The following is a 56,456-nucleotide window of genomic DNA, read 5'->3' on the forward strand; positions in this document are numbered from 1 at the left end:
CCGGCGGGAGAGGCGCTCGCGTTCCCGGCGGGCGAGTGCGTGCAGGGCGCGCAGCGCGAGGGGCGCGAGCAGCAGCCCGGCCCCGACCGGCGCGGTCACCGCCGCCAGGGCCAGCAGCACCAGCACGCCCAGCCCCCGCACCGCCGTACCGAGTCCGCCGACGAGCTGCCCCGTCGCCGTACCGGCGGCGCGCAGGGACCGTACGGCGGTCTCCCGCACGGACGTGACCGGGACCGTCATCCGCCTGCCTCCCTCCGGGCCGTACGTACCGCCTCCGGCGGGCTCGACGGGGCCGACCCTATGCCGCGGGAGCGGCCGGCGGCGGGTGCGGAGCCGGAAAGTACAGCCTGCTGTACCCCGGACCCGGCGGCCCACGGGATCGGCGGCGGGGGGTCCCGCTCCCTAGCGTCGAGAACGACCGCAAGCGACGCCGACGGAGGCCGCAGCCATGACCCACCAGGACCATCAGGACCCCTACCGCCTGGGCACACCCCAGGCCGCACCCGCCGACGGCGACGGCCCGGGCGCCGTCTCCCGCGGGGACCTCCTGCGCACGCTGCTGTGGACGGTGGTGGTGCTCAGCGCGGTCGCCAACATGGCCCTCTCCTTCGCCGGTGCCGCCACCCCGCTCCACCTGGCCAGCGGTCTGGTCACCGTCCTCGCCGCCGGCACCCTCGTCGTACGCGCCCTGCGGGGGCGGCGATGAGCACCGCCGCCGCCCCCGCGTCCGTCACCGCGCGCCGGGCGCCCGCCATCGCGCTGGAGGGCGTGACCAGGACCTACCCGGGCGGCGTCCGGGCCCTGGACGACGTGACGCTGACCGTCGGACACGGCACGTTCCTCGCCGTGATGGGGCCCTCGGGCTCCGGCAAGAGCACCCTGATGCACTGCGCCGCCGGGCTGGACTCCCCCACGTCCGGCAGCGTCCGCGTCGACGGGCGGGAGATCTCCGGACTGAACGAGACCCGCCGCACCGAACTGCGCCGCGAACGCGTCGGGTTCGTGTTCCAGGCGTACAACCTCATCCCCTCGCTCAGCGTCGAGGACAACATCACCCTGCCGCTGCGCCTGGCCGGGCGCCGCCCGGACCGGGACTGGCTGCGCACGCTGACCGAGCGGGTGGGGCTGGCCGACCGGCTCGCACACCGGCCGGCCGAGCTGTCCGGCGGCCAGCAGCAACGGGCCGCCGTGGTACGGGCGCTGGCCGCGAAGCCCGCCGTCGTCTTCGCCGACGAACCGACCGGCGCGCTGGACCTGCGCAGCGCCCACCAGGTCCTCGACCTGCTGCGGGCACTCGTCGACGACCTCGGTCAGACGGTGGTCATGGTCACCCACGACCCCGCCGCCGCGGCCCGCGCCCACCGCGCCCTGGTGATGGCCGACGGCCGGGTGGTCGAGGCCCTGGAACACCCGACGGCGCCGCACCTGGCGGACCGTCTCGTCGCGTTGGGGGAGCGGTAGCCGTGCTGCACCTCGCCCTGCGCACGGCCGCACACCGGATCACCGCACTGCTCGCCGTGGCCTGCGCGGTCCTGGGCGGCGCCGCGCTGATCACCACCACCGGCGTGCTCGCCGAGTCCGGGCTGCGTTCGCAGCTGCCGCCCGGGCGGCTCGGCGGCGCGGACGTCGTGGTCGCCGCCGACCAGGAGTTCCACCCGAGCGGGGACCTGCCCGTCGCGCTGCCCGAGCGGGCCACGGTCCCGGCCCGGCTCGTCGAGCGGCTGGCCGCCCTGCCGGGTGTCACCGCGGCCGTCGGCGACATCGGCTTCCCGGCCGCGCTGGTCGACGCCCGGGGCGGCATCACCCCCGTCGCCGAGGACCCGGGGACGGCGGGGCACGGCTGGTCCTCGACCGCGTTGCTGGCGGACGCGCGGGTGCGGGGCCGGGCGCCGTCCGGCGCGGACGAGGTCGCCGTGGACGCGCGCACGGGCCTGGCGGTCGGCGAGCGCGTCGAGGTGGTGGCGAACGGGCGTCCCGCTGCCGCCTACCGCGTCTCCGCCCTCGTCGACGCCCCGGACGGTGGCGTCTGGTTCGCGGACGGGACGGCCGCCGGGCTGGCCGCGCGCGACGCCGGGAGTGAAGGCCCGCGCGCGGGGACCGTGGACCTGATCGGGCTGCGCACCGACGCCGGTGCCCGGGACCGGGTCGCCGCCGCCGTCCGCGAGGAGGTGGCGGGCACGGGCCTGGAGGTGCGCACCGGCGCGGACCGGGGCGACGCGGTGGCGCCCGGCGCCGGGTCGGCGCGCTCGCTGCTGATCCTGCTCGCCGGTTCGCTCGGCGGGATCGTGCTGCTGATCACCGGGTTCGTCGTCGCGGGCGCGCTGGGCGTGGCCATCGCCGGGCAGCGACGCGACCTGGCGCTGATGCGGGCCGTCGGCGCGACGCCGAAGCAGATCCGCCGCCTGGCCGCCGCGCAGGCGACGGTCGTCGCGATGGTGGCGCTGGTACCGGGCGTGGCCGCCGGCTACCTGCTGGCGGGCCGCTTCCGGGACCTGCTGGCCGGCCACGACGTCCTCCCGCCCGAACTCCCCCTCACCCTCAGCCCCTTGCCCGCGCTCGCCGCGCTGCTCCTGGTGGTGGCGGCCGTACAGCTCTCCGCCCGCTGCGCGGCCTGGCGCACCTCTCGGCTGCCGGCCACCGAGGCGGTCGCCGAGTCCCGCAGCGAACCGCGCACGCCGTCGCGGACGCGGACCGGTGCGGGGCTGCTGCTGATCCTCGGCGCCTCGGCGCTCTCGGTGGTACCGCTGCTGTCCCGGACGGTCCTCGGAGCCTCGGTCACCTCCATCGCGGGCATCGTCGCCGCGATCGGCCTGGCGCTGTCCGGCCCGGCGCTGGTCAAGCGGGCGGGCGAGGCCGCCGTCCGGCGACTCGGCCCCGGCGCCGCCGCCCCGACGTGGCTGGCGCTGTCCAACGTACGGGCCTACGCCCTGCGCCTGTCGGGCGTGGTCAGTCCGCTGGCCATGGGCATCGTCTTCGTCCTGACGTACACCCTCACCCAGACGACGGTGCTGGCCGCCACCTCCGACGACACCCGGGCAGGCACCCTCGCCCAGTACGAACTGACGGCGCCGGCGCTGGGCGGGCTGCCCGACGGCACCCTGTCCGCCGTACGGGACGTGCCCGGCGTACGGGCCGCGGCACCGGCCAGGACGACCACGGTGGTGTGGGAGTACGAGGAACTGGGCGAACCCGCGGCCGAGTCCGCCTCGGCGACGGTCCTCACGCCGGACGCCCGGGGCGTCCTCGACCTCGGGGTGACCGGCGGCAGCCTGGACCGGCTGACCGGGGCCACGGTCGCCGTGAGCGGCGAGGCCGCCCGCACGCGCGGCGCCGGGCTCGGCAAACGGGTGCGCCTGGTGCTCGGCGACGGGGCCCGCGTCGACGCCCGGGTCGTCGCCGTCTACGACCGGGGCCTGGGCTTCGGCCCGGTCGTCCTCTCCCGCCGGCTGGCCGCCGGGCACACCACGACCGGCCTCGACCAGCGGGTGCTGGTCCGCACCGACGGCACGGAGGAAGCGGGGAAGGGCCTCACCGCGCTGGCCGCAGGACGCCCCGGCCTCACCGTCGCGGGCACCGCCCCGGACGCCGCGGGCGCGGACGCGCCGCCCGAGGTGTGGATCAACCTGGCGGTGGTCGTGGTGCTCCTCGGCTACCTGCTGCTGAGCATCGCCAACAAGCTGGTCGCCGCCACCGCCCAGCGCCGGACCGAGATCGCCGCGCTGCGTCTGGTCGGCACGACCCCGCGGCAGATCCGCGCGATGATGCGCCGTGAGGCCGCCGTCGTCGCCGCCGCGGCCCTGGCCTGCGGCCTCCTGCTGGCCGCCGTCCCGCTGGCCCTCCTCGGCCAGGGCTTCCTCGGCCACCCCTGGCCGGCGGGCCCCGTCTGGCTCCTCCCGGCGGTGGCGGCGACGGTCGTGGCGACCTCGTACCTCACGATCGAACTCCCCACCCGCCACGCCCTGCGCACCCCTCCGGCGGAGGGACTGCGCACGGGGTGACCCCGGGCTCGCGGCGCCGCCGCCCGGAGGCGGACAGGGGGAGGCGTCGCACGCCGACCGGTCCGTCCCCACGCCACCGGAGGGCCCGACGCCGGCACCCGACCGGGTCCGGGGCGCCGGACGGGGGCCCGCCTCGGACGACGGGACCCGCGGGTCCGGACGGACGGAGCCGGCCGCGGGGCCGGAACCGAGGCCCCCGCGGGAGCCGCGCCCACCGTCGGCCTCAGGCCGGCCTCCGGTCGCGCAGTGCCGTGCGGGCCCGCGGGACGGTCCGCGGGCCCCGCAGGCCCGCCCCGGGCGCGGGACCCGCGGGCCACCGGACGGACGGAGCCCGCCGCGGGGCCGGAACCGAGGCCCCCGCGGGAGCCGCGCCCACCGTCGGCCTCAGGCCGGCCTCCGGTCGCGCAGTGCCGTGCGGGCCGGCAGGGTCACGGCGGCGAGGGCGAGAGCCGTCGCGGTGGCGGCGAACGCGGCGTACAGGAGCGGGGGCACGTGCGGATACTCGCCGGTCAGGCCGCGCATCATCGGAGTCAGCGTGATCACGGCGATGGCGGTGCCCAGGGCCACGCCCGCCGCCGACACCAGCAGGCTCTCCCAGCCCAGCATGCGCAGCACCTGCCGCCGGGTGGAGCCGACGAGGCGGAGCGTGGTCAGTTCGCGGCGGCGGTCCAGGACCGTCATCACCAGGGTGTTGACCGCGGCGACGGCGGCGAAACCGCCCAGGACGCCGGCCATCACGTAGTTGGCCCAGGCCCCGAACTCGCGGTCCACGTTCCGCGCGAGGGCGTAGCCGGAGGCGTCGGTGACCTCGCCGAGCGCGCGGAGCGGCCCGGGGTCGCCGCCGCTGACCAGCAGCGTGTCGGCGAACGCCGACGTGACGTGGCCGTCCAGGGACGCGCGGTCCATGGTCACCGCGGGCAGGCCCAGGCCACGGCCGTAGACCGCGACGACCTCGGGGGCGGCCCTCGTGCCGTCGGGGAGGTAGAGCGGCAGCCTGTCGCCGAGTCCCACGTCCGTGGCGTCGGCGAGGGTTCGGTCGATGGCGATACGGCCCTCGCCCACCCGGTCCAGGCTGCCGTCGCGCACGTCCAGGTCCTGCACCTTCGCGAGCTGCGCGCCGGATCCCGAGACGCCCTGGGTCGCCGTCCCCTGCAACGACGTCTCGCCGCCGCCCCGGACGGGCACCAGGACCTGCGTGTCCAGCAGGCTCACGGCCGCGTCCACACCGGGGGCGCGGGCGGCCCGGTCGGCGGCGTCGGCCGGCAGACCCGCCGGGCCGGTGACGACGTGGTCGGCCGTGATGCCGTCGCGGAGCTGCTCGGCGGCGACGTGGCTCTCGCTGGTGTGCATGAAGACCAGCGTCGAGGCGAAGGCCATCGCCAGCACGATCGGGGTGATCGCGGAGGCCAGGCGGCGCGAGTTGGCGCGGGAGTTGGCCGCGGCCAGCGAGGCGGACGCGCCGCCCCCGCGCAGCAGCAGGCCGAAGAGCGCCGCGCACACCCGCGCCAGGACCGGCCCGAGCAGGGCGACGGCCAGCATGAAGAGCATGACGACGCCGAGCGAGGCGTTGGCCGCGTCGGCCCCGGCGGCGGAGGCCGCCACCCCGGCGAGCACCGAGCCGCCGACGACCGCGGCCAGCCCGAGGACGGTCCGCACGACGCCCGGCCGCAGCCGCTCCACCGAGGCCTCGGCGAGCGCCTGCCCCGGCTTGGTCCTCGCGGGCCTGCGCCCCGCCGCCCAGCCGGCGCCGAGCGCCGTGAGCAGCCCGAGACCGGTGGCGGCGAGCAGCGGGAACCCCGATACGTGCAGGTCGACCGCCTCCGGTACGGCCCCGCGGTCCTGCATCTGCCCGAACCACCAGTGGGCGAGCCCGATGCCCGGCAGACAGCCGAGCAGTCCGGCGAGCGGGGCGACGAGCAGGGCCTCGGACGCGACCGCGCGGCGGATCTGCCGCGGGGTGGCGCCCACGGCGCGCAGCAGGGCGAACTCCCGGGTGCGCTGGCCGACGGAGAGGGCGACCGTGCCGGCCGCGGTGAAGACCGCGACCAGGGTGGCGATCCCGCCGAAGGAGCCGCCGACCGCGAAGAGCGTCTCCTTGGCGTACGCCAGCCCGTGGTCCTCGACCTCGCCGCGGCCGTCGCCGGTGAGCACCTGCGCGCCGGAGCCGGCCAGGGCCTTGCCGACGGCGGCCGCGAGGTCGCCCGGGTCGACGCCGTCCCGGGCCATGACGGCGATGGCGTCGGCCCGGCCCGGGTGCCCCGCCAGCACGGACGCCTCGGCGTCGGCGAACCAGGCCACGGCGCCCCCGTCCGGCCCCTCCCCGGTGATGTCGCCGGCTCCGGGGGAGGCGAGGCCCGACACCCGGAAGCCGGCGCGGCCGTCGGCCGTCTCCAGCGCGACGGTGTCGCCCACACCGGCCCCGGCGGCACGGGCCGCTCCGGCGTCGAGGACGACCTCGCCGACGTGCGGCGCGGCGCCCTCGGTCAACGCGGTGCCGGTGAAGACGTGCGAGCCCCAGCCGTGGCCGGTGAGCGCGCCGGACGGGGCGGCGCCGCCGTGCACGGGGAAGGTGAGGTCCGCTACGGCGGCGGCCGCGCCCGGCGCCCGGGCGGCCTTCGCCGCCAGTCCCGCGTCCACGCGGGCGGTGTCCGGCAGCGGGTACGCGGTCTCCTCGGGGCCGTCGACGGTGTCGGCGACGACCCGCGCGGACTGGTCGGCCGCCGCGACGACCGGCGCGCCCGCGTACCGCTCGGCCGGCACGGAGGCGCGGATGCCGGTCTCCAGCAGGACACCGCAGGCCGCGACGATCAGCGCGGACATCATCAGCGCGACGAACGTGCCAGCGAACGAGGCGGGCTTGAAGCGGACGGCGGAACGGGCGAGACCGTTGGGCTTGAGACTCACGCCGCCACCCCCGCCCCGGCGACGGCCCCCGCCGCGGCCCCCGTACGGCCGGTGAGCGCAGCCATGCGTGCCGCGATCCGCTCCGCCGAGCCCCGTTCGAGGTGGTCGGCGAAGGCTCCGTCGGCGAGGAACAGGACACGGTCGGCCCAGGCGGCCGCGGCCGGGTCGTGGGTGACCATGACGACGGTGGCGCCGAGGGTGTCCACCGCGTGCCGCAGCAGCCCGAGGACCTCGGCGGCGGTGCCGGTGTCCAGGGCGCCGGTGGGCTCGTCCGCGAAGATCACGTCGGGGGCGGTGACCAGGGCACGGGCGACGGCCACCCGCTGCTGCTGGCCGCCGGACAGCTCCCCCGGCCGGCGCCGCGCCTTGTCGGCCAGCCCGACCCGCGCGAGCACCTCGGCGGCCCGGCCCCGGTCCTGGCGCTGCCCGGCCAGGCGCATCGGCAGCAGGACGTTCTGCTCCACGGTCAGCGACGGCAGCAGGTTGAACGCCTGGAAGACGAAGCCGAGGCGGCTGCGGCGCAGCTCGGTGAGCGCGTTCTCGCTCATGCCGGTGATCTCCGTACCGCCGAGCCGCACCGATCCGGCCGACGGCCGGTCCAGCCCGGCGGCGCACTGCAGGAAGGTGGACTTGCCGGATCCGGACGGCCCCATGACGGCGGTGAAGGTGCCGCGCGGGAGGGCCAGGTCGACGCCCGCGAGCGCGTGCACGGCGCCCGCGCCGCGGCCGTACCGCCGCCGGACCCCGCGCAGTTCGACGGCGAGACCGGGCGTGGCGGCCGGCGCCCCGGGGCTCTCGTCCGCTCCCGGCAGCTGCCCGGCCTCCTGCCGCCTGTCCTTGCGTAGCCTCATGGTCCCCGTCTCCTCATCCGTGCACAGGTGCGTCCTGCTGACGGGGGGAAGAGTGCGGGGACGGCCGCCCGCCGGGCGTCATACCCGGGAGCCAATGGGGGACCGGTACCCCGGTAGGGGGTGGCCGGACTACTGCTCCCCCGGGGCCACCAGCCCCGACTCGTAGGCGAAGACGACCGCCTGGGCGCGGTCGCGCAGGTCGAGCTTGGTGAGGACGCGGCTCACGTGCGTCTTCACCGTCTGCTCGGCCAGCACCAGGTGCTCGGCGATCTCCCCGTTGGACCGGCCGCGGGCGACCAGGGCGAGGACCTCGGTCTCGCGTTCCGTCAGGCCCTTGAGCCGCTGCGCGGGCCTGCCCCGGGCCGGGGGGCGCTGCCGGGCGAAGTCGGCGATCAGGCGGCGCGTCACGGAGGGCGCGAGCAGCGCGTCGCCGGCGGCCACGATCCGGACCGCCGCGATGAGGTCGGCCGGCGGCGCGTCCTTCAGCAGGAAACCGCTGGCGCCGGCCCGCAGCGCCTCGTACACGTAGTCGTCGACGTCGAACGTGGTCAGCATCAGCACCCGCGGCCGGTGGGTCACCCCCCGTGGCGGCGACAGCAGCCGTCGCGCCGCCTCCAGACCGTCCATCTCGGGCATCCGCACGTCCATCAGCACGACGTCGGGATGGGTACGCCGGCTCAGCTCGACGCCCTGCGCACCGTCGGGGGCCTCGCCCACCACGTCGATGTCGCTCTGGGCGGCCAGCAGCGCGGCGAATCCGGCCCGCACCATGGCCTGGTCGTCGACGATGATGACGCGCGTCGTCACGTGAAGTCCTCTTCGGTCAGCGGAAGGTGGGCTGCGACCCGGAAGCCGCCGCCGGGCAGCGGTCCGGCGTCGAGGGTGCCGCCGACGAGCCGCACCCGCTCGCGCATGCCGACGAGTCCGTGCCCGGTGCCGCCCGCTTCGAGCGGCGTGGCGGGCGGTCCGGGCGGCGGGTCGTTGACGACGAGGACGGTGAGCCGGTCGCGGCCGGGGGCGCCGGCGGGCGCCGCCACCGACAGCGACACCCGCGTCCGGGCACCCGGCGCGTGGCGTACGACGTTCGCGAGGGCCTCCTGGACGATCCGGTACGCCGAGAGCCCCACCGCGTCGGGCACCTCGGCCCCGTGCGGAGGGTCGCAGGGGGTGAAGTCCACCGGCGCGCCCGTCCTCGCCGTCGCCTCCACCAGCTGCCCGATCCGCGCGAGGCCCGGCTGGGGGGCCAGCTCGCCGTGCGACTCCTCGTTGCGCAGGACGCCGAGGAGCCGTCGCATCTCGCCGAGCGACTCCCGGGCGGTCGCCGCGATGGACGTGAACTCCTCGCGGACGTCCGGCGGCAGCGCCGTCAGGCGGTACTCCGCGGTGTCCGCCTGCACGGTGATGACGGACATGTGGTGCGCCACCACGTCGTGCAGCTCCCGCGCGATGCGGGCCCGCTCCTCCAGCAGCGTCCGCCGGCCGCGCTCGGCCTCGCTGATCGTCTCCTGTTCGGCCAGCCTGCGCCGCACCTCGTGGCGCTCGCGCAGGGCGCCGCCCAGCAGGAGCGCGATGCCGCCGAGGATGGTGAGCAGCAACTCCCCGGCGCCGGCGCCGTGGGGCGCGACGAACACCAGGCCGACGTTCGCACCCGCCGTCGCCAGCCACACCGGCAGCAGCGTCCGGCGCCGCTCGCGCAGGCCGAGGGCGAGGCAGAGGCCGACGTACCCGACCAGCTCCATGGGCGGGAACGGCCACAGCAGCCGCTCCGGGAAGTCCACGGTGAGCAGCGCCAGCGCACCGGCCACGTCCGCGGCGAAGACCACGTACCAGGCGTGCAGCGGACGGACCACGGCGAGCAGCAGCGGGGCCGCCTGCGCGACGGCCAGGGCGCTCGCCACGCCGCCGTTCAGGCCGTAGTCGGCGGTGAGGACCACGATGGTGGAGGGCAGCAGGGCGACGCTCAGCACGAACGCCACGGCCCACGGCAGCACCCGCACCCACCGCCGCGAGGCCCCCGCGAGCAGCGGGCGGGGGCGCTCCTCCTCCACTGCGGTCATGCGCACCACCCTAGGTGCCCGGCGCGCCCGTGCCGTCCCCCCCGCAGAGCCAAGCCGAGGTGATACTCCGGTAGGGGGTCGGGGACTCCGGTAGGGGGTCGGGGACTCCGGTAGGGGGTCGGGGACTCCGGTAGGGGGTCGGGGACTCCGGCTGGACCGCCCCCACCGGGACCGAACCGTGGGTGGGTTCTGCTTACGACGCCACCGGCGTCGTCGGGCCCACCAGTTCCGTCAGGACGTCCTCCATCGTCACGAAGCCCAGGACCGCGCCCGTCTCGCCGGTGACCGCGGCCAGGTGGCTGTCCTCGGTGCGCAGGGCGGTGAGGGTGTCGTCCAGGGGGGTGTCGATGCGGACGCGGGTGACGCGGTGCAGGGCGGTGCGCGGGAAGGGGCGCTCGCGGTCGGTCAGGCCGAGGGTGTCCTTGATGTGCAGGTAGCCGAGGACGGTGCCGCCGGGGCCGGTGACCGGGAAGCGGGAGTAGCCCGCGTCGGCGGCCGTGCGTTCCAGCTGGGCCGGGGTGACCGTGTGCGGGACCGTGCGCATCTTCTGGGCCGGGACCAGGATCTCGCCGACCGGGCGGGTGCCCAGCTCCAGCGCGTCGCGCAGGCGCTCGCCGTCGGCCGGGGTGAGCAGGCCGGCCTCGCTGGCGTCGACCACCATGCGGGCCAGCTGGTCGTCGGTGAAGACGGCCTCGACCTCGTCCTTCGGCTCCACCCGCAGCAGCTTGAGGAGCGTGTTGGCGAAGGCGTTGATGCCGAAGACGACCGGCTTGAGGGCGCGGGTGAGGGCGACCAGCGGCGGGCCGAGGACCAGCGCGGTGGTCGCCGGGGCGGCCAGCGCGATGTTCTTCGGGATCATCTCGCCGATCAGCATGTGCAGGTACGTCGCCAGGGTCAGGGCGATGGCGAAGGCGACCGGGTGGACCAGCGCGTGCGGCATGTGCACCGCCTCGAACACCGGCTCCATCAGGTGCGCGATGGCCGGCTCCGCGACCGCGCCGAGCACCAGGGAGGAGACGGTGATGCCCAGCTGGGCCGTGGCCATCATCTGGGAGATGTGCTGGAGGCCCCACAGGGTCATCCGGGCGCGCTTGTCGCCCGTCTTCGCGCGCGGTTCGATCTGGCTGCGGCGCACCGAGATCATGGCGAACTCGGCGCCCACGAAGAACGCGTTGGTCAGCAGCGTCAGCGCGCCGACGAGGAGCTGTACGACGGTCATCGGGCCAGCTCCCGCTCAGCGTGCGCCGACGGTTCGTGCGACGCGGGTCCGTGCGCCGGCGCGGCACCGTCCGGCGCGTGGTCGGGTGCCGGCGCGGCACCGTCGGGCACGGGGGCCGTGACGCGGAGGCGGTCGGCGCGGTGGTGGTCGACGTCGAGGACGTCGATGCGCCAGCCGTCGAGGACGACCACGTCGCCCTTGGCGGGGATGCGCGTCAGGTGGGTGGCGACCAGGCCGGCCAGGGTCTCGTACGGTCCCTCCGGCGCGGTCAGGCCGATGCGCGCCAGGTGGTCGAGGCGCAGCGAGCCGTCGGCGTCCCAGGCCGCGCGGCCGTCCGACCCGGCGGGGGCGGGCAGCAGGTCCGGCGTCTCGACCGGGTCGTGCTCGTCGCGCACCTCGCCGACGACCTCCTCGACGATGTCCTCGACGGTCGCCACGCCCGCCGTACCGCCGTACTCGTCGATGACGACGGCCATGGTGCGGGTGGCTCGCATGCGTTCCAGGAGGCGGTCGGCGGGCAGGCTGTCCGGCACCAGGAGGGGCGCGGTGGCCAGCTCGGTGACGGGGGTGGACCGGCGCCGCTCCGGCTCCAGGGCCAGCACGTCGCGGATGTGGACGGTGCCGACGACCTCGTCCAGGCTGTCGCGGTAGACCGGGAAGCGGGACAGGCCGGTGGCGTGCGAGAGGTTCGCGGCGTCGGCGGCGGTGGCGTGCGCCTCCAGGGCCTTGACGTCCACGCGCGGGGTCATGACGTTCTCCGCGGTCAGCTCGCTCAGGTGCAGGGTGCGCACGAACAGCTCGGCCGAGTCCGCCTCCAGGGCGCCCTCCGCCGCCGAGTGCTGGGCGAGGGCGACCAGCTCCTCGGCGCTGCGGGCGGACGCCAGCTCCTCGGCCGGCTCCAGGCCGAAGCGGCGCACGAAGCGGTTCGCCGTGTTGTTCAGGTGCCGGATGAAGGGGCCGAAGGCGGTGGTGAAGCCGCGCTGCGGGCCCGCGACGACCTTCGCGACGGCCAGCGGGCGGGAGATCGCCCAGTTCTTGGGGACCAGCTCGCCGACGACCATGAGGACGACGGTGGAGAGGACCACGCCGAGCAGGGTCGCCACCGTCGAGGCGGCTGAGCCCAGGCCGATCGCCGTCAGCGGGCCGCGCAGCAGCGCCGCGATCGACGGCTCGGCCAGCATGCCGATGACCAGGGAGGTCACGGTGATGCCGAGCTGGGCGCCGGACAGCTGGAGGGTCAGGGAGCGTACGGCCTTCAGGGCGCCGTCGGCGCCGCGCTCACCGGACTCGGCGGCCCGCTCCAGGTCACCGCGCTCGACGGTGGTGAGGGAGAACTCGGCCGCGACGAAGACCGCGCAGGCGAGGGTGAGCAGGAGGGCCAGCAGGAGCAGCAGGACCTCGGTCACCGTGCCACCCCGCTTCCCTCACGCACAGACGGGGGAACGGACGGGCCGGCCGAGGCGCGGCCGGTACTGGGGGGCTCCATTACGGAACGGGACTCCTTAACGGGGTCGGCGGGCGCCGGTACCAGCCGGGCGCCCGAGGGTTCTCCCTCATGGTAAAGGACGAGCAAAGAGAGCGGGAGTCCTGAGACCCCTATGCTTCTACTCGCCTGTAGAGAACGGCCGGGCCGTTCCGGTTGTTCCCCGCACGAAACGTGAAGGAGTGAACGCCTCGATGGTGTTCAAGCGGCTGCTCGGTTCCCTCGGCGTGGGCGGACCCACGGTGGACACGGTCCTCGACCCGGGCGCCGCCCGGCCGGGAGGCACGGTGTCGGGCCGGGTCCACCTGGTCGGCGGCACCGCCGACCACGACGTCGAGCACGTCGCGCTGGAGCTGGTGGCCCGTGTGGAGACCGAGCACGAGGGGGACGGCCCGGGGGGCGAGGGCGAAGGCGTCCTCGCCTTCGGCCGGCAGGTCGTCGCCGGGGCCTTCCGGCTCGCGGCGGGCGAGGAGACGAGCCTCCCGTTCACGGTGACGCTGCCCTGGGAGACCCCGGTCACCGAGCTGCACGGGCAGCCCCTGGGCATCGCGCTCGGCGTACGCACCGAGCTGGCGGTCGCCGGCGCCCGGGACAAGGGCGACCTCGACCCGCTGACCGTGGCGCCGCTCCCGGCCCAGGAGGCGGTCCTGGAGGCCCTCGGGCAGCTCGGCTTCGGCTTCCGCTCCGCCGACCTGGAGCTGGGCCGCATCGGCGGCACCGGGCAGAAGCTGCCCTTCTACCAGGAGATCGAGCTGACCCCGCCCCCGCGCTACGCCCACCAGGCCACCGAGATCGAGCTGACCTTCCTGGCCGTGCCGGACGCCCTCGAAGTGGTGCTGGAGGCGGACAAGCGCGGCGGCCCGTTCTCCGACGGCCACGACGCGCTCAGCCGCTTCACCGTCCCGCACGAGGGTCCCGCCGGCCCGCAGGACTGGAGCACTCTCGTCGACGGCTGGATCCGGGAGCTGGTCGAGCACCGGGCGTCGTACGGCTCCCACGCGGTGTACGGCCACGACTCCGGCTACGGCGGCCACGAGCCGGGCCACTCGGGCGGCGGGGCCGGGGCCGGGGCCGCCCTCGCGGCCGGAGCCGCGGGGATCGCCGGGGGCATGGTGGCGGCCGAAGTCGTCGACGAGGTGGGGGACTTCTTCGAGGACGCCGCCGAGGGCGAGGACGGCGAGGGCGACGGGTACGCCGCCGAGGACTGATAACTTCTACAGTGCTGTAGAGGTCGGGCTCGCCCCCGATCACCCCCTTCCCGTCCGCCCGGTACGGAGTACGGAGTTCTCATGGCCCTGTGGGACCGCTTCAAGGAGTCCGCGTCGCAGATGCAGACGCAGCTCGTCGCGAAGAAGAACGACCTCAAGAGCGGCGCCTTCCGCGACGCCAGCATGGCGATGTGCGCCCTGGTGGCGGCGGCCGACGGCACCGTCGACCCCGCCGAGCGGCAGCGGGTCGCCCAGCTGATCTCGACCAACGAGGTGCTGCAGAACTTCCCCGCCGACGACCTGCGCCGCCGGTTCGAGGGCAACCTGGACAAGCTGACCGCCGACTTCGCCTTCGGCAAGGTCGGCATCCTCCAGGAGATCGCCAAGGCGAAGAAGAAGCCCGCCGAGGCACGCGCCGTGGTGCAGATCGGCATCGTGATCGGCGGCGCCGACGGGGACTTCGACAAGAACGAGCGCGCCGTGGTCCGCGAGGCGTGCTACGCCCTCGACCTGCCGCCGCACGAGTTCGACCTCTGAGCCTTGAGGCCGCGCCGCCGGGCCCGCCGGCGGTGCCGTAGATTCCGTGGGCGGGCCCGCGCCGCGGGCCCGCACCGCACGTCCACCAGGGGAGCACCGTGTTCGGACTCAGCGAGATCGCGCTCGTCCTCGTCGTCGTCGCCGTCGTCCTCGCCTTCAAGAAGCTCCCCGAGCTGACCCGCTCGGCGGGCAGGTCGGCCCGCATCCTCAAGTCCGAGGCCCGCGCGACGAGGGACGCGGACGAACCGGGGACTCCGCGCGTCATCCAGGGGGAGGCGGTCCGGCGCGAGGACGACCCCGGCACCGGCGCCCAGGACACGCACCGGGCCTGACCGGCGTACCGGCGGGCGGGGTCAGGACGGGTCCTCCGGCACCGCCGACAGCAGGCTGTGCACGATCGGGCCCGCGGAACCGCCGCCGGTGACGCCCTCCTCGACCACGACGGCGACGGCCACGTTGCCCCGGTGGGCGACGAGCCAGCCGTTGTTGTCCTGGTCGTCGGAGACCTCCGCGGTACCGGTCTTGGCGCCGACCTCGCCGGGCAGATCGGCCAGGACGCGTGCCGTGCCGTCGGTGACGGTGGCCCGCATCAGCTCGCGCAGCTGCGTGACGACCTTGCCGGGGAGCGGCTCGGTGCGGGTCCCGTCCTCGTGGCCCGCGGTGACGGACGGCTGGTGGAACTCGCCGGAGACCGCGGTGGCCGTCACCGACGCCATGATCAGCGGGTTGGCCTGGACGCGGCCCTGCCCGATCATCGACGCCGCCTTCTCCGTCTCGTCCTTGGGCTCCGGCACCGAGCCGTCGTACGTCGGGATGCCGACGTGCCACTCCTGACCGAACCCGAAGTAGGTGCGCGCGACCTTGCCCAGCTCGCCGTCGTCCAGCTTGCCGCGCAGGCCGATGAAGGCGGTGTTGCAGGACTCGGTGAAGTCCTTGCGGAAGGTGGCGCCCGGATGCTCCGACGTCTCGACGTTGTGGAACTCCTTGCCCACCGTCAGGTACTTGGGACAGTCCACGACGTCGTCGGGCGCGACCGCGTCCTTGAGCAGCAGGGCGCTGCTGGTGACGATCTTCCAGGTGGAGCCGGGCGCGTAGGTGCCGGAGGCGGCGCGGTTGAAGCCGGTGGAGGGGGAGTTGGCGAGGGCGAGGACCTCGCCGTCGTCGACGCGCAGGGCGACGAGGGAGGCGTTCTTGCCGCCGGCCTTACCGAGGGCCTTCTCCGCGGCGGCCTGCCAGGTCGCGTCGAGGGTGGTGCGCGCGGGCCGGTCCGCGGTCGCCGGGTCGGGCTTCTTCCCGAAGGACGCCTCGGTACGTACGGTCTCGCCGTCGGCCCGGTCGACCAGCTCGATCGCACCGCGCGGACCGCCGCCGCCCGCGTCACCGGCGAGCCGGCCCAGCAGCGGGGCCAGGGACGGGTACGCGCCGTCCACGAGCGAGACCCCCTCGCGGTCGGTGACCTCCGGCGGGGTGCTCTCCTCGCGTTCGAGGCGGAACTTCTGCGTGTCGCTCAGCCGCGGGTGCACCAGGGACAGCCGCCAGTCCACCTTCCAGCCGCCGCCCTCCTGCTCGCGCAGCGGCAGCCGCGACTCGTACGTCCAGGTGCCCAGGCCGCTGACCGGCATCCGGGCGGTGAACGGGACGCCGAGGGTGCCGTCCTCGTCCTCCTTCGCCGCGCCGGCCGCCGCCGTCAGCTTCGGTTTCTCGATGTCGAGCCCCGCGGTGAAGCTCTGCAGCACCTCCTGCGCCTTCGCCGGGTCGGTGGTGCGGCCGGCGGCGTCCGGCAGGCGCCCGGCCGCCCAGTCGGCGAGGAAGGCACGCGCCTGCCGCAGCGCGGCCGGGTCGGGTCCGTCGTCGCCGCGTGCGAAGGGGCCGAACCCGGCGGCGTACGAGCCGCCCGCGGCGATCGCGAGCACGAGCGCCACGGCGGCGACGGCCCGCACACCGTTGCGGGGCCCGCGACCGCGGGGAGGGGCGGAGCGGGGGGAGCCGGCGGGGTAGGAGGAGTGCGAGGAGTCGGACATCGGGAAGTCCTTGTCGGTCAGCGGCCGGGGCCGGGGTCGGTGAAGAAGTCGAGGATCGTGTCGGTCGCGTCCAGGGCCTTGCTGACGGGGCCGAACCCCTCGGGCGGGGGGACGGTCGAGCCCGGCCAGGTGTGACCGGCGCCGTGGACGACGAGGAGGCGCACGGTGCCGCCGTGCCGGGCGCCGCTCCCGAGCCGCCACACCGTCCGCTCGTAGCCCTTCTCCTGCCGCGTGACCGGTTCGCCCGCGTCCCCGGCCGCCGCGAAGACCGCCGCGGTGTCCCGGGCCGACCGGGTCGGCAGGACCGGTTCCCCGGGGTCCGGCGGCGGGGAGGGCAGCCCGGCGAGGGGCCGGACGGGGTCGGCGGCGCCGTGGACGACCATGACGGGGACCGGCCCGGTGGGCTCCACGGCGGCGTCGCCGGTGGGCAGTTGACCGGAGACCGAGGCCGCGCCGGCGACCAGCCCGGGGCGTTCGGCGGCCATCCGCAGGGCCATCGAGCCGCCGTTGGAGAACCCGGCGACGTAGACCCGGCCGGGGTCGGCCCGCTCGGTGCGGACCAGGTGCGCGATCAGCGCCTCGGTGAACCGCACGTCCCGGCCGGGGTCCGGGCGCTGCCTCGTGGCCCGGGTGCCCGCGCCCCAGCCGTGGCCGAGACCCTCGGGGAAGGCGACGAGCATGCCGCGCACGGCGGCTGCCCGCTCCAGCCGGGTCCTGGCGCGCAGCTCGGCGGCGTCGGCGCCACGGCCGTGGAAGGCGACCACGAGGGGCCGCGAACCGTCGGCACCGGGGGCGGGTACGGGCCGGTGCAGGAGGTAGCGGCGGACGTCACCGTCCACGCGGAGCCGCCCGCGGACCTCGGGCCCCGGGGTGGCCGTCCCGGCGCCGCCTCCCGTGCCGCCGGCCGGGGCGGACGGGCCGGACGGGACACCCGACGGCGGCGCCGCGTCCGGCCGGTCGGAGTCGGCGGCGCAGCCGGACAGCGGCAGGACGACGGAGAGGGCGAGCACACCGGGCCACCGGCGGGAACGGTCACGGAAGGAGCGCATGGCCCGAGGAGAGCAACCCCGCGGAGCCCCTGTCCAAGACCGATATGGATGTCCGGTCGATCAATCCCCGATATGATTACTGGTCGTGGACCTGGTGCGGCACCTGGAGTGCTTCGTGGCTGTTGCAGAAGAGTCACACTTCGGGCGTGCCGCGGCCCGGCTCGGCATGGCCCAGCCGCCCCTGTCGCAGCGCATCCAGCGGCTGGAGAAGGAGCTGGGCGTCCGTCTCTTCGAGCGCACCAGCCGTCAGGTGACGATCACCGAGGCGGGCACGCTGCTGCTCACCGAGGCCCGTGAGCTGCTGGCCCGCGCCGAGTCCCTGCGCAGTGCCGCCCGCCGCATCCGGGACGGCGAGAGCGGCATGCTGCGCGCCGCACTGTCCCCCGACATCTCCGGCGAGACCGTCGCCGCGCTGCTGGCGGACTTCCGGCGCCGGCACGCGGGACTCCGCCTGGAGCTGCACGAACTGACCACCGCCCAGCAACTCGCCGGTTTCGCCGCCCACGAGCTGGACGTCGGCCTCATCCACCACCCCTGCGACGTCACCGGCCTGGAGCTGGGCCCGGTGCTCCGCCGCGACCTCGGCGTCCTGCTGCCGCGGGGCGCCCCGCAGACGGAGCTGGACGAGGTGCCGCTCGCCGCCCTCACCGGGTACGACCTGGTCCTCTTCCCGCGCGCCGACGCCCCCGCGGTCTACGACGACCTGCTCACCTCCTGTGCCCGGGGCGGCTGGACGCCGGCCACCGTGCGGCACGGCCAGGGGGCGAGTTTCGTCCGGGGCCTGGTCCTGTCGTCCGGGGCCGTCGCCCTCGGGCCCCGCGACACCCGGCTCGTGATCCCCGGCGACCAGGACCTGGTCTGGCGCCCGCTGGCCGGGGCCCCGCCCGTCTGGCGGCACTCCGCGGCCTGGCCCAAGGGGCGCGGCGACGCCGCCGTGGGCGCCTTCGCGGACGCGGCGACCCACGCCCTGCGCACCACGGCCGACGCCCACTCCGAGGCACCCGCCCGGCCCCTGCACCTCCGCCCGGCATCGGAGTTCTGGCTGTGACCGACACCGCCGCCATCGGCTGCCCGCCCGCACACCGTCCGACGGCCACTGCCGCCGGCCGCCCGCAGGCACGCCGTTCGACCACCACCGCCACGCCCTACGGCCGCCTGCCCGCGCCCCGCTGGACCGCCGCCACCTCGGGCCGCCCGCCGACCACCACCGCCTCCGGCCGCCCGCAGGCACGCCGTACGACCACCACCGCCGCCGGCCCTCCACAGGCGCACCCCGCGACCACCACCGTCCGCCCGCCGAACCACCCGCCGACCGCCGCTCCCGGGACCGCCACGCCCGCCGCAGCGAGCCGGCTGCTGGGCACCCGCCCGGCATCGGAGGTCCGGGCATGACCGACACCGCCACCGCCGCCCGGCTGAACGCCGCCTTCGCCGACGCCGGGGTCACCGGGTGGCTGCACGCCGTGGACATCGACTCGGGGGCACAGGCCGGGACCGGGGCCGATCAGCCGGTCTGCACGGCCAGCGTCCACAAGCTGTGCGTACTGGTGGCGCTGCACGAACTGGCGGCGGCCGGGGCGCTGGACCTCACGGAGCGGATCGAGTGCCCGCCGGCCGGACGCACGCCGGGGCCCACCGGGCTCGCGGCCATGCTCGACCCGGTCCAGCTGTCGCTGCGCGACGCCGCCTTCCTGATGATGTCGGTCAGCGACAACACCGCCGCCGACCTGCTGGTGCGCCGGGTCGGTCTGGACGCCGTGAACCGCACCACCGCGCGGCTCGGCCTCACCAGGACCCGGGCGGTGCACGGCTTCGGCGAGATGCTGGGCACCATGCGCGAGGACGCCGGGCCCGACGGTGCCCGGGCGCTGACCGACCCGCGTGTCATCACCCGGCTGCGTGCCCTGGACCCGGCCCGCACCAACCGCAGCACCCCCCGGGACATGACCCGCCTGCTCGGCGCGGTGTGGCGGGACGAGGCCTGCCCGCCCGAGTACGGCGCCGCGATGCGCCGGATCATGGGGCTCCAGGTGTGGCCGCACCGCCTGGCCTCGGGATTCCCCTTCGACGACGTGCACGTGGCGGGCAAGACCGGCAGCCTGCCGACCCTGCGCAACGAGGTCGGCGTCGTCGAGTACCCCGACGGCGGCCGCTACGCCGTGGCAGTCTTCACCCGCACCGCCCACACCGCGGCCGTGCTCCCGGCGGCGGACGCGGTGATCGGCACCGCCGCCCGGATCGCGGTGGACGCCCTGCGGACCCCGTAGCGGACATATCGGGCGCTTTATCTCATTCGGGGGTACATAATCAGAACATGAGTACGGCAACGTATGTACTGCTGGCCGCGCCCTCGGGCGGGCTGAGGGTCGCGGTGGTCTTCATCATCGGGCTGGTGGTAGCCGGCGCGCTGATCTGGGCCGTACGCACGGGCATGCGGGTCATGGACCGGGAACCCGACCGCCCCCGCGCCGACGAACAGCCGCACCTCCCCGCCACGGGCGCCGTCCGCGAGGAGCGGGAGATGCGCGAACCCGACGAGATCCCACTGAGCGAGGACGGAAGCCCTCGGCTGATGCCCTACGAGCTGCACCACTCGGGCAGCCGCCGCGGCGAGGACCAGAGCCGGCGCCGCTGGCTGCCGGGCTCCAGCGGGTCCTTCGGCAGCGGCGGGCCGGGGCACGTCTGAACCGCCCGCACGACACAGCGGCCGGGACACCCTCCCGGCCCCCTCCGCCGACGAGGGGTGCGGCACGGCCGAGCGGTCGGAAAACCGCTCGTGTCCGCGCCCGAGCCCCCGCTGCCGTCGGCTCCATGAAGCGCGCCAGTGCGTCCTCGATGACGACGCCGGGAACGTCCCGGCGCGCTGACTGCTGACCCAAGTCCGAAGCCCCGGGGCGAGTGCCCCGGGGCTTCGTCGTGTGGTGCTCGTCCTGGACCGTCCCGAGGAGACCACCGTGCCCGACCAGGACCGGCACCCCCAACCCGGCCGGCACCCTGCCCACGCCGACGCCCACGACCCTGCCCACGCCCACGACCACCGGCGCCTCGGCCGCGAACTTGCGCTGTTCGACACCGACCCCGCCATCGGCGCGGGCCCAGGCGGTGATCGGCGCGCGGGAGGCCCGGGACGGCGATCTGGTCGGCGTACGCCTGCGGGACGGCCGCCACCCCGGCCGGCTGTCCGGCACCGAGCTGCTGCGCCGGATCGCCGACCGGGTCGGGGCACGCGGCCCCGAGCTGTGGGAATCGGCCTGAGGCCGCGTAGGGTCACCGGCGCCCCGCACGCACCGTAAGGAGCCTCGCCGTGACGACCCCCGCCGACCAGCAGCAGCCCGTTCCGGTGATCATCGACTGCGACACCGGCATCGACGACGCCCTGGCCCTGCTGCTGGCGGTCCGCCACCCGCGCCTGGACCTGCGCGCGGTCACCTGTGTCGCCGGGAACACGGACGTGGCGGGGGTCGTACGGAACACGCTGACCGTGCTGGAGCACGCCGGCGCCCCGGACGTCCCGGTCGCCCGGGGTGCCGAGCGGCCGCTGATCGAGGGCGTGCGCACCGCCCGGCACGTGCACGGCGCCGACGGCATGGGCGACCTCGGCCTGCCCGCCCCCACCCGCGCCCCCGCCGACGTGGACGCGGTGACGCTGCTGCGCCGGGAGATCCTCGCCGCCCCGCGCCCGGTCACGCTGATCCCCACCGCGCCGCTGACCAACATCGCGCTGCTGCTGCGCACCCACCCGGAGGTCACCGGCAACATCGAGCGCATCGTGTTCATGGGCGGCGCGGTGGCCACCGGCAACGCGACGCCGGTCGCCGAGTTCAACGTCTGGCACGACCCGGAGGCCGCCGCGATCCTGCTCACCGCCGGGGTGCCGATCACCATGTACGGCCTGGACGTGTTCGAGCGGGTGATCGTGCCCGGCGCCGACGTGCGGCGGCTGCGGGCGAGCGCCGAGCCCGGCACCCGGCTGGCCGGCGAGCTGCTCGCCCACCGCGGTCCGGCCACCGACGCCACCGACCCCGGCGGCGGGCTCGGCGACGCGGGCGCGGTCTGCGCGGTGATCGACCCGGAGGGCCTGACCACGCGGCGGCTGCCCGTCGAGGTGTCCCTCGCCCCCGGCCCCGCCCGCGGCCAGACGCTCGTCGACCGCCGCGCACGTGTCGGCGAGTCCGAACTCCACGACGGCATGCGCGAACAGCCGCTGGTGGACGTGGCGCTGGACGTGGACGTGGCCCGGTACGTGCGGCTGTACCTCGGGGCGGTCGAGCGCACGGAGGCGTAGTCACCGGCGCGTCGCGGGCGCGCGGGTTCGCTTTTCGGGTGATCTGGACAGACGTAACAGATCAGCTCGTGCCGCCCGCACGCACCGCGAAGGAGGCCGCGTGACCGTACGCAGCACCGCCGGCACCCCCGACCTGTCGTCCCAGGACCCCAACTGGTGGCGGCAGGCCGTCATCTACCAGGTCTACCCCCGCAGCTTCGCCGACGCCGACGGCGACGGGCTCGGGGACCTGCGCGGCATCACCCAGCGCCTGACCCACCTGGCCGCGCTCGGCGTGGACGCCCTGTGGCTCAGCCCCTTCTACCCCTCCGAACTGGCCGACGGCGGCTACGACGTCGACGACCACCGCGACGTCGACCCGCGCCTGGGCACCCTGGACGACTTCGACGCGATGACCGCCGAGGCCCACCGGCTGGGCCTCAAGGTGATCGTCGACCTGGTGCCCAACCACACCTCGCACCGCCACGCGTGGTTCCGCGAGGCCCTGCGGGCGGGGCCCGGTTCCGCGGCCCGCGACCGGTACGTCTTCCGGGACGGCCGCGGCGAGCACGGCGAACTGCCGCCCACCGACTGGCAGTCCGTCTTCGGCGGCAGCGCCTGGCAGCGGGTGCCCGACGGACAGTGGTACCTGCACCTCTTCGCACCCCAGCAGCCCGACCTGAACTGGGAGAACGAGCAGGTCCGCGCCGACTTCCGCACCACCCTGCGGTTCTGGTGCGACCGGGGCGTCGACGGCTTCCGGGTCGACGTGGCGCACGCGCTGGTCAAGGACCTCTCCGAGCCGCTGCGCGACCTCGGCGCCCCCGAGCTGAGCGGCGAGGCGGCCCTCGCCGAGTTCGCCCCGGGAACCCACCCCTTCTACGACCGGGACGACGTCCACGAGGTCTACCGGGACTGGCGCAAGATCCTCGACGCCTACTCCCCGCCCCGCACGGCCGTCGCCGAGGCCTGGGTCCCGGGCGCCCGGCGCGTGCTCTACGCCCGCCCGGACGAACTCGGCCAGGCCTTCAACTTCGAGTACCTCCAGACCGGCTGGGACGCCGCCGAGCTGCGCGAGGTCATCGCCGGGTCGCTGGCCGACGCGCGGGCCGCCGGGGCCTCGGCGACCTGGGTGCTGTCCAACCACGACGTCGTCCGGCACGCCACCCGCCTCGTCCTGCCGCCGGGCACGGACCCCGACGCCTGGCTGCTGTCCGGCGGCAGCGCACCCTCCGTCGACACGGCGGCCGGACTGCGCCGGGCCCGCGCGGCGACGCTGCTGATGCTGGCGCTGCCCGGATCGGCGTACGTCTACCAGGGCGAGGAGCTGGGGCTGCCCGAGGTGGCCGACCTGCCCACCGAGGTCCTCCAGGACCCGATCTGGGAACAGACCGGGCACGTCCGCAAGGGCCGCGACGGCTGCCGGGTGCCGCTGCCGTGGACGACGGACGGACCGTCGTACGGCTTCGGCGCCGGCGGCGCGTGGCTGCCGCAGCCGCCGCACTTCGCCCGGTACGCCGTCCAGGCCCAGGACGGGGTGGCGGGCTCGACGCTGGAGCTGTACCGCACGGCCCTGCGCCTGCGCCGCAAGCTGCTCGACGGCGAGGCGCTGACCTGGTCGGACGACGTGCCGGCCGGTGTGCTGCGGTTCGACCGCTCGGACGGCTGGCGCTGCGTGGCCAACCTCTCCGACCGGACGGTCGACCTGCCGGCCGGTGAGGTCCTGCTGAGCAGCGCACCGCTGGAGGACGGGCGGCTGGGCCCCGACACGACGGTGTGGCTGGGCCTGTGACGGGCCGGTGAGGCCGGCCCCGGCGACCCGCTCGCGCGTCCGCCGGGGCGTGGCCGCCCGCCCGGCACGGTCCCGGCGGCGGGGCCGGGCCCTGGTGGGGCGCCGGGGTGCCGCGGGCGGGTCAGAGGGGCGGCTGTGCGGGTGCCGGGCCCAGGGTGGTCGTGCCGGGCGCGGTGCGGTGTCCGAGGCCGGTGCGGTACGCGTCCAGGGCCGCCTCCACGCGGCCGGTGCGGCGCAGCAGGTCGCCGAGGAGCCGGCACAGGTCGGCCAGGTCGCCGGCCGCGCCGGCCCGCTCCAGGAGGCTCAGCGCACGGACGTAGTGCTCCTCGGCGGTCTCGGTGTCCCGGGCGTCCTCGGCGATGATGCCGAGCAGCCGGTGCGCGCCCGCTGAGTGCACCGCGCCGCGCTCGGAGGAGAGGTCGTCCAGGACGCCGTGCAGCAGTTCGGCGGCCTCGGCCGACTTGCCGCGCCGGTGCAGCACGTCGGCCAGTTCGACGGCGACCTGGCTGCTGTAGAGGGTGGCGCGGTTGGCCGACAGCATCCCGAGGGCCTCGCGCATCTCCTCCTCCGCGCGCGGGAGTTCGCCGTTCTGGGCGAGGACGTAGCCGCGCATCCAGTGGCAGTTGGCCAGCTCCGTGCGCAGTTGCAGCGTGCGGTACAGCTCGGCCGCCTTGGCGAGCGAGGCATCGGCGTCGGCGAGGCGGCCCTCGGCGAGCAGGGTGCGGGCGACGGACCGGTGCATGCGGGCCACCAGCGCCGGGTCACCGGCGGTGGGGGCGAGGGAGAGGGCGAGTTCGGCGGCCTGGGCGGCGCGCGCGTGGGCGCCCATGTCCATGTACGGGCCGATCGCGCTGGCGTAGAGCAGCAGCAGCGCGTCGGGGTCGTGCAGGCCACCGCGGTTCAGCTCGTCGAGGGTGGATTCCAGGAGGTAGACGGCGTACCGCAGTTCACCGGCGAGGTAGTGGGCGAGGGCGCGTCCGCGCACGGCGGGCACGCGGGCGGGCAGCGGGGCGCCGGCCTCGGCGAGGCACTGCTCGGCCCGCTCGAAGTACTCCCGTCCGACGGTCAGTTCACCCGTCTCCACGGCGCACTCCCCGAGCCCGAGCAGCGCGGCGGCCCGTTCCTCGGCCAGTTCGTGCTCCTCCGCCTCGGCGAGCAGCCCGGCGTACTGGCCGGCCGCCTCCTCGGCACCCCCGGTGGCGAGGGTGCGCTGCGCCTCGGTGAGCCTGAGGCGCAGGTCGGTGGCGAGGTGGGCGGGGCGTCCGGTGGCCAGCTCCTCGTAGCCGACGCCGAGCCGCTCGGCGAGGTGGCGCAGCGCGTCGTCGGAGGGGCGGACGCGGCCGGCCTCCAGGGTGGAGATGTAGGCGGGCGTGTAGGCCGGTTCCGCCAGCTGGCGCTGGGTCAGTCCGCGCTCGGCCCGCAGTCGCTGCACCCGGCGCCCGACGGCGTTCCGGTCGTCACGGTCACCCACTGCCGACTCCCCCTGTGGCTCTTGCCGTTCGACTCGGACGGCTCTAGGTTAAACCGCGTATTAAGTGCGCTTAACCGTGCTTGACACACCCGCTGATCCCGCAGAGGACACCGTGCCCGGACGCACCCGCACCGCCGAACGTTACGCCAGGGCCCTCGCCGCCGCCGTCGCCGCCGTGGCCTGCCTGCTGCTGGCCGCGAACGCGGTCCCCGCCGACACGGCACCCCGCACCTCGCCGTCGGCACCGGTACCGGCGCCGGAGCCCGACGGCGCCCCGCCCGTCCGGGAGCCGGCCTCGGCGGTCGGCTAGCGGGGCCTGCCCCGGGCGCCTGTGTCCGGCACCCGGGGGCACCCCGGGAGAGGCACCGGGCGGACCGTCGGCGGCGGGGGCGGCGCTCAGCCCTGGGTCTGCAGGCGGCTCAGTTCGCGCTGCACGTGGTCCAGCGCGCCCTCGCGGCTGCCCGGCACGCGACCGCGCAACGCGGCCAGCGGCGGGCCCAGTTCGCGGGCCCGCACCGCGTCGCGGATCCGCCCCCACTGGTGGTGGGCCCGGTCGGCGGCCGCCTCCACGGAGGGCGCCTGCGGGGGCTGCCCGGCGCCGAGCCGGGTCTCGGCCACCGCCAGCCAGGCCCGGCAACTGCGCACCGGGTCCCCCGCGAACATCGCCAGGTCGGCCCGGACCTCGGCCCAGTGCAGCGCGTCCTCCGAGGCGGGCCCGTACGCGTGGGCCGCGGCCCGCTCGTGCCGGGCGGCGAGCGCGTCGGCGTCCCCGTGCCGCCCGGAGCGCACCGCGGCGGCGATGACGGCGTGCGGGTCGCCCGCCACCGGTCCCGGCGCCGTCAGCACCAGGTCCGTCGAGGCCACCGCGCCGCCGCCCGCGGGATCGGCGGCCGCGGCGTCGGCGGCCGCCCGGGCCAGCGCCTGCTGGTGCAGCACGTCCGGCGGCGGCCGGTGCCCGCTGCGCAGGATCGTCGCGACGCCCCGCATGTACGCCGGTACGGCCACCGTCCGCCGCGCGGGCGGCGGCGCGACGCGGCCGTAGACGGCGTTGTTGCGTCCGCAGTCGAGCGGGTTGGCGCGCAGCCACTGCCAGGTCTCGTGGTCGGCGTGCAGGTCGAGCAGCAGCGTCGTCGCGCCGCTCGGCCGCAGCCGCAGCTCCTCGCGGATCCAGTGCCAGGGCAGGGCGGTGTAGCGGACGGTCGCCGGGGTCGTGCGGGCCAGCGCCAGGTGCGGCAGGCGCTGGCGCCGGTCCAGCTGGAGCTGCCCGGCGACGTAGACGGTGAGCGGTCCGGGGGCCGCCGCGGCGGCCCGCAGCCGGGTCAGGACGGCCTGCGGCTCCAGCGGGTCGGCGAGTTCGACGACGTTCGCCGTGTCCGTGCCGGAGAGCACGGCGGGCGGCACGGCCGCGAGCACGGGGAGCACCGAGGCGGCGTCCACCAGGCACCCGCGGCCCACGGGCGCCGCCGCGAGCAGCAGCACGGTCCCGGGCATGTCCCCGCCCCCTGTCGTTCCCTGTCGTTCCGCGTCGATCACGTACGGCAGCACCGTAGCCGCTGCGACCGCGCTGCGGTGCCTCCGGGCGTCCGGCACCCGCGCGACGCGCCGCCCCGCCCGTGCGTGCCGCGGCCCGGGCGCGTCTCCCGGCCCCTCGTACGTGCTCCGCCCCGTGCGCGCCCCGCCCCGTGCGTGCCGCGCCCCGTACGTGCCCCGGCCCGGACCCCCACGGCCACACCCGCGGACGCCCCCCGCCGCCCGGTGCCTCCGGACGCCCGGCACCCGCGCGTGCGCACGTGCGCGCTGCCCCGCCCGCGCGTGCCGCAGCCCGAGCGTCTCCCGCCCGTACGTGCCCCGCCCCGTACTGCCCCGCCCCGTACTGCACCGCCCCGCACGTGCCCCGCCCCGTACGTGCCGCGGCTCGGGCTCCTACGGCCATACCGGCGGGCGCCCCGCCCGCCGTACCGCGAAGACCGTGGTGTCGTCCCCCAGCCGCCCCAGGCAGTGCCGCAGCGTGCCGTCGCGCACGACGTTCACCAGCCGCTGCGGCGAGGTGTCCGACGGGTCGCCCGCGACGGCCGCGACGACCGCCTCGCTGTGCGGGTAGAAGGCCCCGTCGGGATCGCGGGCCTCGGTGACCCCGTCGGTGACCAGCAGCAGCGTCTCGTCCGCGGCGAGCCCGGTGCGGGCGACCGGGAGGACGGAACCCGGCGTGAGCTCGCTCATGCCCAGCGGCAGACCGCCGGTGACCGGCAGCGGACGGACTCCGCCGGGACCGACCGCGAGCGGCGGCTCGTGGCCGAAGTTCACGATCTCCACGGCGTCCGGCTGGTCGATGCGGAACCCCACCAGGACGGCGGTGGCGAAGCGGTCCCCGTCGGCCCCGCCGAGGGCCGCGGTGTGCGCGCGGTGGCGGAGCATGCGGATCTCCAGGTGTCCGGCGACCACGGCGAGGTCCGCCTCGTGGTAGGCGGCCTCGCGGAAGGTGCCGAGCAGGGCCGCGGCCGCATCCACCGCGCCGAGCCCCTTGCCCTGCACGTCGCCGAGGAGGACGCGGGTGCCGTGCGGGCCCGGCTGGATGTCGTAGAAGTCGCCGCCCACCCGCGCCTCGCTGTCCGCGGCGAGATACACGGCGGCGTGCTCCAGGCCGCCGAAGCCCACCGGCAGCGGCCGCAGCACCGTGCGCTGCGTGGTCTCCGCGATGTCCCGCATGTGCAGCATGCGCCGCTCGCCCGCGACCCGGAAGGCGGCGGCCACCACGGCGACGAGCCCACCGATGACGACGAGCATCAGCCCGGGCAGCCCGGTCTCGTCCCGGTGTCTCCAGACGCTGTCGGCGAGGATGTAGACGCCCAGGGACAGCACCGCGAACACGGCGGTGCCGCGCACCCCGCAGAGCGCGGCGGCGACGCCGGGGACCAGGACGGTCCAGGCCACGATCTGGAACACGTTGGTGGTCACGTCGGCCACCGCGATGGCCGTGAGCATCAGGAACGGGACCAGCCAGGCGACGCTGTGGCCGTGCACGCTGAGCAACGCGTGCCGGGACTCGGCGGCGGTCCGTCCGACGGCCCAGGACAGTCCGCCGAGCACCTTCCGTCCGCCACGCACCGGGTCTCGCACGTGTCCCCTCACACGGCACAGCCAAACACGCCCCCGCCGGGCCCGCATCCGGACTTGCCAGTCCCGGCGCCCAGGTGTGCCCTGGTAGACGGGGGCAGACGGGGCGAGGCGAGAGGAGTGCGCCCATGGCTCACGCGATACCCGCACACACGACGGCCACCGGCACCCGCACCGGCCCGGACCCCGGCCCCCCGGGGCGCACGACACCCGACGTCTTCGGCAGGAGGACCCACCTCCTGATGAAGTGGGCGATGCCCGTCGTGACCGCCCTGGTCTACGGCTACTGGGTCGCGTCCGTCCGCCGCCACGGCGGCCCCATCACCGGCTGGAACCTGCTGATCGGCTTCCTGTCGGTGCTCGTGTTCGCCGTCCTCTACTTCGCGGTCCGCGCCGTCTCCCGCCGACTGCCGCGCGAGGCCCACGCGGCCCTGTGGGGAGCGTTCGCGGGCAGCGCGCTGGGCTTCCTGTACTCCGGCAGCGGCGTCGCCATGTTCACCTGCATCCTCGCCTCCCTGCTGCTCGCGGCGGCGGTGACGGCCACGCTGATCTACCACTACTACACCCGCCGGGACGCGGCGGACACCCGCGCGGCCTGGGAGGCCCGCGAGGCCGGGAAGGCCCACGACGCCCGGACGGCGGTCCGGGAGGCCCGCACCACCTGACCGGCGCGTCGCCGGGGGCCATTTGCAGTCACGCCGGTCGCCCGGCGGGCCCGCGGGGGTTTGTCTCGAAGGGTGCTCCCACGCCTCCGGGGCGTCCTGTCGGCCGTCCTGCTCGCCCTCGCCTGCCTGCTCGCGCCGTGCGCCACGCTGGCGGGCTGGGCGGTGCACGGTCCGGCCGACACCGACCGCTACGTCGCGGCCGTCGCGCCGCTCGCCGACGATCCCGACGTCAGGGAGGCGGCGGCCGACACGCTGGGCGACGGCTTCACCGGGCTCGTCGACGAGGTCACGGCCGGCCCCGTGAGCGGCAGCGTGCGGCTCTTCGTGCGGGACGCGGCCCGCTCGTTCACCCGTACCGCGGCCTTCCGCGAGGGCTGGGACGCCGCCAACCGCACCGTCCACGCCGCCGTCCTGCGCGCCCTGCGCGACGACGGGGCGGCCGGGCGCCCGGTCACCGTCGACCTGGCCCCCGTCACCGAACGCGTGCGGGACCGGCTCGCCGAGGACCACGTGCCCTTCGCCCGGCGCATCCCGGTCCGGCACACCGCGGTCACCGTGCTCCCGGCCCACGAGACGGACCGGCTCAGGAAGGGCTACCACGTGCTCGACGTCGCCGCCGTCTGGCTGCCGCTGGCGGCCGTCGTCTTCGCGCTCACCGGCATCGCCCTCGCCGCCCGCCGCCGCCGCGCCGTCACCGCCGCCGGGATCGGCACCGCCCTCGGCGGGGCGCTGCTCGCGCTCACCGTCGTGGTCGGCCGCCGGCTGACCGTCGCCGAACTCCCCGGCCCGGTGGACGGCCCCGCCGCGGGCGCCGTCTACGACGCCCTCACCGAGACCCTGCGCACCGCCTCCTGGCTCCTGGTCGCCCTCGGCCTGACGGTCGCCCTGGTCTCCTGGCTCACGGACCGCTACGGACACCGGCGGCACCGCCGCCCCCGGGCGCCGCGGGCCGCCGAACCGTCACCGCCCCGGCCGACGCGCACCGGGCTCTGAACCCGGAGTCCGTGCGGGAGTCGCGGTCCGGGGCGACGCCGGTCGGGGAGGGCGGCTCAGACGCCGATGTCGCGGCCGTCCGCGCGCCACACCGCCACGACGGCCGGGCGCACGATCTTCCCCGGTCCGTCGGGCCAGTTGCTGGCCGGCCGCTCCACGGAGGCGCCGTCGACCTCGCCGGGGTGCTGCACGGCGACCAGGACCCGCCGGTCCTGGACGAGCGGACCGCAGGTCTCCGCGCCGGTCGGCACGGTCAGGAACTGCTTCAGCTCGCCGCGCCGGTCGCCCTTGGTCGCCACGCCGAAGAGCCCGTCGTGGGTGCCGAGGGCGTTACCGTCGGTGGAGATCCACAGGTTGCCGTGGTCGTCGAAGGCGACGTTGTCCGGGCAGGAGATCGGGCTGACCCGGTCCTTGGGGAAGCCCGCGAAGTAGGTCGCCGGGTCCTCCGGGTCGCCGGCGACGAGGAACAGCGACCAGCCGAACCGGGTGGCGTCGGCCCGGCCGCGGTGCTCGGTCAGCTCCAGGACGTGACCGTGCTTGTTGGCGTTGCGCGGGTTGGCCTCGTCGGGTCCCGCGTAACCGGCCTTGCCGCGGTTGGTGTTGTTGGTGAGGGCGACGTACACCTTGCCGGTGGTCGGCGACGGCTCGATGTCCTCGGGCCGGTCCATCTTGGTCGCGCCGACCTTGTCCCCGGCGAGCCGCGTGAAGACGCACACCTCTTCGGCGCTCATCCCCTCGACGTGCGAGACGGCACCGCGCTCCGTGGCGGTGACCAGCGGGATCCACGTGCCGCCGCCGTCGAACTCGCCGTCGCGCGGCAGCGTGCCCGTCCCGTCGACCTCGATCGCCGGGGAGTCGCCGTCGAGCCTGGCGACGTACAGGGTGCCCTCGTCGAGCAGCGACAGGTTGTGCTCGCGCGCCCCGCGGGAGGTCCCGTGCCGCATCCGCTTGCTGCCGACGAACTTGTAGAAGTAGTCGAACCGCTCGTCGTCGCCGGTGTAGACGACCGGCCGGCCGTCGTGCGTCAGGCGTACGGTCGCCGCCTCGTGCTTGAACCGGCCGAGCAGCGTGTGCTTGCGCGGGGTGGAGTCCGGGTCGTACGGGTCGAGTTCGACGACGTACCCGAAGCGGTGCACCTCGTTCGGCTCCCGCGCCACGTCGAACCGCTTGTCGAACCGCTCCCACTTGCGCTCGGTGGCGCCGGTCCCGATGCCGTACCGCTTGTCGGTGGGGCTGGAGGCGTTGGCGAAGTACTGGTTGAAGTTCTCCTCGCCGTGCAGCGTCGTGCCCCACGGGGTGGTGCCGCCGGAGCAGTTGTTGAGGGTGCCGAGCACCTTGCGGCCGGTGCGGTCGGCGGAGGTCTTCACCAGGTCGGACCCGGCGGCGGGTCCGGTCAGCCGGAACTCGGTGGTGGCGGTGACCCGCCGGTTCAGCCGGTGCCGCGTGACGGGCGTCAGCCGGCCGCTCCCGCGCTCCTCCTCCACGGCGACGACGGACAGCCCGTGCGCGGCCCAGGCGATCTCGACCTGCTCGCGCGTCGGGTTCGCGGGGTCGTAGCCGCGGAACATGAGTACCTCGTCGGTGTACTCGTGGTTCGCGACGAGAAGCTGACGGCCGTGCTCGCCCCGCAGCGGCAGCAGCGCCAGGAAGTCGTTGTTGTACCCGAACTGCCCGGCCTGCGCCCGCGCGCTCTGCTTCTCCGGATCGAAGGCGGGCGCCCCGCGCAGAATGGGCTCACCCCATCGGATGACGACGTCCTGCCGGTACCCCTGCGGAACGGTCACGGTGTCGTCGGTGTTGGGCGCGACGGGGGTGAACCGCAGCCCGCGCGCTCCCTGCCCCCCGGACGGCTTCCCGTTCCCGTGTCCCTTTCCGGCCGCGGGCGCGGCCTGCGCGGACGGCGCCCCCGCCACGCCCACCGCCCCGGCACCCGCCGCCGCGACGGTGACGACGGCGGCGGCACGCATCACGGAACGGCGGCTGAGCGCACCGGCGATGACGTCACCGACGTACTCGTTGCCGCTGGTGTTCGGCACCTCGTGGAAACAGGCGTCGCCGCACCGGAAACGGCAGGTCATCGCCGACCGGCCGCCGGGGTGCGAACCGGACGGCGTTCCGATCAACGGCAGGAGCTTGCGCACTGTGTTCTCCCCTTGGGAATCCCTGTATGCCCTGGTGTCAGCGCGACCGTAGGCGCACATACGTGCGGGGACCGGGCGTCGCGGTGAACGCCGGGTGAACCCGGGGAATCCGCGGGAATCCGTGGGAATCGGTGGGGCCCGACGGCGACGTCTCGATCCGGCCTTGACGCGTCGCCGCCCGCATGCCAGACCCTGCACAAGATCACAAGCCGGGACCGCTAACCTTACGTGTCCGTCCTGGCCAGGGATTGACGGCATCAACTCACCCGAAGGGTTGCGCACATGGGCATTCTCACTCTCCTGCGGAACGCGTTCGGCCGGTCACGCAAAGAACGGGCCGCCCAGGCGGAGGGTGCGACGCAGGAGACGGCACCGCCGGTCACCGCGCCGGAGCCGAAGCTCCCGTCCCAGCCCACCGCGCCCCCGGAACCGGCCGAGACCCCGGCCCAGCCGGAGTCCTCCCAGATCCCCGAGCCCCGCTCGGAACCCACCCCCGACGAGCACGACCTCGTCAAGGCCGCCTTCACCAACGTCACGGTCCCCAAGCCGACGGACCCGACACCCACCCCGGCAGCGGAAGCGCCCCCGGAGGCGGAAGCGGCCCCCGAGCCGAAGACAGCCAAGCCGGAGCCGGAATCGAAGCCGAAGCCCGAGGCAGCCGAGCCGGAGCCGAAGGCAGCGCCGGAAGCGGAGGCGGCTCCAGAGGCAGCCGAGCCGGAGCCGAAGCCCGAGGCAGCCGAGGCGAAGCCGAAGGCAGCCCCGGAAGCCGAGCCCGAGCCGGAGGCCAAGGCAACGCCAGAGGCCAAGGCGAAGCCGAAGGCAGAACCGGAAGCCAAGCCGGAGCCCGAGGAAGCGAAGACCGAGCCGAAGGTCGAGACCGAGCCGGAAACCCAGCCGGCACCGAAGCCGAAGGCCACGCCCGAAGCCAAGCCCGAGCCGGAAGCGAAGGCCGAGCCGGAAGCCAAGCCCGAGCCCGAGGCCAAGGCGACGCCGGAAGCCAAGCCCGAGGCCAAAGCCAAGCCCGAGGCCAAGCCCGAGGCCAAGCCCGAGGCCAAGCCCGAGGCCAAAGCCAAGCCCGAGGCCAAGCCCGAGGCCAAGCCCGAGGCCAAGGCCAAGCCCAAGCCCGAGGCCAAGGCCAAGCCGGAGGCCAAAGCCGCCAAGCCGAAGCCGAAGGCAGCCGAGGCCGATCCCGCGCCCACGCACCCCGCACCCGCCGACGGCGAGGACACCCCACAGGGGCCACCCGCACCCGACGACGCATCCGCCACGGGTGGTGCGGGTGGGAGCCGGAACGCCGAGGGCGAAGCCGAGGCGTCCCCGTCGACCCCCCAGCCGGAGGCAAAGCCCGCCACCCCCGCCACCCGCCTCCGCTCCACCGCCCCCGGCCTCGCCGCCGCCTACAAAGCAGCCGGCACCGCCCTCAAGAAGCACGACCTCACCGGCGCCCGCGCCAAGGTCCACCTCGTCCTCGACCGCTCCGCGTCCATGCGCCCGTACTACAAGGACGGCTCCGCCCAGGCCCTCGCCGAGCAGACCCTCGCCCTCGCGGCGCACCTCGACCCCGAGGCCACGGTCCACGTCACGTTCTTCTCGACCGAGCTGGACGGCACCGGCGAGCTGACCCTCACCGACCACGAGAACAAGATCGACGAGCTGCACGCGGCGCTCGGCCGCATGGGCCGCACCAGCTACCACGCCGCCGTCGAGGCCGTCCTCGCCCACCACGACAAGGAGGCCGCCCCCGGCACCCCCGCCCTGGTGGTCTTCCAGACCGACGGCGCCCCCGACGCCAAGACCCCCGCCACCCAGGCCCTGACGGACGCCGCGGCGAACCACCCGCACGTCCACTTCGCCTTCGTGGCGTTCGGCGACCCGGAGAACAAGGCCTTCGACTACCTCCGCAAGCTGAAGACGGGCAACGCCTCCCACTTCCTGGCCGGCGAGACGCCCAAGGAGCTCACCGACAAGGAGCTCTACGAGGGCGTCCTGGCCGCCTGGCGCCCGTAGGGCCCGCCGGCGCGCGCCGGAGCCGCCCTCGGGGGGTGGACGGGGAACCCCCGTCCACCCCCCGAAACGCGTGTGAGGCGAGCCCGGCCGGACCAGTAGGATTTCGACCATGGCGGCCACTGGAACCGAGAAGCAGGGGGCGAAGGCGTACTACGTCTCGACCCCCATCTACTACGTCAACGACGCTCCTCACCTGGGCCACGCCTATACGACCGTCGCAGGCGACGTGCTCACCCGCTGGCACCGCCAGCGCGGTGAGAAGGTGTGGTACCTCACCGGCACGGACGAGCACGGTCAGAAGATCATGCGTACGGCCGAGGCGAACGGGGTCACCCCGCAGGCCTGGGCCGACAAGCTCGTCACGGAGGCATGGAAGCCCCTGTGGGAGCACCTGGAGATCGCGAACGACGACTTCATCCGCACCACGCAGAGGCGGCACACCGACCGCGTCCAGGAGTTCGTGCAGGACCTGTACGACAGGGACGAGATCTACAAGGGCGGCTACGAGGGCCCGTACTGCGTGGGCTGCGAGGAGTACAAGCTCCCCGGCGAGCTGCTCGACGGCGAGGGCGAGTACGCGGGCCAGAAGCTGTGCCCGATCCACAAGAAGCCGGTGGAGATCCTCAGCGAGGAGAACTACTTCTTCAAGCTGAGCGCGTACAGCGAGAAGCTGCTCGCCCACTACGAGGCCAACCCGGGATTCATCCAGCCCGAGTCCGCGCGCAACGAGGTCGTGAATTTCGTCCGCCAGGGCCTCCAGGACCTCTCCATCTCCCGCTCGACCTTCGACTGGGGCGTGCCGGTCCCCTGGGACGACAAGCACGTCATCTACGTGTGGGTCGACGCCCTGCTGAACTACGCCACGGCGGTCGGCTACAACGAGAACCCGGAGAAGTTCGCGTCGACGTTCCCCGCCGACGTGCACCTGGTCGGCAAGGACATCCTGCGCTTCCACGCGATCATCTGGCCGGCCATGCTGATGGCGCAGGGCCTGCCGCTGCCCGGGAAGATCGCCGCGAACGGCTGGCTGATGGTCGGCGGCGAGAAGATGAGCAAGTCCAACCTGACCGGCATCAAGCCGCAGGACCTGACCTCGCACTTCGGCGTGGACGCGTACCGCTGGTACTTCCTGCGCGCGATCGCGTTCGGCCAGGACGGCTCGTTCTCCTGGGAGGACTTCTCCGCCCGCTACACCAGCGAGCTGGCCAACGACTACGGCAACCTCGCCTCCCGCGTGGCGGCCATGGTCAACAAGTACTTCGGCGGCGAGCTGCCGGCCGCGACGGCCGACGGGGACGCGGAGAAGGCGATCCACGACGGCCTGACCAGGGCGGTCACCGAGGCCGACCGGAAGATCGGCGAGGAGCTTGACTTCCAGGGCGGCATCCTGGCGGTCTTCGACTTCGTGAAGCAGGTCAACGGCTACATCACGGAGCAGGAGCCGTGGAAGGTCGCCAAGGACGACTCGCCGGAGGGCAGGGCCCGCCTGGCGACGATCCTCTACACGGCCGCGGAGTCCCTGCGCGCGGTGGCGGTCCTGCTCAACCCGGTCATGCCGGACACCTCCCAGAAGCTCTGGGACTCCCTCGGCGCCGAGGCCTCCCTGGGAGCCCTCGCCGACCAGCGGGTCCAGGACGCGGCGGACTGGGGCCGGCTGTCCGCCGGTGCCACCGTCACCAAGGGCGCGGTGCTCTTCCCGCGTCTTGAGGAGAAGCCGGCCGCGTAACGCGCTCGCTACAGCAGGGGCCCGGGAGAGGCAGAGGCTTCTCCCGGGCCCTCCGCGTTTGCGAAGATCGAACGACAGCCATTCCACGTGGGGGGACTTTCCATGGCACTGTTCGGCAACGCGCACAGCATCGACCCGGGCCAGGCCCAGCAGGAGTACGCCCGTCTGCTCGGCCACGGCGAGCAGGTGCACGCCGCCTACCTGCTGATACGCGACACCATCATGTTCACCGACCGTCGGCTGCTCCTGGTCGACAAGCAGGGCATCACCGGCAAGAAGACCGAGTACCACTCGATCCCGTACCGCAGCATCACGCACTTCGCGGTGGAGACGGCCGGCCACCTCGACCTGGACGCCGAGCTGAAGATCTGGCTGTCCGGTTCCCAGGCGCCCATCCAGAAGACCTTCACCAAGGGCGTCGACATCTACGAGGTCCAGGCGATCCTGACCCAGTTCGTGGCGCGCTAGCCGTCCCCCCGCGAGACCGGGTGATCCCGGCATGCGGCATCGCACGGGGTGCCGGACCCGCGGGGTCCGGCACCCCGTCCGCCGTTTTCCGTGCCGAAGCGGCCCGCCGCTCGTGCCATCCCCGCCGGCACCAGCTCCCCGCCGCGTGGTCGCTCAGGAGACAAGGGCGGTCGGCTCCTCGTCCTCCAGGACGGCGATCTGTTCCTGGGCCCGCCTCAGGTACTCCTTGCTCCTGCGCTGGAACTCCGGTGTACGGACCTGGGCCCGGATGTGCTCTTCCACGGCCTCACGAATGACGGCGTTCGCGCTGGCATCCACCACATCGGCGTAGGCGTTCACCTTCTGCAACAGTGGTTCGGGAAACCGCACGGAGACGACGATCTGCCGCTCCTTGTCCCCTTGACGAGCTGTCTTCCGGGTGTGTTCGGTCATGGAACCCTCTTTCCGACGAGGGCATGCCGCCGCCGACCAGACGGACGACGGCACGCCGGTTACTGTCGCACCCGGGCACAGAAGTGCCAGGGAACGGAACGAACTCCGGCGGTCCACACTAGTCGTTCTGTAGTGCTGTAGTGCGGGTATCTCGTAGTTACCTCACTCTCACAGCAAGCCGTGTCGACTGAGTAACTCCCCGAAGTCCCGACTCGTCAAACGACCCGCGCGCCTTCCGGAAACGGCCCGGCGACCCCTCACCGCCTCACGACCTCGAGTCCTCCCTCGTCAGACGCAATCAGTGCTCTCGTAGTAATAACTTGAGAACTACCGGACGTGTCACCTCTCTGTCGTTCGTGCCGCGTGTAGTCTGACGAACAGACCCCGGAAGCTGAGAGCCAGGAGGTACCGGTGAAGTCTCACGGCGGTTCTGAGAGCGGCGGCGTACCGTCGACGCCCAGGATTTCGGCGGAGCTGGCGCGCGCCACCGCCGAAGAGGCGGTGCGGGCCATCGCCGGCGGGTCCTCCGACCTCGTCCGCGACCTCGACGTCGACCAGTCGCGCCACGTCCTGCCCGAGCCGGAGTCCCCCGAGGAGAAGCTCGCCCTCCTCCACGACCCGGCTCCCCTCCGGGCCGCCCCTCCGGTCGCCGGGGTGCCACGAGCCCGTGCGTTCTGGCGGGAGAGGACCGTGGGCGTGCTCACCGACATCTCCTCCGGCGTCCGCGGAATGCTGTGGGAGCGCACGGACCTCGACACCGACGCACTGGAGATCATCGGTCCGCACGGGGACCCGGCCCGGCGCCTCGAACAGGTCCGCAGGTGCATCGCGGAGGACCGGGCCTTCGTGTCGGTCGCCCTGTGCGGTTCGCTCCAGGACCTGCTGGTCACCAGCCACCCCTGGGCCGCCTCCCTGTCCGTCCTGGCCAAGGTCCCGGGTGAGCCGATCGCGGCGGCCGTCGCCACCGCCCGTCAGGCCATGGCCGCCGACTGCTCCGACGCCTACCGGTTGCTGCTGCCCGAGGGCGAGTGGAAGCTGCGCACCGAGGACGACGTCCGCCACCCCGTGGCACCCGGATACGCCATCCTGCCCAAGGAGTTCCGCACCCTTCCCTCGCCCCTGCCCGAACAGCTCTGCGCCCACGTCCAGTTCGTCGACGACACCGCCTCGGCCATCACCGAGGCCCTGATCGGCGGCCAGATCCCGCTGGCGGTCTACCACGGCGGACACGTCCTGGAGTCGGCCGTGGTGCTCGTGGCCGCCGCACACGGCTTCTTCGTCCGGCCCCTCACCGAGGGCGGCACCGTCCTCGCGCCCTGGCGGTGCACCGGGCTGCTGGCCTCCTCGCTGGCCCGAGGAGCCGACATCCCCGGGCTGGTGCTGGGACGGTACGAGATCAACGCCAAGAACCTCGCCCAGCACCTCGGCCGGGTCCCGCTTGCCGCCCGCTGACCTCCGCCCGCCGGCGCCGCGCCGCCTCCTCGGACGTCACCGGCGGGCGGGCCGCAGCACCCCCACCGTCCCCACCTGTGCGAAGGAACGTCGCATGAACCCCACCGACGACAACGTCACCCCGCTGCCGCAACGGGTCCAGCAGCCGCACTGGGTCCGCAAGCTCAACATCCCCGTGCCGGTGCTCCCGGCACACGTCCGCCGACGGCTGCGCACGCCCGGCTTCTGGACGGCGATGACCGCCATCGCCGCCTTCACCGCCGCCTACGGCTACGGGCAGCTGCCCCGTACCCGGGACGTGGTGGTGGCGCTGGTCCTCACCGGATTCGTCGTCCTCCTGGGCGCGGTCGGCATGGTGTGCCAGACCCTCAGGGACACCCGCGGCGACTCGGCCGCCCACCACCGCCGGGACCCGGACGCGGACACCCCCGTGTCCCGGCGTCCGGCGGCCTGACCGCACGGGAAAGCGGGAAGGGCCCCGCACCGGGTGATCCCCGGTGCGGGGCCCTTCTCGTACCGCGGACTGCTACTTCGGCTGCGGCTTGCGCACCGTCAGGTGCAGCTCCCTCAGCCGGGACTCGTCCAGCTCGGTCGGGGCGCCCATCATCAGGTCCTGGGCGTTGCCGTTGAGCGGGAAGGCGATGGTCTCGCGGATGTTGGGTTCGTCGGCCAGCAGCATGACGATGCGGTCGACGCCGGGGGCGATGCCGCCGTGCGGCGGGGCGCCGAAGCGGAACGCGCGCAGCATGCCGGCGAACTCGCGCTCGACGGTCTCCGCGTCGTAGCCCGCGATCTCGAAGGCCTTGAGCATGATCTCCGGCTCGTGGTTCCGGATCGCGCCGGAGGACAGCTCCACGCCGTTGCAGACGATGTCGTACTGCCAGGCCAGGATGTCCAGCGGGTCCTGGTTCTCCAGGGCGTCCATGCCGCCCTGCGGCATCGAGAAGGGGTTGTGGGAGAAGTCGATCTTCCCCGTCTCCTCGTCCTTCTCGTACATCGGGAAGTCGACGATCCAGCAGAACCGGAAGACGTTCTCCTCGAAGTGCCCGGCGCGCCGGGCGGCCTCGACGCGCACCGCGCCCATGATCTTCGAGACCTCGTCGAACTCGCCCGCGCCGAAGAACACCGCGTGGCCGGCGGCCAGCGAGAGCCGCTTGGTCAGCTCCGCGACGTTCTCCTCGGTGAGGAACTTCGCGATCGGGCCGGCCAGCTTGCCGTCCTCACCGACGCGGACCCAGGCCAGGCCCTTGGCGCCCTGCGAGACGGCGTAGTCACCGAGCTGGTCGAAGAACTTGCGGGGCTGGGCGGCGACGTCCGGGACGGGCAGCGCGCGCACGTGCTTGCCGGCGAAGGCCTTGAACTCCGAGCCCTCGAAGACGTCGGTGATGTCGACCAGCTCCAGCTGGGCGCGCAGGTCCGGCTTGTCGGAGCCGTACTTCAGCATCGCCTCGCGGAACGGGATGCGCGGGAACGGCGAGGTCACATGGCGGCCGTTGCCGAACTCCTCGAACAGCTCCGTCATCAGCCGCTCGACCGGCTGGAAGACGTCCTCCTGCTCGACGAAGCTCATCTCGACGTCGAGCTGGTAGAACTCGCCCGGCGAGCGGTCGGCGCGGGCGTCCTCGTCGCGGAAGCAGGGCGCGATCTGGAAGTACCGGTCGAAGCCGGAGATCATCAGCAGCTGCTTGAACTGCTGCGGCGCCTGCGGCAGCGCGTAGAAGCGGCCCGCGTGCAGGCGGGAGGGCACCACGAAGTCGCGGGCGCCCTCGGGGGAGGTGGCGGTGAGGATGGGCGTCGCCATCTCGTTGAAGCCCAGGGCCACCATCTTGCTGCGGATCGAGGAGATGACCGACGTGCGCAGCATGATGTTGCGGTGCATGCGCTCGCGGCGCAGATCCAGGAAGCGGTACTCCAGGCGCCGCTCCTCGTTGACCCCGTCCTCGGTGTTGATGGTGAAGGGCAGCGGCTGGGCGGCGCCGAGCAGCTCGACCTCGCCGACCTCGACCTCGATCTCGCCGGTGGGCAGGTCGGGGTTGATGTTCTCGGAGCCGCGGGAGACGACCTTGCCGTCGACCCGAACGGTCGATTCCTTGGTGAGCTTGTCCAGCGCCTCGTAGGCCTCGGTGCCCGGACGGGCGACGAGCTGCGTGATGCCGTAGTGATCGCGCAGATCGATGAAGAGGATGCCGCCCAGGTCGCGCCGATTGTGCAGCCAGCCACTCAGTCGGACGTCGGTGCCGACGTCAGAGGAGCGGAGCTCGCCGCAGGTGTGGGACCTGTACCGATGCATCGTCGTTCATCCAGCCTTCGCGGGTCGGGGATGCGTTTCGCGTTTCACGTGAAACAACCCCAGCGTACCGGGCAGCCACGGCTGCCTTCCTCCCCATAGTCCCGCCCCGGACGCGCCACGGAGCCGGTCCGGGGCCGCGGCGACCGGTGGCAGCGTCCGATCACCTCTTCTTAAAGTGGGGCAATGCGCACTGGTGAGCCCCTGCCCGAGGTGGAGGACGTCCTTGTCGCCCTCGCGACCGGACTGTGGCACTGGGACACCGCCACCGGAGAGGTGACGGTAGACGCGGAGACCGCCCGCCTGCTCGGTCTGCCGGCGGAACGGGCGTGCCTCACGGAGGCGCAGGTGCGGGCCCGGCTGCACCCGGTGGACTGGAACGAGATCACCGGGGTGGTCCAGCTCGCCGTCGCCGAGAACACCCTCGCCGAGGTCCGGATCCGGATCATGGACGAGCACGGGCGCATCGTCCGGGTCGTCCGCAGCCGCTCCAAGCCCTCGTTCGACCCCGTGCGCAAGGCGTACGAGCTGACCGGCACCCTCCAGGAGGTCCCCGAGCCGAGGCCGGGCACCCCCGCCGGCCGCAGCGCGGTCACCGGCGAGTGGCGCCGCTCGCGGGAGGCCTTCCTGCTGGACGCGGGCCGGGCGCTGGCCGAGGCGCGGTCCACCGAGGAGGTGCTGCGGGTCGCGGCCGGGCTGTCGATGCCGGGGTTCTCCCCGGACGGCCTCGCGGTCTTCGGGGTCTCGGGCGACCGGCTCACCGTCATCGGCCACCACGGGCAGCCCCAGCGGGACATGAACCCGTTCATCGACATGCCGCTGGAGACGGACTACCCGGCTGCCGAGGTGGTGCGCACCGGCCGGGCCGTCTATCTCTCCTCCCCCGGGCAGTACCGGCACCGCTACCCCCTCACCTGGCCCCTCGCCGAGCGCTTCGGCCGCCACTCCTGGGCCTTCCTGCCGCTGACGGTGGCGGGTCGCACCATGGGCGCCTGGATGGCGGCCTTCACCTACCCCGTCGCCTTCACGCCCGACGAGCGCTCCGTGCTCACCACGGTGGCGCGGATGCTGGCGCAGGCCCTGTCCCGGGCGGGCGCCGCCGAGACCCAGCGGGAGCTGGCCGAAGGGCTGCAACGCTCCATGCTGCCCATGCTCGGCCCGGAGATCCCCGGCATGGACGTCGCCGCCCGCTACGTCCCCACCGGCGGCGGCCTCCAGGTCGGCGGCGACTGGTACGACATGATCCCGCTGCCCGGGGGGCGCTTCGCCCTGGTGATCGGCGACGTCCAGGGCCATGACGTGCGGGCGGCCGGGCTGATGGGCCAGCTGCGCATCGCCCTGCGCGCCTACGCCTCCGAGGGCCACCGGCCCGACGCGGTGCTCGCCCGCGCCTCGCACTTCTTCCACGGCCTCGCCACGTCCGAGGACGACCCGGGCGACCTGCGCTTCGCGACCTGCTACTACGCCGAGGTCGACCCCGCGACCGGCACCGTGGAGAGTGCCCGCGCCGGGCACCTCGACCCGGTGGTGCGGATGGCCGACGGCACGGCGCTGATCCTCGCCACGGCGGGCGGGCTGCCGCTGGGCATCGACCCGGACTCGGACTACCCGACGACGCGGCTCGCCCTGGCGCCCGGGGACACGCTGATGCTGTGCACGGACGGCCTGGTCGAGACCGGCGGCCACGATCTGCAGAGCGGCTGGCACCGCCTGCGCGTGATCCTGGAGGAGCACACCGGGGGCCTGGAGGAGCTGGCCGACGCGCTGGTCCAGGCCGTGCACGGCCCCTCCTCGCACCACACCACCGGGCCGCTCGCCGACCGCCGGGAGGACGACATCGCGCTGCTGCTGCTGTGCCGGCAGGGCGAGGGCTGCGGCTGCGGCGAGTCCACCGCGGCCCGGGCACCGGTCCGGCGCACGATGCTGACGATCGCCCAGGCCGAGCCGGCCCGGATCGCCACGGCCCGGCAGCACCTGCGCGACCTGCTGCACGACTGGCCCGGTGAGGAGCAGCGGGACGCGGCGGTGCTGCTGCTCTCCGAGATGCTGACGAACGTCCTGGTCCACACCGACACCGACGCCCTGCTCGTCGCCGAGGTGGTGGGGGAGCCGGGTGAGCGGCGGATCCGCGTGGAGGTCACCGACCACGGCGACGACCTGCCGCACAAGCGCAGGCCGGGGGAGATGGCGTCCTCCGGGCGCGGACTGATGCTGATCGAGCTGCTCGCGGACGCCTGGGGCGTCGCCCCGCGCGGCGAGGGCAAGAGCATCTGGTACGAGCTCTACGAGTCCGCCGACCCCGACGACGACTCCGGCCCCGCGGCCCGCCCGGAGGTGCCGGCGGCCTCGTAACGCCCCTGGAGTTCGTGCACGATCCCGAAGGCCGCGGCGGTCAGCGGCACGGCGAGGAGCATCCCCAGGATGCCCGCCACCGAGGCGCCCGCGGTGAGCGCCAGCAGCACGACGGCCGGGTGCATCTGGACGGTGCGGCTCTGGACCATCGGCTGGAGCACGTGGCCCTCCAGCACCTGCACGGCCAGCACCACGCCGAGGGCCCACAGCGCGATGACGAACCCCCGGTCGGCGAGCGCCACCAGCACCGCGACGGCACCCGAGATGAACGCGCCGAGATAGGGGATGTAGGCACCGACGAAGACCAGCGCCCCGAGCCCGACCGCGCCGGGGACGCGCAGCACGAGCAGCCCGACGGTGATGCAGACCGCGTCGATGAGGGCGATCAGGGTGGTGCCCCGCATGAAGCCCTCGACGGCCCCGAACGCCCGCCGGGCCATGGCCTCGACCGTGTCGGCGGCGCCCGGCGGGGCGAGGGCGCGCACCGTGCCGGTGGCCCGGTCGGAGTCGCGCAGGAAGAAGAAGACGAGCAGCAGGGCCAGCACGGCCATGGCCAGCATCTCGCCGACGACGCTGATGCCGGTCACCACCCCCGAGGCGGCGGTGCCGCCGAACTTGCCCAGCAGTTCACGGGCGTTGGAGGCGACGTCGTCCAGCGAGGTGCCGGCCGCACCGAAGTGCTCGGCGATGCCCTTGGCCGCGTCCCGCAGCGAGGCGACGATCTGGTCGCCGGTCTCCACGAGCGCGGACACCACGATGTACACGGCGCCGCCGACCACGGCCAGCACGGCCGCGCAGGTCAGCCCGGCGGCCAGCGACCGCTGCACGTGAGCCTTCACCAGCCGCCGGTGCAGCGGTCGGAGCAGGGCGGTGCCGAGCAGCGCGAGCAGCGCCGGCGTCACCGCGGTGCGGAGCTCCACGCAGAGCCGGATCGCGACGTAGGCCACACCGCTGGCGAGCAGGACGACGGCGCACCAGGCGGCGAAGCGACGGACCGGGCCGGGGAGCAGGGACACGCTTCCACCCGATCACGCACCGGGCGGGCTGTCCTGCGCGGACGGCCCGCCCGGGTGACGGACGGTCAGGCCCCGGGACCCTCGGCGGACATCCCGTGGACCGCCGGGACCGTGCCGAGCCGGCCCTTCTGGAAGTCCTCGAAGGCCTGCTGGAGTTCGTCGCGGGTGTTCATCACGAACGGCCCGTAGTGCGCCATGGGCTCACGGATGGGCCGGCCGCCGAGGAGGACGACCTCCAGGTCCGGCGTGCGGGAGTCCTGCTTCTCGTCCGCGCGGACGGTCAGCGAGCCCCCGGCGCCGAAGACGGCGGTCTGCCCGAGGTGCACCGGACGCCGTTCGGCGCCCACCGACCCGCGCCCGGCCATCACGTACGCCAGGCCGTTGAAGTCCTCCCGCCAGGGCAGAGTGACCTCGGCGCCCGGCGCCAGCGTCGCGTGGACCATCGTGATCGGCGTGTGCGTGATCCCGGGGCCCTCGTGCCCGCCCAGCTCACCGGCGATGACGCGCAGCAGGGCGCCGCCGTCGGGGGAGGTGAGCAGCTGGACGCTGCCGCTGCGGATGTCCTGGTACCTGGGGGCCATCATCTTGTCCTTGGCCGGCAGGTTCACCCACAGCTGGAGTCCGTGGAACAGCCCGCCCGACATCACCAACTGCTCCGGCGGCGCCTCGATGTGCAGCAGGCCCGAGCCCGCCGTCATCCACTGGGTGTCGCCGTTGGTGATGGTGCCGCCACCGCCGTTGGAGTCCTGGTGGTCGAAGATCCCGTCGACGATGTAGGTGACGGTCTCGAAGCCGCGGTGGGGGTGCCACGGGGTGCCCTTGGGCTCGCCGGGCGCGTACTCCACCTCTCCCATCTGGTCCATCATGATGAACGGGTCGAGGTGGCGGTAGTTGATCCCGGCGAACGCGCGGCGCACCGGGAAGCCCTCACCCTCGAATCCGCTGGGCGCGGTCGTGACGGTGAGCACGGGGCGTGCGACGGCGTCGGCGGGTGCGGAGACGCGGGGCAGCGTCAACGGGTTCTCGACGGTCACGGCGGGCATGTCGACCTCCTCGGGCGGTGTGCGACCACTTTAGTTGAGCGTTGAACTTCTTGCCACCCCGAACCACGAAAGCCCGGAGGGCATTCCCTCCGGGCTCACGGCAGCGACGGCGACGCGACGGCGACGCGACGGCGACGGCGACGCGACGGGTCAGCCGTACATGCGGCGCATGGCGAAATCGACCATCTGTTCGACCGCCTTCGCGTCGAACACCATCCGGTGCTCACCCTCCATGTCCAGGACGAAGCCGTAGCCGGTCGGCAGCAGGTCGATCACCTCCGCGCCGGCGATCACGAAGTACTTGGACTCCTTGCCCGCGTACCGCCGCAGCTCCTTCAGCCCGGTGAACATCGGGATCACCGGCTGCTGGGTGTTGTGCAGCGCGAGGAAGCCGGGATTGTCGCCGCGGGGGCAGTAGACCTTCGACGTCGCGAAGATCTGCTGGAAGTCCTCGGCGGACATCTGGCCGGTGGTGAAGGCGCGCACCGCGTCCGCGAGCGAGGGCGGGGACGGCTCGGGGTACAGCGGCGGCTGCTGCCCGTACCCGCCGGCCATCGGCTGCTGCGGGGGCGGGGCGTACTGCTGCTGCTGTTGGCCCGCGGTCTGGTCGTAGCCGTACATGCAGCACAGAGTAACGAGTAACGAGTCACAGATGGACGGCTCGGGGTTGCTTCTTATTACCGACGGGTAGCATCATCGGAGCTACTAGTTGGTACGTGTACGGATGCGAGGAGCGAGTGCCTCGCCGATCTCTCAACGGAGCCGTCGCCATGGGGCACTACAAGCCGAATCTCCGGGACATCGAGTTCAACCTCTTCGAGGTGCTCGGCCGTGACAAGGTGTACGGCACCGGCCCGTTCGCGGAGATGGACACGGACACCGCCAGGAGCGTCCTGGAGGAGCTGACCCGCCTCTCCGAGAACGAGCTGGCCGAGTCCTTCGCCGACGCCGACCGCAACCCGCCGGTCTTCGACCCGGAGACCAACACCGCTCCGGTCCCGGCGTCCTTCAAGAAGAGCTACCAGGCCTTCATGGACTCCGAGTACTGGCGCCTCGGCCTGCCCGAGGAGATCGGCGGCACCACCTCGCCGCGCTCCCTGATCTGGGCGTACGCGGAGCTGATCCTCGGTGCCAACCCGGCCGTGTGGATGTACTCCTCCGGCCCGGCGTTCGCCGGCATCCTCTTCGAGGAGGGCAACGAGGTCCAGAAGCACATCGCCTCGATCGCCGTCGAGAAGCAGTGGGGCTCCACCATGGTGCTCACCGAGCCGGACGCCGGCTCGGACGTCGGCGCCGGCCGCACCAAGGCCGTGCAGCAGGAGGACGGCTCCTGGCACATCGAGGGCGTGAAGCGCTTCATCACCTCCGGCGAGCACGACATGTCGGAGAACATCCTCCACTACGTCCTCGCCCGCCCCGAGGGCGCCGGACCCGGCACCAAGGGCCTGTCCCTCTTCCTCGTCCCGAAGTACGAGTTCGACTTCGAGACCGGTGAGCTGGGCGAGCGCAACGGCGTCTACGCCACCAACGTCGAGCACAAGATGGGCCTGAAGGCGTCCAACACCTGCGAGATGACCTTCGGCGACCGCCACCCCGCCAAGGGCTGGCTGATCGGCGACAAGCACGACGGCATCCGCCAGATGTTCCGCATCATCGAGTTCGCCCGCATGATGGTCGGCACGAAGGCGATCTCCACCCTCTCCACGGGCTACCTCAACGCCCTGGAGTACGCCAAGGAGCGCGTCCAGGGCCCCGACCTGGCCAACTTCATGGACAAGACGGCCCCCAAGGTCACCATCACGCACCACCCGGACGTGCGCCGCTCCCTGATGACGCAGAAGGCGTACGCGGAGGGCATGCGCGCCCTGGTCATGTACACCGCCTCGGTGCAGGACGAGATCCAGGTCAAGGAGGCGGGCGGCGAGGACGCCTCGGCCGAGCACGCCCTCAACGACCTGCTCCTGCCGGTCGTCAAGGGCTACGGCTCCGAGAAGGCCTACGAGCAGCTCGCCCAGTCGCTCCAGACCTTCGGCGGCTCCGGCTTCCTCCAGGAGTACCCGATCGAGCAGTACATCCGGGACGCCAAGATCGACACCCTGTACGAGGGCACCACGGCGATCCAGGGCCAGGACTACTTCTTCCGGAAGATCGTCCGCAACCAGGGCGCCGCGCTGAACTCGCTCGCCGAGGACATCAAGAAGTTCCTGGCGCTCGCCACCGGCGGCGAGGAGCTGTCCGGCGCCCGCGAGCACCTGGCCAAGGCCGCCGTCGAGCTGGAGGCCATCGTCGGCCTGATGCTCACCGACCTCGCGGCCACCGAGCAGGACGTCAAGAACATCTACAAGGTCGGCCTCAACACCACCCGCCTGCTCCAGGCCTCCGGTGACGTGATCGTCGGCTACCTGCTCCTCAAGGGCGCCGCCATCGCCGTCGAGAAGCTGCCGACCGCGTCCGCCAAGGACAAGGCCTTCTACACCGGCAAGATCGCCGCGGCGAAGTTCTTCGCGGCCAACGTCCTGCCCGGCCTCACCCTGGCCCGCAAGATCGCCCAGGGCGTCGAGCTCGACCTGATGGAGCTGGACGAGGCGGCCTTCTAGGACTCGTCCGTCCCGCCCCCACGAGGGCCCGCTCCCGCCGGACGGGAGACGGGCCCTCGTACGTCGTTAAGGTGAACCCCATGAGCGCACCCTCCCGCTTCGACCGCGGCCACACCGACGATCTGATGACCTTCCTGTCGGCGAGCCCGACTCCGTACCACGCCGTGGCGAACGCCGCCGAGCGGCTGGAGAAGGCCGGGTTCCGCCAGGTCGCGGAGACCGACGCCTGGGAGGCGACGAGCGGCGGCAAGTACGTGCTGCGTGGCGGCGCGATCGTGGCCTGGTACGTCCCCGAGGGCGCCGCGGCGCACACCCCCTTCCGCATCGTCGGCGCCCACACCGACTCCCCCAACCTGCGCGTCAAGCCCCGCCCGGACAGCGGGGGCCACGGCTGGCGCCAGGTCGCCGTGGAGATCTACGGCGGCCCGCTGATGAACTCCTGGCTCGACCGCGACCTCGGTCTGGCCGGCCGTCTCTCGCTGCGCGACGGCACCACCCGCCTGGTCGACGTCGACCGCCCGCTGCTGCGCGTCCCCCAACTCGCCATCCACATGGACCGCAACGTCACCGCGGACGGCCTCAAGCTCGACAAGCAGCGCCACCTCCAGCCCGTCTGGGGCCTGGGCGACACGGTGCGCGACGGCGACCTGATCGCCTTCCTGGAGGACGAGGCGGGCCTGTCCCGCGGCGAGGTCACCGGCTGGGACCTGATGACGCACTCCGTGGAGCCCCCGGCGTACCTGGGCCGCGACCGGGAGCTGGTGGCCGGCCCGCGGATGGACAACCTGCTGTCCGTGCACGCCGGGACGGCCGCGCTGGCCGCGGTCGCCGCCTCCGGTGCCGAACTGCCGTACATCCCGGTGCTGGCGGCCTTCGACCACGAGGAGACCGGCTCGCAGTCGGACACCGGCGCCGACGGCCCGCTGCTCGGCACCGTCCTGGAGCGCTCGGTCTTCGCCCGCGGCGGATCCTACGAGGACCGGGCGCGCGCCTTCGCCGGCACCGTCTGCCTGTCCTCCGACACGGGCCACGCCGTCCACCCCAACTACGCGGAACGGCACGACCCGACGCACCACCCGCGCGTCAACGGCGGCCCGATCCTCAAGGTCAACGTCAACAACCGCTACGCCACCGACGGTTCGGGACGCGCGGTGTTCGCCGCGGCCTGCGAGAAGGCGGACGTCCCCTTCCAGACCTTCGTCTCCAACAACTCCATGCCGTGCGGCACCACCATCGGCCCCATCACCGCGGCCCGGCACGGCATCAGCACCGTCGACATCGGCGTGGCCATCCTGTCGATGCACAGCGTCCGGGAGTTGTGCGGCGCCGAGGACCCGCACCTGCTGGCGAACGCCCTGGTGGCGTTCCTCCAGCCGTAGCCCCGGAAGGTGAACGCCGCCCCACGGCATGAGGGTTGACACCCGGGGTACCCGCACGGAACCGGATCGACCGGATTCCCGGAACCGACCGGCTCTGACAGGGAGGCAACACTCATGGGCCTCGGCGGGTGCATCATCCTCATCGCCGTGGGAGCCATCCTCACGTTCGCGACCGACTGGGACATGCAGGGCGTCAACCTCGACCTGGTCGGTGTGATCTTCATGGTCGTCGGCCTGATCGGCGTCGCGACGTTCAGCAGCATCGCCCGGCGCCGCCGCGTCATGATGCCGCCGACGACCCCGGTCGTCGAGGACCGCCCCCACACGCAGGACGGCTACCACAACGGCTACGGCGCCTGAGCCGGCCGGACGTACGCGGCACTCGTCCTGTCGGCCTACCGCCCGCGTCCCGCGGCGGCCGGCGGGGAAGCGGTCAGGACATGAGATTCCTCGTGTACGACCGGCTCCTCGGCATCGGTGACGACTACTGGATCGAGGACGTCAACGGCAACAAGGTCTTCCTCGTCGACGGCAAGGCGATGCGGCTGCGGGACACCTGGGAGCTGAAGGACGCCCAGGGACGCGTGCTCATCGACATCCACCAGAAGATGTTCGCCCTGCGCGACACGATGGTGATCGAGCGGGCCGGCGAGCCCCTGGCGCGCATCAAGCGCAAACGCCTCTCCCTGCTGCGCAACCACTACCGCGTCACCCTGGCCGACGGCACCGAACTGGACGTCAGCGGCAAGATCCTCGACCGGGAGTTCGCCGTCGAGTACGACGGGGAGCTGCTGGCCGTGATCTCCCGGCGGTGGCTGACCCTCCGCGACACCTACGGCGTGGACGTCGTACGGGAGGACGCGGACCCGGCGCTGCTCATCGCGCTCACCGTGTGCGTGATCCACCTGGCGGAGAAGGAGCGGGAGGACGACTGAGGACCCGCGGCCCGGCGGCGCCTCACGCCGTGCGGCGGACGGCGCGGCCGAGGAGCGACGGCACCGCGAGGTGGTGCACGGGCGAGGCGAGGGACCACAGCGCCCGGCCGGTCCGGCGCTCGTGGAACACGTACGTCGCCCAGAGCAGCCGCGCGTCGTCCAGGGTCACGACGTTGCGCACGGTCAGCGACGGCGCGCGGGCCTCCAGGGCGATCCTGACCGGCCCGCTCTCCAGCACGCGCCAGCCCACCAGGTGCTGGCGCGAGCCCCGCGGCCCCAGCCGCAGCCCCAGCACGCCCGCCCAGCCCGTGCGGAACAGCTCACGCAGGACCACCGGGACGTCCTCGAAGCTGGCGCGCACCCATTCCTCGGGCGTCAGCCGGGGAAGTCCGGCGGCCGGGAGGGCGAACGCCGACGCGAAGTGGGCGCCCGCGGGGTCCACCCGGACGCGGCGAACGGCTGGGGTACCGGTGTGTGCCATACCCGGATGTCTGGGCGGCACGGACGCGCGTCAAACACGCGGCGTCAACCGGCCACGACCTCGCGTCGACACGTCATGACGCGGCGTCAGCGGCGCGGCGCCTCCAGGCCGAGCACCCGGTCCTTCAGGGCCGGGAACTGCTCCCTGGTCCGCGCCACCTTCGCCGGGTCGAACTCCACCGTGAGGACCTCCTCGTCCGCACCCGCCTCGGCGAGTACCTCTCCCCACGGATCGACCACGATCGAGTGACCGGCCTGCGGGACCCCGGCGTGCGTCCCGGCCGTTCCGCAGGCGAGGACGAAGGCCTGGTTCTCCACCGCCCGCGCCTGGGCCAGGAGCGTCCAGTGGGACCGGCGGCGCTCCGGCCAGCCCGCCGGGACGACGAGCAGCTCGGCACCGGCGTCGACGAGGGAGCGGAAGAGTTCGGGGAAGCGCAGGTCGTAGCAGGTCGCGACGCCGACGGTGGTGTCCGCGAGCGGGACCGTCACCGGCTCGCGCCCCGCCCCCATCAGCACGGCCTCGCCCTGGTCGAAACCGAAGCGGTGGATCTTGCGGTACGAGGCGGCCAGCTCGCCGGAGGGGGACAGGACGAGCGAGGTGTTGTAGAGCCGCCCGTCCGCGGCGCGCTCGGGGACCGACCCCGCGTGCAGCCACACGCCCGCGTCGCTCGCCGCCTTCGCCATGGCCTCGTACGTCGGGCCGCGCAGCGGCTCGGCCGCCGCGTCGAACTCCTCGAAGGCGAACGCGCCCGTGGTCCACAGCTCCGGCAGGACGACGAGATCGGCGCCCGCCTGCTCCCGTACCAGAGCCGCCGCCCGCAGACGACGCGCTTCGACCGGTTCGTCCTCGTTCACGGCGATTTGGATCAGAGAGGCGCGCACACTACCACCGTCCTGGCATTCGAGCCGTCCACACGGGCCTACGATCGTCACACGAAAGCACTGCCGGGGTGCCGCACAGCAGCGTAACTTAGCCTCCCAAGACACCCGCCGCCACTGGCACCGCCGCCACCAACCGCCCGTGTACCGACCGCCGAGGGGTCCCGTTCCGTGAGTCTGCATCCCACTCTCCAGCCCTACGCCGACGCCTGGACTCACTCCATCGAAGCGATATCCGAGCTGGTGCAGCCGCTTGTGGAGGCGGAGTGGAACCGCCGGACCCCCTGCCCGGGCTGGTCGGTGCGCGACATCGTGTCGCACGTGATGGGCCTGGACTCCGAGATGCTCGGCGACCCGCGGCCCATCCACACGCTCCCGCGCGACCTCTACCACGTCACCAACGACCACCAGCGCTACATGGAGATGCAGGTCGACGTCCGCCGCCACCACACGGCGCCGGAGATGACGTCCGAGCTGGAGTACATGGTCATCCGGCGCAACCGCCAGCTGCGGAACGAGTCGCGGGACCCCGGCACGAAGGTGCGCGGCCCGCTCGGCACCGAGCTGACCCTCGAAGAGGCGATGCGCCGGCACGCCTTCGCCGTGTGGGCGCACGAACAGGACCTGCGCACGGCCCTCGGCCGTCCCGGCAACCTCGACTCCCCCGGCGCGCACGTCGCGCGTGACGTGCTGCTCGGCGAGCTGCCCGCCGTCGTCGCCGACCGCGCGGACGCGCCGCGCAGCTCGGCCGTCGTCTTCGACGTCCACGGCCCGGTGGAGTTCCTGCGCACCGTCCGCGTCGACATCCAGGGCCGCGGCACCCTGGAATCGTCCCCGGCTCTCGGCCCCGCCGCCACCCTCAGCCTCGACTGGGAGACGTACGTCCGCCTCGCCTGCGGCCGCGTGACCCCGCAGGCGGCGGCCGACCGCATCAAGACGGAGGGCGATCAGGACCTGGCGGAGGCGATCCTGCGCAACTTCACGGTGACGCAGTAGATGCCGGTGAGTATCTCCAGCGCGAGCCCGTCCGGCGTTTGAGGACGAGGCCGTTCAGGCCGGAGCGGGGGCCCGGGGGCGGCAGCCTCCGGCCCGGCCCGCACCCGCGCCGGGTGCCTACACCGGCACGTGCACCGTCTCCACCCGGCTGGCGACCAGCCGCTCCCGCTCCCGCAGCGCGGCCCGCTTGCGCAACCGCAGGATCTGCGTGATCCCGAGCGCCTGCAGCACGAACACCGACGAGAACGCCACGGTGTAGTCGTCCCCCGTCGCGTCCAGCAGCACCCCCACCGCGAACAACGTGGTCATCGACGCCACGAAGCCGCCCATGTTCGTGATCCCGGACGCCGTGCCCTGCCGCTCCGGCGGATTCGCCGGCCGCGCGAAGTCGAAGCCGATCATCGACGCCGGCCCGCACGCACCCAGCACCGTGCACAGCACCACCAGCAGCCACATCGGCGCGTGCGGGCCCGGGCAGGCCAGCGTCGCCGCCCACAGCGCGGCCGTCGTGCCCACCGTGCCGAGCGCCAGCGGCAGCCGCGCCGCGTGGTGCCGGGCGATGATCTGGCCGTAGACCAGGCCGACCGCCATGTTGGACAGCACGACCAGGGTGAGCAGGTCCCCGGCCGTCGCCCGGGACAGCCCCTGCGCCTCGACCAGGAACGGCATCCCCCACAGCAGCAGGAACACCATCGCCGGGAACTGGGTGGTGAAGTGCACCCACAGCCCCAGCCGCGTCCCCGGCTCGCGCCAGGACAGGGCGATCTGCCGCCGCACGTACGCCGCTCCCTGGTGCGGCAGCGGCTCCGGCTCGTGCCCCTCGGGGTGGTCCTTGAGGAAGAGGAGCAGCAGGACGAAGACGACGACGCCCGCCAGCGCGCTGCCCGCGAAGGCCGCCGTCCAGCCGATGCCGTGCAGCAGCCGGGCCAGGACGAGGGTGGAGACCAGGTTGCCCGCCATGCCGACGAGACCGGCCAGCTGGGCGACCATCGGCCCGCGCCGGGCCGGGAACCAGCGGGTGCCCAGCCGCAGCACGCTGATGAACGTCATCGCGTCGCCGCAGCCCAGCAGCGCCCGCGAGGCCAGCGCCATGCCGTACGAGGGGGAGAAGGCGAAGCCCAGCTGCCCGGCCGTGAAGAGCACGACGCCGATGCCCAGCACCTTCTTCGTGCCGAGCCGGTCGACCAGCAGGCCGACGGGTATCTGCATGCCGGCGTAGACCAGCAGCTGGAGGATCGAGAAGGTGGACAGCGCCGAGGCGTTGACGTGGAACCGGTCGGCGGCGTCCAGGCCGGCGACCCCCAGCGACGTACGGAAGATGACGGCGACGAAGTAGACGGACACGCCGATGCCCCACACGGCGATCGCGCGCCGCCCGCCCGGCGGGTCACCGGGCAGGACCCGGCCGGCCGAGGTGGCCGCGCTCATCGGACCTCCCCCCGTGCCAGGTGCGAGAACCAGCCCACGTGCCGGCCCACCACGCCGACGGCCGCCTCCGCGTCCCCGGCGCGCAGCGCGTCGAGGAGCTCCTCGTGCTCGGCGAGGGTCTTGGCGATCCGGTCGGGGTGGGAGTGCATCACGGCGACGCCCATGCGCAGCTGCCGGTCGCGGAGCTGGTCGTAGAGACGGGAGAGGATCTCGTTGCCGCCGCTGCGGACGATCTCGGCGTGGAAACAGCGGTCGGTGACGGAGGCGGCGGCGAAGTCACCGGCGGACGCCTGCTCCTTCTGCCGGGCGAGCAGCTCCTCCAGCCGCTCGACCAGTCCGGGCGGGGCGGGTACGGCCTTCCTGGCCGCGTGCTCCTCGACCAGCAGGCGGGTCTCCACCACGTCCGCGATCTCCTGCGCGGAGACGGGCAGGACCAGCGCGCCCTTCTTGGGGTAGAGCCGGATCAGCCCCTCGGCCTCCAGCCGCAGCAGCGCCTCGCGCACCGGGGTGCGGGAGACGCCCACGGCCTCGGCCAGCTCGCCCTCGGTGAGCAGCGTCCCGCCCTCGTAGCGGCGCTCGAGGACGCCCTGCTTGACGTGGGTGTAGACGCGGTCCGCCGCGGGGGGCTGCTTCACTGCCGTGGTCATGCCGACAGGATAGATACAACAGGGACGCAAGAGGGATCCGGTCCAGCATCCGGACGCCGGCTCACCCGTACGGGGGTATCCGGCATTCCCCGGTTCCCCCCGCGCAACCTTTTGCCCCCCTCAGGGGTCGCACTGACACGGCCACAGCGCTGTCGACCACAACTCGGCCGTATTCCTGGGGAATTCACCACAATCGGGGTAATCGACTCAATGAACACCATTTCCGGCGCCCGCCTTCACCGGGCCCTCGCCGTCGCCCTGACCGGCGGCGCCGTCCTCGCCACCGGAGCCCTCGCCACCGCGCCCGCGCAGGCCGCCGCGCCCGGGCGCGCCCTCACCGCGCCGGAGCGCGTCCTCAACGCACCCGATCGCGTCCGCACCGGTCCCGCGCGGACCGCCGTCGCCGCGCCCTCGATCGCCGCCAAGGGCGGCTTCGTGATGAACAACGCGACCGGCACGTCCCTCTACACCAAGGCCGCCGACACCAAGCGCTCGACCGGCTCCACGACCAAGATCATGACCGCCAAGGTCGTGCTCGCCCAGCCGAAGCTGAACCTGGACGCCAAGGTCACGATCCAGATGGCGTACAGCGACTACATCGTGTCGAAGAACGCCTCCTCCGCCCGCCTGATCGTCGGCGACCAGGTGACGGTGCGCCAGCTGCTCTACGGGCTGATGCTGCCGTCCGGCTGCGACGCCGCGTACGCGCTGGCCGACAAGTTCGGCTCGGGCAAGACGCGGGCGGCGCGCGTGAAGTCCTTCATCGGCAAGATGAACGCGAGCGCCAAGAGCCTCGGCCTGAAGAACACGCACTTCGACTCGTTCGACGGCATCGGCAACGGCAAGAACTACTCCACGCCGCGCGACCTCACGAAACTCGCGAGCAGCGCGATGAAGAACTCCACCTTCCGCACGATCGTGAAGACCAAGAAGTACACGGCGAAGACGAAGACCAAGAAGGGCGGCACCCGCACGATGGCCGCCTGGACCAACACCAACACGCTGCTCAGCAGTTACAGCGGCGCGATCGGCGTGAAGACCGGGTCGGGCGCGGAGGCCAAGTACTGCCTGGTCTTCGCCGCGACGCGCAAGGGCAAGACCGTCATCGGCACGGTCCTGGCGTCCTCGTCGTCCACCCAGCGCGCCACGGACGCCACGAAGCTCATGAACTACGCCTTCGCGAAGTAGTCCTGACCCGCACACACCATCGAGAAGGGCCCGTCGCCGACGCGACGGGCCCTTCTCGTCGTACCGGTCGCCCTGAGCCGGCCCTCTGGGCCGATGGAACGCATGGTGATAGTTTCATTGGCACCATGCTGCTGAGTCTGGACAAGACCGACACCCGCCCCCTGCACGAACAGGTCGCCGGCGCCGTCCGGCGCGCCATCGCCGAGGGCGAGTGCGCCCCGAGGGACCGCCTGCCCTCGGCCCGCGACCTCTCCGAGGCCCTGGACGTCAACGTCAACACCGTGCTGCGCGCACTGCGCGGCCTGCGGGACGAGGGCCTGCTGGAGTTCCGCCGGGGCCGGGGGGTGACGGTGGCCGAGGGCGCCGGACCCCGCTCCGAGTTGCAGATCCGGGTCGGCGAGCTGCTCGTCGAGGCGGCTCGGCTGGGTTACAGCAGGACCGATCTCATCGACATGATCAGGGGGATGCCATGAGGGACGGGACAGCGACGCGGCGTGCGACGGCGGCCGTCTGGACGGTCGGGGTCACAGCGGTGCTCGCCGCGATGCCCCTGCTGGCGCGGGACCGGCTGCCGGACCGGCTGGCAACCCACTGGGGCCTGAACGGCGAAGCACCCGACGGCTCGATGCCCCTGTGGGCGGCGTCCCTCGTCCCCGCGCTGATCTGGCTGGTGACGGCGGCCGCGGTCACCGTCCCCCTGACGCGGGCGGGCCCGCCGGGCCGCCCCTTGACCTCCGTGACCCTGCTCCCCATGGGCATCGTCCTCACCGGCGCGCAGGCCGCGGTCATCCGCTCCAACCTGGACCGTGCGGACTGGCACGAGGCCCGTCAGCCCACCGCCTGGGTCGTCGCGATCCTGGTCGCGGCGGTACTCGCGGGAGTGGCCGGGTGGCTGATCGTCACCCGTCGGCGCGGCACCGCGGACGCCGGCTCGGCGTCCGGCGAGGGCGCCCCCGCGCTGGACATCCCCGAGGGCCGGCGGCTGGTCTGGTTCGCCCGCACCGCCAACCCCTGGCTCCAGCTGATCGCGGCCGCGATCGGCCTGGTGGCCTTGGGCGCACTCGTCGCGCTGGCCGGTGGCGTGGCCGCCCCGGGCACCCTGTGGGCGCTGTTCGCCGGCTGCGCCGCCGGGTCCCTGGCCTGCGCGGTCTTCTCCTCGGTCCGGGCCAGCGTCTCCGAGCGGGGCCTGGAGGTCTCGTTCGGCCCGCTCGGCTGGCCCGGACGCCGCTGGGCACCCGGTGACATCGACACGGCGCGGATGGAGGTCCGCCGTCCCGCCCAGGTCGGTGGCTGGGGCTACCGCATCAGCGGCCTCGGCACCACGGTGATGCTGCGCGCCGGCGAGTGCCTGGTCATACGGCCTCGTGGCCGCCGGAG

General features: G+C 73.9%; 52 protein-coding genes (2 of these 52 running past the window's edge). 30 read left to right on the forward strand and 22 right to left on the reverse strand.

The window, feature by feature from the left end; genetic code table 11:
• Positions 1-240 carry the beginning of a sensor domain-containing protein gene (locus tag ACIBCJ_RS10675; protein ID WP_365979419.1) on the reverse strand. The gene continues 1,011 nt to the left of window position 1, outside the view, so 240 of the gene's 1,251 nt are visible here — the first part of the coding sequence; its start codon is at positions 238-240; its stop codon lies beyond the left edge, outside the window.
• A 208-nt stretch (positions 241-448) separates the two neighbouring features.
• Between ACIBCJ_RS10675 and ACIBCJ_RS10680 the strand changes: the two genes are divergently transcribed.
• Genes ACIBCJ_RS10680 through ACIBCJ_RS10690 form a run of 3 tightly spaced genes read left to right on the forward strand, consistent with a single transcriptional unit; the run spans position 449 to position 3,998 of the window.
• On the forward strand, positions 449-706 hold the full coding sequence (locus tag ACIBCJ_RS10680; RefSeq protein ID WP_365979420.1) for a hypothetical protein: 258 nt from the start codon (positions 449-451) through the stop codon (positions 704-706).
• Complete coding sequence (locus ACIBCJ_RS10685) at positions 703-1,461, forward strand: ABC transporter ATP-binding protein (RefSeq protein ID WP_362099553.1); 759 nt, start codon at positions 703-705, stop codon at positions 1,459-1,461. Before ACIBCJ_RS10680 ends, ACIBCJ_RS10685 begins: the two co-directional genes overlap by 4 nt.
• 2 nt (positions 1,462-1,463) lie before the next feature.
• A complete protein-coding gene (locus ACIBCJ_RS10690) occupies positions 1,464-3,998 on the forward strand; it encodes an FtsX-like permease family protein (protein ID WP_365979421.1) in 2,535 nt (844 codons plus the stop codon).
• Between the two features lie 384 nt (positions 3,999-4,382).
• On the opposite strand, the gene ACIBCJ_RS10695 is transcribed toward ACIBCJ_RS10690, so the two are convergent.
• The 6 genes from ACIBCJ_RS10695 to ACIBCJ_RS10720 all read right to left on the reverse strand — a co-directional run bounded on the left by ACIBCJ_RS10695 (position 4,383) and on the right by ACIBCJ_RS10720 (position 12,435).
• Positions 4,383-6,902: an FtsX-like permease family protein gene (locus tag ACIBCJ_RS10695; RefSeq protein ID WP_365979422.1), complete on the reverse strand. Its 2,520-nt coding sequence runs from the start codon at positions 6,900-6,902 to the stop codon at positions 4,383-4,385.
• Entirely contained in the window at positions 6,899-7,753 is an 855-nt protein-coding gene (locus ACIBCJ_RS10700; protein ID WP_365979424.1) for an ABC transporter ATP-binding protein, read from the reverse strand. Before ACIBCJ_RS10700 ends, ACIBCJ_RS10695 begins: the two co-directional genes overlap by 4 nt.
• A 129-nt stretch (positions 7,754-7,882) precedes the next feature.
• A complete protein-coding gene (locus ACIBCJ_RS10705; protein WP_362099541.1) occupies positions 7,883-8,560 on the reverse strand; it encodes a response regulator transcription factor in 678 nt (225 codons plus the stop codon).
• Entirely contained in the window at positions 8,557-9,810 is a 1,254-nt protein-coding gene (locus ACIBCJ_RS10710) for a sensor histidine kinase (protein ID WP_365979425.1), read from the reverse strand. The genes ACIBCJ_RS10705 and ACIBCJ_RS10710 overlap by 4 nt, the downstream gene beginning before the upstream one ends.
• A 193-nt stretch (positions 9,811-10,003) precedes the next feature.
• On the reverse strand, positions 10,004-11,029 hold the full coding sequence (locus ACIBCJ_RS10715; RefSeq protein ID WP_365979426.1) for a hemolysin family protein: 1,026 nt from the start codon (positions 11,027-11,029) through the stop codon (positions 10,004-10,006).
• Positions 11,026-12,435, reverse strand: a complete 1,410-nt coding sequence (locus tag ACIBCJ_RS10720) for a hemolysin family protein (protein ID WP_365979427.1) — start codon at positions 12,433-12,435, stop codon at positions 11,026-11,028. The genes ACIBCJ_RS10715 and ACIBCJ_RS10720 overlap by 4 nt, the downstream gene beginning before the upstream one ends.
• Positions 12,436-12,706: 271 nt before the next feature.
• Between ACIBCJ_RS10720 and ACIBCJ_RS10725 the strand changes: the two genes are divergently transcribed.
• The 3 genes from ACIBCJ_RS10725 (at position 12,707) to ACIBCJ_RS10735 (ending at position 14,589) form a co-directional block, all read left to right on the forward strand.
• Positions 12,707-13,720: a sporulation protein gene (locus tag ACIBCJ_RS10725; protein ID WP_365979429.1), complete on the forward strand. Its 1,014-nt coding sequence runs from the start codon at positions 12,707-12,709 to the stop codon at positions 13,718-13,720.
• An 81-nt stretch (positions 13,721-13,801) separates the two neighbouring features.
• Positions 13,802-14,257 carry a tellurite resistance TerB family protein gene (locus tag ACIBCJ_RS10730; protein WP_365979430.1) on the forward strand — a complete coding sequence of 152 codons (456 nt, stop codon included), beginning with the start codon at positions 13,802-13,804 and terminating at the stop codon, positions 14,255-14,257.
• A 98-nt stretch (positions 14,258-14,355) separates the two neighbouring features.
• Entirely contained in the window at positions 14,356-14,589 is a 234-nt protein-coding gene (locus ACIBCJ_RS10735; RefSeq protein ID WP_362099523.1) for a twin-arginine translocase TatA/TatE family subunit, read from the forward strand.
• Positions 14,590-14,610: 21 nt separating this feature from the next.
• Here ACIBCJ_RS10735 and ACIBCJ_RS10740 read toward each other — a convergent pair whose 3' ends face one another.
• Both ACIBCJ_RS10740 and ACIBCJ_RS10745 read right to left on the reverse strand, forming a co-directional pair.
• Positions 14,611-16,278 (reverse strand): penicillin-binding transpeptidase domain-containing protein, encoded by a 1,668-nt coding sequence (locus ACIBCJ_RS10740; RefSeq protein WP_365979431.1) that lies wholly within the window; start codon positions 16,276-16,278, stop codon positions 14,611-14,613.
• A gap of 17 nt (positions 16,279-16,295) precedes the next feature.
• A complete protein-coding gene (locus ACIBCJ_RS10745) occupies positions 16,296-17,327 on the reverse strand; it encodes a PHB depolymerase family esterase (protein ID WP_365979433.1) in 1,032 nt (343 codons plus the stop codon).
• A gap of 115 nt (positions 17,328-17,442) precedes the next feature.
• Between ACIBCJ_RS10745 and ACIBCJ_RS10750 the strand changes: the two genes are divergently transcribed.
• The 7 genes from ACIBCJ_RS10750 (at position 17,443) to ACIBCJ_RS10780 (ending at position 23,383) form a co-directional block, all read left to right on the forward strand.
• On the forward strand, positions 17,443-18,375 hold the full coding sequence (locus tag ACIBCJ_RS10750; protein WP_362099514.1) for a LysR substrate-binding domain-containing protein: 933 nt from the start codon (positions 17,443-17,445) through the stop codon (positions 18,373-18,375).
• A complete protein-coding gene (locus ACIBCJ_RS10755; protein WP_365979434.1) occupies positions 18,372-18,719 on the forward strand; it encodes a hypothetical protein in 348 nt (115 codons plus the stop codon). The genes ACIBCJ_RS10750 and ACIBCJ_RS10755 overlap by 4 nt, the downstream gene beginning before the upstream one ends.
• The gene (locus ACIBCJ_RS10760; RefSeq protein ID WP_365979435.1) at positions 18,716-19,594 is read left to right on the forward strand and encodes a serine hydrolase; all 879 of its coding nucleotides are present in this window, start codon (positions 18,716-18,718) and stop codon (positions 19,592-19,594) included. The genes ACIBCJ_RS10755 and ACIBCJ_RS10760 overlap by 4 nt, the downstream gene beginning before the upstream one ends.
• Positions 19,595-19,641: 47 nt before the next feature.
• Positions 19,642-20,013, forward strand: coding sequence for a DUF6479 family protein (locus ACIBCJ_RS10765; protein WP_362099505.1), 372 nt, complete (start codon positions 19,642-19,644; stop codon positions 20,011-20,013).
• A gap of 416 nt (positions 20,014-20,429) precedes the next feature.
• Complete coding sequence (locus ACIBCJ_RS10770) at positions 20,430-20,582, forward strand: hypothetical protein (protein WP_399282238.1); 153 nt, start codon at positions 20,430-20,432, stop codon at positions 20,580-20,582.
• 49 nt (positions 20,583-20,631) lie between these two features.
• A complete protein-coding gene (locus tag ACIBCJ_RS10775; RefSeq protein ID WP_365979436.1) occupies positions 20,632-21,612 on the forward strand; it encodes a nucleoside hydrolase in 981 nt (326 codons plus the stop codon).
• A 100-nt stretch (positions 21,613-21,712) separates the two neighbouring features.
• Positions 21,713-23,383, forward strand: coding sequence for a glycoside hydrolase family 13 protein (locus tag ACIBCJ_RS10780; protein ID WP_365979438.1), 1,671 nt, complete (start codon positions 21,713-21,715; stop codon positions 23,381-23,383).
• 121 nt (positions 23,384-23,504) lie between these two features.
• Here ACIBCJ_RS10780 and ACIBCJ_RS10785 read toward each other — a convergent pair whose 3' ends face one another.
• Positions 23,505-24,854, reverse strand: coding sequence for a helix-turn-helix transcriptional regulator (locus ACIBCJ_RS10785; protein ID WP_362504885.1), 1,350 nt, complete (start codon positions 24,852-24,854; stop codon positions 23,505-23,507).
• 112 nt (positions 24,855-24,966) lie between these two features.
• Between ACIBCJ_RS10785 and ACIBCJ_RS10790 the strand changes: the two genes are divergently transcribed.
• Positions 24,967-25,164, forward strand: a complete 198-nt coding sequence (locus ACIBCJ_RS10790; protein ID WP_365979439.1) for a hypothetical protein — start codon at positions 24,967-24,969, stop codon at positions 25,162-25,164.
• 86 nt (positions 25,165-25,250) lie between these two features.
• Here the strand turns inward: ACIBCJ_RS10790 and ACIBCJ_RS10795 are convergent, their stop codons facing one another.
• Together ACIBCJ_RS10795 and ACIBCJ_RS10800 are read right to left on the reverse strand one after the other, a co-directional pair.
• The gene (locus tag ACIBCJ_RS10795; RefSeq protein WP_365979441.1) at positions 25,251-26,345 is read right to left on the reverse strand and encodes a hypothetical protein; all 1,095 of its coding nucleotides are present in this window, start codon (positions 26,343-26,345) and stop codon (positions 25,251-25,253) included.
• Between the two features lie 432 nt (positions 26,346-26,777).
• Positions 26,778-27,971, reverse strand: coding sequence for a PP2C family protein-serine/threonine phosphatase (locus tag ACIBCJ_RS10800; protein WP_362099487.1), 1,194 nt, complete (start codon positions 27,969-27,971; stop codon positions 26,778-26,780).
• 125 nt (positions 27,972-28,096) lie between these two features.
• Here ACIBCJ_RS10800 and ACIBCJ_RS10805 point away from each other — a divergent pair, with 125 nt between their 5' ends.
• Together ACIBCJ_RS10805 and ACIBCJ_RS10810 are read left to right on the forward strand one after the other, a co-directional pair.
• Positions 28,097-28,633, forward strand: coding sequence for a hypothetical protein (locus ACIBCJ_RS10805; RefSeq protein ID WP_362099484.1), 537 nt, complete (start codon positions 28,097-28,099; stop codon positions 28,631-28,633).
• Positions 28,634-28,705: 72 nt separating this feature from the next.
• The gene (locus ACIBCJ_RS10810) at positions 28,706-29,626 is read left to right on the forward strand and encodes a hypothetical protein (RefSeq protein ID WP_365979442.1); all 921 of its coding nucleotides are present in this window, start codon (positions 28,706-28,708) and stop codon (positions 29,624-29,626) included.
• 56 nt (positions 29,627-29,682) lie between these two features.
• Here the strand turns inward: ACIBCJ_RS10810 and ACIBCJ_RS10815 are convergent, their stop codons facing one another.
• Positions 29,683-31,767, reverse strand: coding sequence for a PhoX family protein (locus tag ACIBCJ_RS10815; protein WP_362099478.1), 2,085 nt, complete (start codon positions 31,765-31,767; stop codon positions 29,683-29,685).
• Positions 31,768-32,049: 282 nt separating this feature from the next.
• On the opposite strand from ACIBCJ_RS10815, the gene ACIBCJ_RS10820 reads away from it, so the two are divergent.
• The 3 genes from ACIBCJ_RS10820 (at position 32,050) to ACIBCJ_RS10830 (ending at position 35,968) form a co-directional block, all read left to right on the forward strand.
• The gene (locus ACIBCJ_RS10820) at positions 32,050-33,774 is read left to right on the forward strand and encodes a VWA domain-containing protein (RefSeq protein WP_365979443.1); all 1,725 of its coding nucleotides are present in this window, start codon (positions 32,050-32,052) and stop codon (positions 33,772-33,774) included.
• Positions 33,775-33,883: 109 nt separating this feature from the next.
• Entirely contained in the window at positions 33,884-35,500 is a 1,617-nt protein-coding gene (gene metG, locus ACIBCJ_RS10825; protein WP_365979445.1) for a methionine--tRNA ligase, read from the forward strand.
• A 102-nt stretch (positions 35,501-35,602) separates the two neighbouring features.
• Entirely contained in the window at positions 35,603-35,968 is a 366-nt protein-coding gene (locus ACIBCJ_RS10830; RefSeq protein WP_362099469.1) for a PH domain-containing protein, read from the forward strand.
• A 153-nt stretch (positions 35,969-36,121) separates the two neighbouring features.
• Here ACIBCJ_RS10830 and ACIBCJ_RS10835 read toward each other — a convergent pair whose 3' ends face one another.
• Complete coding sequence (locus ACIBCJ_RS10835; protein ID WP_133888780.1) at positions 36,122-36,400, reverse strand: hypothetical protein; 279 nt, start codon at positions 36,398-36,400, stop codon at positions 36,122-36,124.
• A gap of 411 nt (positions 36,401-36,811) precedes the next feature.
• On the opposite strand from ACIBCJ_RS10835, the gene ACIBCJ_RS10840 reads away from it, so the two are divergent.
• A complete protein-coding gene (locus tag ACIBCJ_RS10840; protein ID WP_365979446.1) occupies positions 36,812-37,852 on the forward strand; it encodes a hypothetical protein in 1,041 nt (346 codons plus the stop codon).
• A 94-nt stretch (positions 37,853-37,946) separates the two neighbouring features.
• Positions 37,947-38,306, forward strand: coding sequence for a hypothetical protein (locus tag ACIBCJ_RS10845; protein WP_362099462.1), 360 nt, complete (start codon positions 37,947-37,949; stop codon positions 38,304-38,306).
• Positions 38,307-38,378: 72 nt separating this feature from the next.
• On the opposite strand, the gene aspS is transcribed toward ACIBCJ_RS10845, so the two are convergent.
• Complete coding sequence (aspS, locus tag ACIBCJ_RS10850) at positions 38,379-40,142, reverse strand: aspartate--tRNA ligase (RefSeq protein WP_365979448.1); 1,764 nt, start codon at positions 40,140-40,142, stop codon at positions 38,379-38,381.
• Positions 40,143-40,325: 183 nt separating this feature from the next.
• Between aspS and ACIBCJ_RS10855 the strand changes: the two genes are divergently transcribed.
• Positions 40,326-42,491, forward strand: coding sequence for a SpoIIE family protein phosphatase (locus ACIBCJ_RS10855; RefSeq protein WP_362099456.1), 2,166 nt, complete (start codon positions 40,326-40,328; stop codon positions 42,489-42,491).
• Here ACIBCJ_RS10855 and ACIBCJ_RS10860 read toward each other — a convergent pair.
• The 3 genes from ACIBCJ_RS10860 to ACIBCJ_RS10870 all read right to left on the reverse strand — a co-directional run bounded on the left by ACIBCJ_RS10860 (position 42,422) and on the right by ACIBCJ_RS10870 (position 45,171).
• Complete coding sequence (locus tag ACIBCJ_RS10860) at positions 42,422-43,507, reverse strand: AI-2E family transporter (protein ID WP_362099453.1); 1,086 nt, start codon at positions 43,505-43,507, stop codon at positions 42,422-42,424. The genes ACIBCJ_RS10855 and ACIBCJ_RS10860 overlap by 70 nt on opposite strands.
• 65 nt (positions 43,508-43,572) lie before the next feature.
• Positions 43,573-44,550 (reverse strand): pirin family protein, encoded by a 978-nt coding sequence (locus tag ACIBCJ_RS10865; RefSeq protein WP_133888786.1) that lies wholly within the window; start codon positions 44,548-44,550, stop codon positions 43,573-43,575.
• A 150-nt stretch (positions 44,551-44,700) separates the two neighbouring features.
• Entirely contained in the window at positions 44,701-45,171 is a 471-nt protein-coding gene (locus ACIBCJ_RS10870; protein ID WP_365979449.1) for an SseB family protein, read from the reverse strand.
• A gap of 149 nt (positions 45,172-45,320) precedes the next feature.
• Here ACIBCJ_RS10870 and ACIBCJ_RS10875 point away from each other — a divergent pair, with 149 nt between their 5' ends.
• The 4 genes from ACIBCJ_RS10875 (at position 45,321) to ACIBCJ_RS10890 (ending at position 49,461) form a co-directional block, all read left to right on the forward strand.
• On the forward strand, positions 45,321-47,147 hold the full coding sequence (locus ACIBCJ_RS10875; RefSeq protein ID WP_362099444.1) for an acyl-CoA dehydrogenase: 1,827 nt from the start codon (positions 45,321-45,323) through the stop codon (positions 47,145-47,147).
• Between the two features lie 80 nt (positions 47,148-47,227).
• A complete protein-coding gene (locus ACIBCJ_RS10880) occupies positions 47,228-48,526 on the forward strand; it encodes a M18 family aminopeptidase (RefSeq protein ID WP_365979450.1) in 1,299 nt (432 codons plus the stop codon).
• A 114-nt stretch (positions 48,527-48,640) separates the two neighbouring features.
• Entirely contained in the window at positions 48,641-48,886 is a 246-nt protein-coding gene (locus tag ACIBCJ_RS10885; protein WP_133888790.1) for a DUF6458 family protein, read from the forward strand.
• 80 nt (positions 48,887-48,966) lie between these two features.
• Positions 48,967-49,461 (forward strand): LURP-one-related/scramblase family protein, encoded by a 495-nt coding sequence (locus ACIBCJ_RS10890; protein ID WP_133888791.1) that lies wholly within the window; start codon positions 48,967-48,969, stop codon positions 49,459-49,461.
• A gap of 22 nt (positions 49,462-49,483) precedes the next feature.
• On the opposite strand, the gene ACIBCJ_RS10895 is transcribed toward ACIBCJ_RS10890, so the two are convergent.
• Positions 49,484-49,942: a DUF2867 domain-containing protein gene (locus ACIBCJ_RS10895; protein ID WP_365979451.1), complete on the reverse strand. Its 459-nt coding sequence runs from the start codon at positions 49,940-49,942 to the stop codon at positions 49,484-49,486.
• Between the two features lie 86 nt (positions 49,943-50,028).
• A complete protein-coding gene (locus ACIBCJ_RS10900) occupies positions 50,029-50,823 on the reverse strand; it encodes a carbon-nitrogen family hydrolase (RefSeq protein WP_365979452.1) in 795 nt (264 codons plus the stop codon).
• A 168-nt stretch (positions 50,824-50,991) separates the two neighbouring features.
• Between ACIBCJ_RS10900 and ACIBCJ_RS10905 the strand changes: the two genes are divergently transcribed.
• A complete protein-coding gene (locus tag ACIBCJ_RS10905; RefSeq protein WP_362099428.1) occupies positions 50,992-51,816 on the forward strand; it encodes a maleylpyruvate isomerase family mycothiol-dependent enzyme in 825 nt (274 codons plus the stop codon).
• A 117-nt stretch (positions 51,817-51,933) separates the two neighbouring features.
• Here ACIBCJ_RS10905 and ACIBCJ_RS10910 read toward each other — a convergent pair whose 3' ends face one another.
• Together ACIBCJ_RS10910 and ACIBCJ_RS10915 are read right to left on the reverse strand one after the other, a co-directional pair.
• Positions 51,934-53,244 carry an MFS transporter gene (locus ACIBCJ_RS10910; protein WP_362099425.1) on the reverse strand — a complete coding sequence of 437 codons (1,311 nt, stop codon included), beginning with the start codon at positions 53,242-53,244 and terminating at the stop codon, positions 51,934-51,936.
• Positions 53,241-53,891, reverse strand: a complete 651-nt coding sequence (locus tag ACIBCJ_RS10915) for a GntR family transcriptional regulator (RefSeq protein ID WP_362099422.1) — start codon at positions 53,889-53,891, stop codon at positions 53,241-53,243. The genes ACIBCJ_RS10910 and ACIBCJ_RS10915 overlap by 4 nt, the downstream gene beginning before the upstream one ends.
• A 210-nt stretch (positions 53,892-54,101) precedes the next feature.
• Between ACIBCJ_RS10915 and ACIBCJ_RS10920 the strand changes: the two genes are divergently transcribed.
• The 3 genes from ACIBCJ_RS10920 to ACIBCJ_RS10930 all read left to right on the forward strand — a co-directional run.
• Positions 54,102-55,079 (forward strand): D-alanyl-D-alanine carboxypeptidase, encoded by a 978-nt coding sequence (locus ACIBCJ_RS10920; RefSeq protein WP_365979453.1) that lies wholly within the window; start codon positions 54,102-54,104, stop codon positions 55,077-55,079.
• A gap of 125 nt (positions 55,080-55,204) precedes the next feature.
• Entirely contained in the window at positions 55,205-55,552 is a 348-nt protein-coding gene (locus ACIBCJ_RS10925; protein ID WP_365979454.1) for a GntR family transcriptional regulator, read from the forward strand.
• A protein-coding gene (locus ACIBCJ_RS10930; protein ID WP_365979455.1) for a DUF1648 domain-containing protein crosses the window boundary here: on the forward strand, positions 55,549-56,456 show its 5' portion. It continues 82 nt past the right edge of the window; the window shows 908 of its 990 coding nt (coding positions 1-908); it begins with the start codon at positions 55,549-55,551; the stop codon falls past the right edge of the window. Before ACIBCJ_RS10925 ends, ACIBCJ_RS10930 begins: the two co-directional genes overlap by 4 nt.

This window comes from Streptomyces sp. NPDC051136 (genome assembly GCF_044455745.1).
Taxonomy (GTDB): Bacteria; Actinomycetota; Actinomycetes; order Streptomycetales; family Streptomycetaceae; genus Streptomyces.

Bases quoted from the DNA above. Each gene is read 5' to 3' on its own strand.
- ACIBCJ_RS10685 (WP_362099553.1), top strand. From the start codon at position 703: ATGAGCACCGCCGCCGCCCCCGCGTCCGTCACCGCGCGCCGGGCGCCC.
- ACIBCJ_RS10760 (WP_365979435.1), top strand. From the start codon at position 18,716: ATGACCGACACCGCCACCGCCGCCCGGCTGAACGCCGCCTTCGCCGAC.
- ACIBCJ_RS10805 (WP_362099484.1), top strand. From the start codon at position 28,097: ATGGCTCACGCGATACCCGCACACACGACGGCCACCGGCACCCGCACC.
- ACIBCJ_RS10915 (WP_362099422.1), bottom strand. From the start codon at position 53,891: ATGACCACGGCAGTGAAGCAGCCCCCCGCGGCGGACCGCGTCTACACC.
- ACIBCJ_RS10740 (WP_365979431.1), bottom strand. From the start codon at position 16,278: ATGTCCGACTCCTCGCACTCCTCCTACCCCGCCGGCTCCCCCCGCTCC.
- ACIBCJ_RS10885 (WP_133888790.1), top strand. From the start codon at position 48,641: ATGGGCCTCGGCGGGTGCATCATCCTCATCGCCGTGGGAGCCATCCTC.
- ACIBCJ_RS10830 (WP_362099469.1), top strand. From the start codon at position 35,603: ATGGCACTGTTCGGCAACGCGCACAGCATCGACCCGGGCCAGGCCCAG.
- ACIBCJ_RS10845 (WP_362099462.1), top strand. From the start codon at position 37,947: ATGAACCCCACCGACGACAACGTCACCCCGCTGCCGCAACGGGTCCAG.
- ACIBCJ_RS10865 (WP_133888786.1), bottom strand. From the start codon at position 44,550: ATGCCCGCCGTGACCGTCGAGAACCCGTTGACGCTGCCCCGCGTCTCC.
- ACIBCJ_RS10835 (WP_133888780.1), bottom strand. From the start codon at position 36,400: ATGACCGAACACACCCGGAAGACAGCTCGTCAAGGGGACAAGGAGCGG.
- ACIBCJ_RS10765 (WP_362099505.1), top strand. From the start codon at position 19,642: ATGAGTACGGCAACGTATGTACTGCTGGCCGCGCCCTCGGGCGGGCTG.
- ACIBCJ_RS10700 (WP_365979424.1), bottom strand. From the start codon at position 7,753: ATGAGGCTACGCAAGGACAGGCGGCAGGAGGCCGGGCAGCTGCCGGGA.
- ACIBCJ_RS10710 (WP_365979425.1), bottom strand. From the start codon at position 9,810: ATGACCGCAGTGGAGGAGGAGCGCCCCCGCCCGCTGCTCGCGGGGGCC.
- ACIBCJ_RS10870 (WP_365979449.1), bottom strand. From the start codon at position 45,171: ATGTACGGCTACGACCAGACCGCGGGCCAACAGCAGCAGCAGTACGCC.
- aspS (WP_365979448.1), bottom strand. From the start codon at position 40,142: ATGCATCGGTACAGGTCCCACACCTGCGGCGAGCTCCGCTCCTCTGAC.
- ACIBCJ_RS10715 (WP_365979426.1), bottom strand. From the start codon at position 11,029: ATGACCGTCGTACAGCTCCTCGTCGGCGCGCTGACGCTGCTGACCAAC.
- ACIBCJ_RS10895 (WP_365979451.1), bottom strand. From the start codon at position 49,942: ATGGCACACACCGGTACCCCAGCCGTTCGCCGCGTCCGGGTGGACCCC.
- ACIBCJ_RS10820 (WP_365979443.1), top strand. From the start codon at position 32,050: ATGGGCATTCTCACTCTCCTGCGGAACGCGTTCGGCCGGTCACGCAAA.
- ACIBCJ_RS10890 (WP_133888791.1), top strand. From the start codon at position 48,967: ATGAGATTCCTCGTGTACGACCGGCTCCTCGGCATCGGTGACGACTAC.
- ACIBCJ_RS10795 (WP_365979441.1), bottom strand. From the start codon at position 26,345: ATGCCCGGGACCGTGCTGCTGCTCGCGGCGGCGCCCGTGGGCCGCGGG.
- ACIBCJ_RS10880 (WP_365979450.1), top strand. From the start codon at position 47,228: ATGAGCGCACCCTCCCGCTTCGACCGCGGCCACACCGACGATCTGATG.
- ACIBCJ_RS10855 (WP_362099456.1), top strand. From the start codon at position 40,326: ATGCGCACTGGTGAGCCCCTGCCCGAGGTGGAGGACGTCCTTGTCGCC.
- ACIBCJ_RS10910 (WP_362099425.1), bottom strand. From the start codon at position 53,244: ATGAGCGCGGCCACCTCGGCCGGCCGGGTCCTGCCCGGTGACCCGCCG.
- ACIBCJ_RS10925 (WP_365979454.1), top strand. From the start codon at position 55,205: ATGCTGCTGAGTCTGGACAAGACCGACACCCGCCCCCTGCACGAACAG.
- ACIBCJ_RS10725 (WP_365979429.1), top strand. From the start codon at position 12,707: ATGGTGTTCAAGCGGCTGCTCGGTTCCCTCGGCGTGGGCGGACCCACG.
- ACIBCJ_RS10745 (WP_365979433.1), bottom strand. From the start codon at position 17,327: ATGCGCTCCTTCCGTGACCGTTCCCGCCGGTGGCCCGGTGTGCTCGCC.
- metG (WP_365979445.1), top strand. From the start codon at position 33,884: ATGGCGGCCACTGGAACCGAGAAGCAGGGGGCGAAGGCGTACTACGTC.
- ACIBCJ_RS10730 (WP_365979430.1), top strand. From the start codon at position 13,802: ATGGCCCTGTGGGACCGCTTCAAGGAGTCCGCGTCGCAGATGCAGACG.
- ACIBCJ_RS10680 (WP_365979420.1), top strand. From the start codon at position 449: ATGACCCACCAGGACCATCAGGACCCCTACCGCCTGGGCACACCCCAG.
- ACIBCJ_RS10920 (WP_365979453.1), top strand. From the start codon at position 54,102: ATGAACACCATTTCCGGCGCCCGCCTTCACCGGGCCCTCGCCGTCGCC.
- ACIBCJ_RS10875 (WP_362099444.1), top strand. From the start codon at position 45,321: ATGGGGCACTACAAGCCGAATCTCCGGGACATCGAGTTCAACCTCTTC.